This window comes from Streptomyces sp. NPDC006393, from assembly GCF_040628575.1.
In the GTDB taxonomy this organism is placed as follows: Bacteria; Actinomycetota; Actinomycetes; order Streptomycetales; family Streptomycetaceae; genus Streptomyces.
Genome location: NZ_JBEXZD010000001.1, coordinates 132,841 through 190,511 on the forward strand (window position 1 = coordinate 132,841; position 57,671 = coordinate 190,511).

At 71.9% G+C, this 57,671-nt stretch carries 45 protein-coding genes, 1 tRNA gene and 1 pseudogene (1 of these 47 running past the window's edge); 25 read left to right on the forward strand and 22 right to left on the reverse strand.

Translation table 11 applies throughout. The features are described from left to right. Positions 1–548 carry the end of an MFS transporter gene (locus ABZ484_RS00590; RefSeq protein WP_358863681.1) on the forward strand. It extends 781 nt beyond the left edge of the window, so 548 of the gene's 1,329 nt are visible here — the last part of the coding sequence; its start codon lies beyond the left edge, outside the window; the stop codon is at positions 546–548. Positions 549–569: 21 nt separating this feature from the next. On the opposite strand, the gene ABZ484_RS00595 is transcribed toward ABZ484_RS00590, so the two are convergent. Continuing rightward, positions 570–1,805, reverse strand: coding sequence for an NAD(P)/FAD-dependent oxidoreductase (locus tag ABZ484_RS00595; protein WP_358863682.1), 1,236 nt, complete (start codon positions 1,803–1,805; stop codon positions 570–572). A gap of 135 nt (positions 1,806–1,940) precedes the next feature. Here ABZ484_RS00595 and ABZ484_RS00600 point away from each other — a divergent pair, with 135 nt between their 5' ends. After that, positions 1,941–2,540 (forward strand): GNAT family N-acetyltransferase, encoded by a 600-nt coding sequence (locus tag ABZ484_RS00600; protein ID WP_358863683.1) that lies wholly within the window; start codon positions 1,941–1,943, stop codon positions 2,538–2,540. 58 nt (positions 2,541–2,598) lie between these two features. Next, entirely contained in the window at positions 2,599–3,462 is an 864-nt protein-coding gene (locus tag ABZ484_RS00605) for a GNAT family N-acetyltransferase (protein WP_358863684.1), read from the forward strand. A gap of 65 nt (positions 3,463–3,527) precedes the next feature. Here ABZ484_RS00605 and ABZ484_RS00610 read toward each other — a convergent pair whose 3' ends face one another. Both ABZ484_RS00610 and ABZ484_RS00615 read right to left on the reverse strand, forming a co-directional pair. After that, positions 3,528–4,196, reverse strand: a complete 669-nt coding sequence (locus ABZ484_RS00610; RefSeq protein ID WP_358863685.1) for a pyridoxal 5'-phosphate synthase — start codon at positions 4,194–4,196, stop codon at positions 3,528–3,530. Positions 4,197–4,331: 135 nt separating this feature from the next. Further along, the gene (locus ABZ484_RS00615) at positions 4,332–4,967 is read right to left on the reverse strand and encodes a TetR family transcriptional regulator (RefSeq protein WP_358863765.1); all 636 of its coding nucleotides are present in this window, start codon (positions 4,965–4,967) and stop codon (positions 4,332–4,334) included. Positions 4,968–5,101: 134 nt separating this feature from the next. Here ABZ484_RS00615 and ABZ484_RS00620 point away from each other — a divergent pair, with 134 nt between their 5' ends. From ABZ484_RS00620 to ABZ484_RS00630, 3 genes are all read left to right on the forward strand, one after another. Further along, positions 5,102–5,830, forward strand: a complete 729-nt coding sequence (locus ABZ484_RS00620) for a VOC family protein (protein ID WP_358863686.1) — start codon at positions 5,102–5,104, stop codon at positions 5,828–5,830. A 232-nt stretch (positions 5,831–6,062) separates the two neighbouring features. Further along, a complete protein-coding gene (locus ABZ484_RS00625; protein ID WP_358863687.1) occupies positions 6,063–8,459 on the forward strand; it encodes a PQQ-binding-like beta-propeller repeat protein in 2,397 nt (798 codons plus the stop codon). Between the two features lie 230 nt (positions 8,460–8,689). Beyond that, positions 8,690–9,286, forward strand: a complete 597-nt coding sequence (locus ABZ484_RS00630) for a hypothetical protein (protein ID WP_358863688.1) — start codon at positions 8,690–8,692, stop codon at positions 9,284–9,286. An 88-nt stretch (positions 9,287–9,374) separates the two neighbouring features. On the opposite strand, the gene ABZ484_RS00635 is transcribed toward ABZ484_RS00630, so the two are convergent. The 3 genes from ABZ484_RS00635 to ABZ484_RS00645 all read right to left on the reverse strand — a co-directional run bounded on the left by ABZ484_RS00635 (position 9,375) and on the right by ABZ484_RS00645 (position 14,414). Next, positions 9,375–9,548 carry a hypothetical protein gene (locus tag ABZ484_RS00635; protein ID WP_358863689.1) on the reverse strand — a complete coding sequence of 58 codons (174 nt, stop codon included), beginning with the start codon at positions 9,546–9,548 and terminating at the stop codon, positions 9,375–9,377. Between the two features lie 186 nt (positions 9,549–9,734). After that, positions 9,735–12,689: a BTAD domain-containing putative transcriptional regulator gene (locus ABZ484_RS00640; RefSeq protein ID WP_358863690.1), complete on the reverse strand. Its 2,955-nt coding sequence runs from the start codon at positions 12,687–12,689 to the stop codon at positions 9,735–9,737. A gap of 162 nt (positions 12,690–12,851) precedes the next feature. Beyond that, a complete protein-coding gene (locus ABZ484_RS00645) occupies positions 12,852–14,414 on the reverse strand; it encodes a CehA/McbA family metallohydrolase (RefSeq protein ID WP_358863691.1) in 1,563 nt (520 codons plus the stop codon). Between the two features lie 245 nt (positions 14,415–14,659). On the opposite strand from ABZ484_RS00645, the gene ABZ484_RS00650 reads away from it, so the two are divergent. From ABZ484_RS00650 to ABZ484_RS00665, 4 genes are all read left to right on the forward strand, one after another. Further along, complete coding sequence (locus ABZ484_RS00650; protein WP_358863692.1) at positions 14,660–17,245, forward strand: bifunctional FO biosynthesis protein CofGH; 2,586 nt, start codon at positions 14,660–14,662, stop codon at positions 17,243–17,245. A gap of 92 nt (positions 17,246–17,337) precedes the next feature. Continuing rightward, positions 17,338–17,907 (forward strand): L,D-transpeptidase, encoded by a 570-nt coding sequence (locus ABZ484_RS00655; RefSeq protein ID WP_358863693.1) that lies wholly within the window; start codon positions 17,338–17,340, stop codon positions 17,905–17,907. Between the two features lie 93 nt (positions 17,908–18,000). Further along, positions 18,001–21,312, forward strand: a complete 3,312-nt coding sequence (locus tag ABZ484_RS00660) for a tetratricopeptide repeat protein (RefSeq protein WP_358863694.1) — start codon at positions 18,001–18,003, stop codon at positions 21,310–21,312. A 109-nt stretch (positions 21,313–21,421) separates the two neighbouring features. Continuing rightward, positions 21,422–22,567, forward strand: a complete 1,146-nt coding sequence (locus ABZ484_RS00665; RefSeq protein ID WP_358863695.1) for an ADP-ribosylglycohydrolase family protein — start codon at positions 21,422–21,424, stop codon at positions 22,565–22,567. A gap of 6 nt (positions 22,568–22,573) precedes the next feature. Here the strand turns inward: ABZ484_RS00665 and ABZ484_RS00670 are convergent, their stop codons facing one another. The 4 genes from ABZ484_RS00670 to ABZ484_RS00685 form a co-directional block, all read right to left on the reverse strand. Then, positions 22,574–24,157 (reverse strand): sodium:solute symporter family protein, encoded by a 1,584-nt coding sequence (locus ABZ484_RS00670; protein ID WP_358863696.1) that lies wholly within the window; start codon positions 24,155–24,157, stop codon positions 22,574–22,576. Between the two features lie 408 nt (positions 24,158–24,565). Beyond that, positions 24,566–24,757 carry a DUF397 domain-containing protein gene (locus ABZ484_RS00675; protein ID WP_030165206.1) on the reverse strand — a complete coding sequence of 64 codons (192 nt, stop codon included), beginning with the start codon at positions 24,755–24,757 and terminating at the stop codon, positions 24,566–24,568. 217 nt (positions 24,758–24,974) lie between these two features. Next, positions 24,975–25,841: a helix-turn-helix transcriptional regulator gene (locus tag ABZ484_RS00680; protein WP_358863697.1), complete on the reverse strand. Its 867-nt coding sequence runs from the start codon at positions 25,839–25,841 to the stop codon at positions 24,975–24,977. Positions 25,842–26,169: 328 nt separating this feature from the next. Beyond that, a complete protein-coding gene (locus tag ABZ484_RS00685; protein WP_358863698.1) occupies positions 26,170–26,925 on the reverse strand; it encodes a GPP34 family phosphoprotein in 756 nt (251 codons plus the stop codon). Between the two features lie 184 nt (positions 26,926–27,109). Here ABZ484_RS00685 and ABZ484_RS00690 point away from each other — a divergent pair, with 184 nt between their 5' ends. Together ABZ484_RS00690 and ABZ484_RS00695 are read left to right on the forward strand one after the other, a co-directional pair. Continuing rightward, positions 27,110–29,524, forward strand: coding sequence for a D-alanyl-D-alanine carboxypeptidase (locus ABZ484_RS00690; RefSeq protein ID WP_358863699.1), 2,415 nt, complete (start codon positions 27,110–27,112; stop codon positions 29,522–29,524). 207 nt (positions 29,525–29,731) lie between these two features. Continuing rightward, positions 29,732–31,558 carry an MFS transporter gene (locus ABZ484_RS00695; RefSeq protein WP_358863700.1) on the forward strand — a complete coding sequence of 609 codons (1,827 nt, stop codon included), beginning with the start codon at positions 29,732–29,734 and terminating at the stop codon, positions 31,556–31,558. A gap of 172 nt (positions 31,559–31,730) precedes the next feature. Here the strand turns inward: ABZ484_RS00695 and ABZ484_RS00700 are convergent, their stop codons facing one another. The 3 genes from ABZ484_RS00700 to ABZ484_RS00710 form a co-directional block, all read right to left on the reverse strand. Further along, positions 31,731–32,597, reverse strand: coding sequence for a MerR family transcriptional regulator (locus tag ABZ484_RS00700; protein WP_358863701.1), 867 nt, complete (start codon positions 32,595–32,597; stop codon positions 31,731–31,733). Between the two features lie 79 nt (positions 32,598–32,676). Beyond that, complete coding sequence (locus ABZ484_RS00705) at positions 32,677–33,189, reverse strand: glutathione peroxidase (RefSeq protein ID WP_358863702.1); 513 nt, start codon at positions 33,187–33,189, stop codon at positions 32,677–32,679. Between the two features lie 9 nt (positions 33,190–33,198). After that, positions 33,199–34,188: an ArsR family transcriptional regulator gene (locus tag ABZ484_RS00710; protein ID WP_358863703.1), complete on the reverse strand. Its 990-nt coding sequence runs from the start codon at positions 34,186–34,188 to the stop codon at positions 33,199–33,201. Positions 34,189–34,323: 135 nt separating this feature from the next. On the opposite strand from ABZ484_RS00710, the gene ABZ484_RS00715 reads away from it, so the two are divergent. From ABZ484_RS00715 to ABZ484_RS00725, 3 genes are all read left to right on the forward strand, one after another. After that, entirely contained in the window at positions 34,324–35,583 is a 1,260-nt protein-coding gene (locus tag ABZ484_RS00715) for an MFS transporter (RefSeq protein WP_358863704.1), read from the forward strand. 230 nt (positions 35,584–35,813) lie between these two features. After that, entirely contained in the window at positions 35,814–36,677 is an 864-nt protein-coding gene (locus ABZ484_RS00720) for a ferritin-like domain-containing protein (RefSeq protein ID WP_358863705.1), read from the forward strand. 54 nt (positions 36,678–36,731) lie between these two features. After that, on the forward strand, positions 36,732–37,184 hold the full coding sequence (locus ABZ484_RS00725; RefSeq protein WP_358863706.1) for a hypothetical protein: 453 nt from the start codon (positions 36,732–36,734) through the stop codon (positions 37,182–37,184). Positions 37,185–37,206: 22 nt separating this feature from the next. On the opposite strand, the gene ABZ484_RS00730 is transcribed toward ABZ484_RS00725, so the two are convergent. The 3 genes from ABZ484_RS00730 to ABZ484_RS00740 form a co-directional block, all read right to left on the reverse strand. Then, entirely contained in the window at positions 37,207–37,452 is a 246-nt protein-coding gene (locus tag ABZ484_RS00730) for a hypothetical protein (protein ID WP_358863707.1), read from the reverse strand. Between the two features lie 7 nt (positions 37,453–37,459). After that, a complete protein-coding gene (locus ABZ484_RS00735) occupies positions 37,460–38,032 on the reverse strand; it encodes a hypothetical protein (protein WP_358863708.1) in 573 nt (190 codons plus the stop codon). Positions 38,033–38,279: 247 nt separating this feature from the next. Next, complete coding sequence (locus ABZ484_RS00740; protein ID WP_358863709.1) at positions 38,280–38,705, reverse strand: CBS domain-containing protein; 426 nt, start codon at positions 38,703–38,705, stop codon at positions 38,280–38,282. Positions 38,706–38,962: 257 nt separating this feature from the next. Between ABZ484_RS00740 and ABZ484_RS00745 the strand changes: the two genes are divergently transcribed. Further along, positions 38,963–39,247 carry a hypothetical protein gene (locus ABZ484_RS00745; protein WP_358863710.1) on the forward strand — a complete coding sequence of 95 codons (285 nt, stop codon included), beginning with the start codon at positions 38,963–38,965 and terminating at the stop codon, positions 39,245–39,247. An 8-nt stretch (positions 39,248–39,255) separates the two neighbouring features. Beyond that, the gene (locus ABZ484_RS00750) at positions 39,256–39,630 is read left to right on the forward strand and encodes a hypothetical protein (protein WP_358863711.1); all 375 of its coding nucleotides are present in this window, start codon (positions 39,256–39,258) and stop codon (positions 39,628–39,630) included. A gap of 545 nt (positions 39,631–40,175) precedes the next feature. On the opposite strand, the gene ABZ484_RS00755 is transcribed toward ABZ484_RS00750, so the two are convergent. Beyond that, entirely contained in the window at positions 40,176–40,694 is a 519-nt protein-coding gene (locus tag ABZ484_RS00755) for a DUF5990 family protein (protein WP_358863712.1), read from the reverse strand. Positions 40,695–41,020: 326 nt separating this feature from the next. Between ABZ484_RS00755 and ABZ484_RS00760 the strand changes: the two genes are divergently transcribed. Both ABZ484_RS00760 and ABZ484_RS00765 read left to right on the forward strand, forming a co-directional pair. Then, positions 41,021–41,317, forward strand: a complete 297-nt coding sequence (locus tag ABZ484_RS00760) for a GYD domain-containing protein (protein WP_358863713.1) — start codon at positions 41,021–41,023, stop codon at positions 41,315–41,317. Positions 41,318–41,916: 599 nt separating this feature from the next. Further along, entirely contained in the window at positions 41,917–42,096 is a 180-nt protein-coding gene (locus ABZ484_RS00765; RefSeq protein WP_358863714.1) for a hypothetical protein, read from the forward strand. Between the two features lie 359 nt (positions 42,097–42,455). Here ABZ484_RS00765 and ABZ484_RS00770 read toward each other — a convergent pair whose 3' ends face one another. Next, entirely contained in the window at positions 42,456–44,705 is a 2,250-nt protein-coding gene (locus tag ABZ484_RS00770; RefSeq protein WP_358863715.1) for a VCBS repeat-containing protein, read from the reverse strand. 815 nt (positions 44,706–45,520) lie between these two features. Between ABZ484_RS00770 and ABZ484_RS00775 the strand changes: the two genes are divergently transcribed. Beyond that, complete coding sequence (locus tag ABZ484_RS00775; protein ID WP_358863716.1) at positions 45,521–46,618, forward strand: hypothetical protein; 1,098 nt, start codon at positions 45,521–45,523, stop codon at positions 46,616–46,618. A gap of 20 nt (positions 46,619–46,638) precedes the next feature. Here ABZ484_RS00775 and ABZ484_RS00780 read toward each other — a convergent pair. From ABZ484_RS00780 to ABZ484_RS00790, 3 genes are all read right to left on the reverse strand, one after another. Beyond that, a tRNA-Arg gene (locus tag ABZ484_RS00780) sits at positions 46,639–46,714 on the reverse strand. Positions 46,715–46,789: 75 nt separating this feature from the next. Next, positions 46,790–48,331 (reverse strand): IclR family transcriptional regulator C-terminal domain-containing protein, encoded by a 1,542-nt coding sequence (locus ABZ484_RS00785; protein ID WP_358863766.1) that lies wholly within the window; start codon positions 48,329–48,331, stop codon positions 46,790–46,792. A 318-nt stretch (positions 48,332–48,649) separates the two neighbouring features. After that, positions 48,650–49,936, reverse strand: a complete 1,287-nt coding sequence (locus tag ABZ484_RS00790; protein ID WP_358863717.1) for a M6 family metalloprotease domain-containing protein — start codon at positions 49,934–49,936, stop codon at positions 48,650–48,652. 501 nt (positions 49,937–50,437) lie between these two features. Between ABZ484_RS00790 and ABZ484_RS00795 the strand changes: the two genes are divergently transcribed. Together ABZ484_RS00795 and ABZ484_RS00800 are read left to right on the forward strand one after the other, a co-directional pair. Next, positions 50,438–51,091 carry a helix-turn-helix domain-containing protein gene (locus ABZ484_RS00795; protein ID WP_358863718.1) on the forward strand — a complete coding sequence of 218 codons (654 nt, stop codon included), beginning with the start codon at positions 50,438–50,440 and terminating at the stop codon, positions 51,089–51,091. A 251-nt stretch (positions 51,092–51,342) separates the two neighbouring features. Continuing rightward, positions 51,343–52,884: an MFS transporter gene (locus ABZ484_RS00800; protein WP_358863719.1), complete on the forward strand. Its 1,542-nt coding sequence runs from the start codon at positions 51,343–51,345 to the stop codon at positions 52,882–52,884. Positions 52,885–52,985: 101 nt separating this feature from the next. Here ABZ484_RS00800 and ABZ484_RS00805 read toward each other — a convergent pair whose 3' ends face one another. Continuing rightward, positions 52,986–53,531 carry a MarR family transcriptional regulator gene (locus ABZ484_RS00805; RefSeq protein ID WP_358863720.1) on the reverse strand — a complete coding sequence of 182 codons (546 nt, stop codon included), beginning with the start codon at positions 53,529–53,531 and terminating at the stop codon, positions 52,986–52,988. 142 nt (positions 53,532–53,673) lie between these two features. Here ABZ484_RS00805 and ABZ484_RS00810 point away from each other — a divergent pair, with 142 nt between their 5' ends. From ABZ484_RS00810 to ABZ484_RS00820, 3 genes and pseudogenes are all read left to right on the forward strand, one after another. After that, complete coding sequence (locus ABZ484_RS00810; RefSeq protein WP_358863721.1) at positions 53,674–54,465, forward strand: class III extradiol ring-cleavage dioxygenase; 792 nt, start codon at positions 53,674–53,676, stop codon at positions 54,463–54,465. A 559-nt stretch (positions 54,466–55,024) separates the two neighbouring features. After that, positions 55,025–56,023, forward strand: a complete 999-nt coding sequence (locus ABZ484_RS00815; RefSeq protein ID WP_358863722.1) for a sigma-70 family RNA polymerase sigma factor — start codon at positions 55,025–55,027, stop codon at positions 56,021–56,023. 638 nt (positions 56,024–56,661) lie between these two features. Continuing rightward, a pseudogene (locus ABZ484_RS00820) lies at positions 56,662–57,360 on the forward strand (TetR family transcriptional regulator); the annotation flags it as partial. Between the last annotated feature and the right edge of the window lie 311 nt (positions 57,361–57,671).

Sequence of the window (57,671 nt, forward strand, 5' to 3'; positions counted from 1 at the left end):
TCTGCGGCGCCTCCACCAACGGCCTGATCCAGACCCACTTCGTGCCCGCCGCCCACGACCACGGCATGCCCATCACGGCGGCGGCCTCGCTGCTCGCGGTCATCGGCGTGTTCGACGTGGCCGGCACGATCGCCTCCGGCTGGTTCACCGACCGCTTCGAGCCGCGCCGCCTGCTGGCGGTGTACTACGCCCTGCGCGGGATCTCCCTGCTCTTCCTGCCGATGCTGCTGGCGCCGAACGTGCACCCGCCGATGATCTTCTTCATCGTCTTCTACGGCCTGGACTGGGTCGCCACCGTCCCGCCCACGCTCGCCCTGTGCCGTGAGCAGTACGGCGAGGACAGCGCGATCGTCTTCGGCTGGGTCCTCGCCTCCCACCAGGTCGGCGCCGCCCTGGTCGCCTTCATCGGCGGTGTCGTACGGGACGTGACCGGCTCGTACGACGTCGTCTGGTACGCCGCCGGAGCGCTGTGCGCGGCGGCGGCGCTGATGGCCCTGGTCATCCGGCGCAGTCCGGGCACGCGGGAACTCGCGGTGGCGGCGGCCTAGTTCACCGGCTCGGCCGCCCGCCTACGCGCCCGTTTTGGCGCCCGCCTTCGCGCCTGCCTTCGCGCCCGCCTTGGCGATCGCCCTGGCGATCCGCTCGGCGTCGAGGGCCAGTTCGCGGAGCATGCCGCTGATGGGGTTCGTGAAGCCGGTGAAGTACAGGCCGGGGGCGTCGGCGGCGGTGCGGGGGCCGTGGACGACCGGCTTGCCGCGGGAGTCCAGTACGCCGAGGTGGCCGACCAGGTCCTCCAGGCCGCGGGAGTAACCGGTGGCGGCGACGACGGCGTCCGGCTCGATCCGGCCGCCGTCGGCGAGCACGACCTTGCCGCCCTCGAACCCCTCGACCGCGCCCACGATCTCGACCCTGCCCTCCCGGACGGCGTCGATGAGACCGACGTCCTGGACGGGGATCGCCCCCTCGCGGACCCGGGAGTACAGGCCCGTGTCGGGGCGGGGCAGGCCGTGCGCGGACAGGTCGGGCACGCTCACCTTCGCCAGCGGCCCGGCGAGGCGGTCGACGAGCCCGACCGGCAGCCGCCGGCAGAGCACGCCCGTGTACTGGGCGGCCCAGCCCGCGGTCGACCGGCGCACGATGTGCGGAACGGTGCGCACGGACAGCCGTACGCGTGCGGCCCCGCCCTCCGCCAGGTCGACGGCGATCTCCGCGCCGGTGTTGCCGGCCCCGACGACGAGCACGTCACGGCCCGCGTAGGGCTCGGGGTTGCGGTAGTCGGAGGCGTGCACGAGCCTGCGGGGCTCGCCGAGCCCGCCGGTGTACTCGATGCGACCGGGCCAGTCGGGCAGCCGCGGTGTGTGGTTGTAGCCGGTGGCGACGACCACCGCGCTGCCGGTCAGCTCCCGCCCGCCGGTCGCGTGCAGCAGCCAGCCGGCGCCGTCGGCCGCGCGTGTCAGGCGGGAGACCTCGACACCGGTCACGACCTCCAGTTCGTGGTGCTCGGCGTACTTCTCCAGGTACCGCACCACGTCGTCCCTCGAGACCCACCTGCCGAACCGGCGCGGCATCGGCAGACCGGGCAGCGCGGACAGGCGGCGGGTGGTGTGCAGGTGCAGCCGGTCGTAGTGGCGCCGCCAGGACGCCCCGACCCGGTCGGACCTCTCCAGGACGACCGCGCGTATCCCCCGCGCGCCCAGCGCGTACGCGGCGGCCAGACCGCCCGGCCCGCCGCCGACGACGTAGACGGGGTGGCCGGCGCGCCGGTGTGCGGGAACGGTGGACGTCGTGGACGTGGAGTCGGCCATGTGCGCGAGCGTAATCAGGTGCCCGGTTGATGGGTCTCGGTCAAGACCGGAATTGGTTGCGGATTGATCACGGATGAGCGGGACTGTCGCTCATGATGGCCGCCGCGGCGCCGGCGCCTGGGACACAATGATCCGATGGCCGATATACGTGAGACGTCCCTCGTCGACCCCGCTCCCGTACTGTCCGGGCACGGTCTCCGGCTGCGCGTCTGGGACCCGGAGTCCGAGGCCGACGTCGAGACCTGGCTGCGCGGGCGGACCGAGCCCGAGTTCCGGCGCTGGAACACACCGCTGATCCTGGAGGAGGGCCTGGCCGACGCGCGCGAGTCGCTCACCGCCCATGTGCGGAACGCCGCCGACGGCACGGGCATGCCCTTCTGCGTCACGGACGAGGCGACCGGCGTGACGCTCGGGCACGTCAGCATCGGCGCCATCAGCCGCCCCCTGCGGACCGGGCGGGTCGGCTACTGGGTGCTCCCGGAGGCCCGCGGACGGGGAGTCGCCACACGGGCGCTGCTGCTCGCCGTGGACTGGGCCTTCACGGAACTCGGCATCCACCGCCTTGAGTTGGGTCACGCGCTCGGGCACGAGGTGTCGTGCCGCGTCGCCGAGCGGTGCGGCTTCACGTACGAGGGGACCCTGCGCGACGCCATGTGGGAGGCGGACCGCCACGACGCCTTCCGCGACTGCCACCTGCACGCACGACTGGCCACGGATCCGCGGCCGGAGGGATAGCCGGGGCACGGGCCCGTAATTCGGAGGCGTCCCCGCGCCCCGGACGGAACCATGAAGCATGGCATCCGACGACTGGCACTTGACCGACGACGTCCACGAATTCCTCGCCCGCGCCGGAGAGTTCCTCCGCTCCCGGCCCGCGCCGCACACCCTGCACCTGACCGTGACGGAGAACCTGCGCGCACACGGCGGACACTTCTACGCGCAGAAGGACCCCGAGTTCGGTGTCCTGGGCGGAGACGGGGCACCGGGAGTGCGCGCCGCCTTCTTCCGTACGCCGCCCTTCGCGATCGCCCTCACCGCGCTGACCGAGGAGGAGGCCGACGCGCTCGCGGGGCAGCTGGCCCGGACGGGGCGGACCCTGTCCGGTGTCAACGCCGACCGCGACACCGCCGCCGCCTTCGCCGCCGCCTGGCAGCGCCACACCGGCGCCGGGGCCGTGGTCCAGAGGCGGATGCGGCTGTACCGGCTGGACGAGCTGACCGTGCCGCGACCGGTCCCGCCGGGGCGCGCGAGGGTGGCGGGAGCCGAGGACCGGAAGCTGCTCGTCCGGTGGTACGAGGAGTTCTGCACCGCCGTGGGCGAGACGGTCCTGCGGGACGCGGAGCAGTGGGCGGACGGTCGCGTCGAGCGCGGTGACGCCATGCTCTGGGAGACACCGGACGGAACGCCCGTCGCCATGGCCGCGAGGACCCCGGAGGTCGCCGGGCAGACGCGTGTGCTCGGGGTCTACACGCCGGCGCACCTGCGGGGCCGGGGGTACGCGGGAGCCGTCACGGCGGAGGTCAGCCGGGCCGCGCTGGAGGCCGGAGCGGCCGAGGTGCTGCTCTTCACCGACCTCGCCAACCCCACCAGCAACGCGCTGTACCAGCGGATCGGCTATCGGCCGGTGTCCGACTTCGCGGTGTACGAGTTCGAGTGAGGACCGCCTCAGGCTGTGGGCTATGGGCTGTGGGCTGTGTGGGCTGTGGGCTGTGGGCTGAGGGCTCAGGGCCAGAGCAGCTCGTGGGACCAGGTGCCGTCGCCCGCGCGGTGGTAGCGAAGGCGTACGTGGCGGCGGCGGGGGTCGCCCTGGAAGAACTCGGCCTCGGTGGGCCGCAGGCGGTACAGGGTCCAGGTGGGGACGTCCGCCCCGGGATCGCGCCGAGCCCGCTCCCATGCCTCCTGCGAGGCCCGGGTCAGCTCGTCCAGGGACTCCAGGACCTCGCTCTGGTGGCCGGTGAGGGCCGCGGCCAGCGCTCCCGTGGAGCGGGCGTGCAGGTCCGCCCGGGCCTGCTCGGGCGGGGCCGTCGTGACCGGGCCCCGGATCCGGACCTGGCGGCCCAGCGCCGGCCAGTAGAAGGCCAGCGCCGCGTGCGGGTGGGCGGCCAGGTGCAGGCCCTTGCGGCTGCCCGCGTGGGTGGCGAAGGACCAGCCCGACGCGTCCGCGCCGTGCAGCATCACGATCCGTACGTCCGGACGGCCCTCCTCGTCGGAGGTCGCGAGGGACATCGTGTGCGGCTCGCGCTCGCCGGCCGCCACCGCCTGAGCGAACCACCGCTCGAACAGGGGGAGGGGCTCCGGAGGCGCGGTGGCCGGATCGAAGCCGGGCAGCTCGGTGACCTCGGGGTCCCAGACGCGCAGCGACCTCAGCAGCTCATCAAGATCCGTGTTCATGAGCCGAGTATCGCGGTGTGCGGCACAGGGCGCCGTACAACGCAGCAGGCGGCGGTCCACCGGAGTGGACCGCCGCCCGCCTGACAGGACTTGGGGCCTGGACGTGTCCTCGTGGGGGTCCGGGCCGGGATGTGGCTATCTCGTCGGCTTCTTCCCCGTGACGCCCAGGTGGACCAACAGTGCCAGATTCGGCTTCAGTTCGGCCTGCTTCACACCCCAGGAGGTGAAGCCCTTCTGATGGGAGGCGACCGCCGCGAGCATCGCGACGAGCGAACCGGCGATCGCGGCCGGGTTCACGTCCTTGTCGACCTTGCCCTTGGACTGGAGTTCGGCAACCGAATCCGCAAGAGAATTGTTCACCGAGTTCAGGATCTTCATTCGGAGCTTGTAGAAGCGCTTGTCGCCCTCGGCCGCCCCGAGGTCGACCACGCGCAGGATCGCGTCGTTGCGGCGCCAGAAGTCCAGGAAGCCCTCGACGAGTTCCTGGGCCGTCTGCCAGCCGGCCTTGCCGACCCATGAACGGCCCTGGAGCACCTCGGTCAACGCGGCGCTCTCGCTGGCCATTTGGTCGGCGATCTCCAGGACGGCGCCCTCGACGTCCGGGAAGTACTGGTAGAAGGTGGCGGGCGAAGTACCCGCCTTCCGGGCGACGTCGATGACTTTGACGTCCCGGTAGGGGGATGAGCTGAGCATCTCGCTGAGGCAGTCGAGCAGCTTCTGCCGGGTCGCCTGCCCGCGGCGCCCGGCCACACGGCCGTCGACGGTACGCACTTGTCCTGTCATGTCGTCAGCTTACCGAGGGGTGATGGGAGCGCGATTCGGCCGACTGCAAATGGGGTGCGGGGGTGAAAAGGGGCTGGTGTGCCTGGTCTGCGGGGTGCGGGCGGCCCCGCTACGTTGACGACATGGCCGAAAACAGGGCATCCGCATACGCAGAGGGCGTCCCGTGCTGGGTGGACGCGCAGCTTCCCGACGTCGAGGCGGGAAAGCGGTTCTACGGTGAGCTCTTCGGGTGGACCTTCGGGGTGGGGGAGGCGTACGGCGACTCCGTACCGGCCCGGCTGGGCGGGGAGCCGGTCGCGGCGCTCACGCGTAAGACGGACGGCCGGATGCCCACGGTCTGGACGGTGTACTTCTCCACCCCGGACGCCGGGGTGCTGGGCGAGCGGATCCGGGCGGCGGGCGGCCAGGTCGTCGGCGGGCCCTGGAGGGTCGGTCCCGCGGGCACGGCCACGCTGGCCGCGGACCCGGAGGGCGCCGTCTTCGGTCTGTGGCAGCCCGGGCGGCGCCCGGGCTTCGGCAGGCGGCACCAGCCGGGCGCCTTCGACTGGGTCCAGCTGTACACCCGCGACACCGAGGCCGCCGACACCTTCTACGGCGGCCTCTTCCACGAGGCCCTGTTCGGCGGGGACGCCCGCCCCGACTTCGGCCGCGCGGCGGTCGCGGAGGTCTTCCCCGCCCAGATGCCGCCCCACTTCCTCGTCCACTTCCGGGTCGCCGGCCTCGAGGCCGCCCTGGGCGCGGTCGCGCGGCTGGGCGGCCGGACGCAGGTGTCACCATTCGAGACGTCCTACGGGACCGTGGCCGTCGTGGTCGACAATCAGGGGGCGTCCTTCGCGGTACTGGAGAGGTGAGCGGTGTCAACCGGGCGGTAACCGGCGTCTCGACGGCGGGAAACGATCGGTGTGCGGCCGAATTGCGGCCGGTTTGCGGCGAGACATCCCGTTTCGTCGGCGGGTTCGCAACCAGCGCCCCGGCCAGGAAGAATCGGGGTGCGTGCCGCCGCGGCGGTGCGGTGGTGAGACGCTGCACGGGGGCCGCGTGCACATGGAGGTGGCGCGGCTCGTACGGGGAGGTGGCAGGCAAGTGGTGGATCAGCTGACGCAGCACGATCCGCGGCGGATCGGGCCGTTCGAGGTGCTGGGACGGCTGGGGGCCGGCGGCATGGGGCTGGTCTATCTCGCGCGCTCGGCGTCCGGCCGACGGGTGGCGATCAAGACGGTCCGCACCGAGCTGGCCGAGGACCAGCTGTTCCGGGTGCGCTTCACCCGCGAGGTCGAGGCCGCGCGGGCGGTCTCCGGCTTCTACACGGCCGCGGTCGTCGACGCCGACCCGCGCGCCGCCGTGCCCTGGCTGGCCACCGCCTATGTCCCCGCTCCCTCCCTCGAGGAGATAGTGACCGAGTGCGGGCCGCTCCCGGTCCAGGCGGTGCGCTGGCTCGCGGCGGGCGTCGCCGAGGCGCTCCAGTCCATCCACGGCGCCGGGCTCGTCCACCGCGACCTGAAGCCGTCCAACGTGCTCGTGGTCGAGGACGGGCCCCGCGTGATCGACTTCGGCATCGCGTCCGGCGTCTCGAACACGCGTCTGACCATGACGAACGTCGCCGTCGGCACGCCCGCGTACATGTCCCCCGAGCAGGCCAAGGACTCCCGCAGCGTCACCGGCGCCAGCGACGTCTTCTCGCTCGGCTCCACGCTCGTCTTCGCCGCCACCGGCCACGCCCCCTTCCACGGCGCCAACCCGGTCGAGACGGTCTTCATGCTGCTGCGCGAGGGTCCCGACCTCGAAGGCCTCCCGGACGAGCTGCGTCCGCTCATCGAGTCCTGCATGCAGATGGAGGCCACGGCCCGCCCCACCCCGGCCGACCTCCAGGCCCAGCTCGCCCCCCACCTCTTCGGCTCCGGTTCCGACGACAGCGGCACCGCCTCGGCCTGGCTGCCCGAGCGGGCGGTCGGCCTCATCGAGTCCCGCCGCGGCGGCCGCCCGGCCCCGCAGCCCACCTCGGCCGGCCCGCGCAGCACCGTCCGGCCCCCGGCGCCGCCGCCTCCGCCCTCGCACGACCCGGTCGTCCCGTCCCCCCACATGCCGCCCATGCCGGCCGTGCCCGCCCCCGTCGGCTCACCCGACTCCGGTCCCGTACGGCTGGCCGGCGCCCAGGTGCCCATCGGACCCGGCCCGCGCGTCGCCGACGTCCGCGCCGCCGCGGCCGTCAAGGCACCCCCGCCGGAAGCGGCCCTGGCGGCCTCCTGGACCAGGCACCACGGCGCCCACCACGGCGTCAACGGCGCCGACCCCGCCGTATCGCCGGCATCACCGTCGCCGTCCGCACCGCCCGCGCCCCCGGAGACCGCGACCGGCTGGCGCCCCTGGCGCTTCCGCATGTCCAACGACGTCTGGGGCACCCCGTCCGTCGCCGGCGACCTCGTCTACGTCACCTCCTTCGAGGTGCACGCCCTGGACGTGGCCACCGGCCGGCGCAGCTTCAAGACCCGCGACGTCGCCTGGTCGATGGCCGTGGCGGACGGCCGTATCCACGCCTCCGACGGCCCCACCCTCTTCGCGCTGGACGCCCGTGAGGGCACCGACCTGTGGCGCCTCCAGACGGACGCCTGGGTGTACTCGCTGCGGGCCGACCGGGGCACGGTCGTCACCGGCACCCGCGGCGGCGGCGTCCAGGCCTGGGAGGCCGCCGGCGGCCAGAAGCTGTGGGAGATCACCGGCTGCCAGAGCGACTTCGAGTCGGCCGAGGCCGGTCCCGCCGTCCACGACGGCACGGTCTACGTCTGGCAGGACGCCCGCCTGCGCGCCCTGGAGGCCCGTACCGGCGAGGAGCGCTGGTCGTACCCCATCGGCGACGCGGCCTCCTGCGGCGGAGTGCCGGTGCGCGTCACCCCGGCCCCGGACGGCTACGTCTACGTCTCGGCCGGCACCCGGGTCCTGGCCCTCGACGTGGCGAGCGGCCACGTCCGCTGGCACTTCGAGGCCCCCGCGGTCTTCCTCTGCCCCCCGGCCTTCGCCCCGGGCCCCGCGGTGACCGGCGGCGGGATCTACCTCGCCGACTACCTCGGCACGGTCTACGCCCTCGACGCCACCGACGGCCGCGACCGCTGGCGCATCGCCACCGAGTCCCGCGCCTCCGTCGACCCGGTCCTGGTCGCGGCCGGCCATGTTCACGTCGGCAGCGGCAAGGGCCTCTACACCCTGGACGCGGTGACCGGCACGCCCAAGTGGCGCTTCCAGGCGGGCGGCGAGATCGTCGGCTCCCCGGCGGTCGCCGAGGGCCGCATCCATTTCGGCTCGACGGACCACCTCCTCTACACCCTCAAGGCCGACGACGGCCGCCTCCGCTGGAAGCTGGCGACCGGCGGCGAGATCACCGGCTCCCCGGTGGTCCGGGACGGCGTCGTCTACGCGTGCAGCAAGGACCGCTGCGTGTACGCCCTCGACGCGGAGAAGGGAACGGGCACCGCGCGCACGGCCTGAACCCGCGCACGGAATGTGGAACTTCCGTCTCGGACTTCCGTGTGGAATTTCCGTGCGGATATGGGGTGACGGCCGTCGCACGGGGTTCACGGAAGGGGCTCGGACGGCGGCCGTCGGTCCAGGTGAACGGCTCTCGTCGTCACCGTCCACGCACAGGACGCTACTCGCTGTGTCGCCGGCCCGCCACGCGACCGCCGACGGAAGATCCGGTGCGCCGATATGGTGATCGCATGCAGGTTCGGGGGCGCAGACTCAGATTCACGGCGGTACTGGCGATCGTGGTGCTCGCACTCACGGGTTTCTCCCGGGGCCACGGCCACAGCCACAGTCACCACAGCGGCGGCGGGGGCGGCGGTTGCAGCAGCTCCCACCAGGACCACGACAGCTCGTCGTCGACATCGGGCGGCGGGTCGTCCTACGACGACTCGTACGGCGACACGGACGACGACGACAGCTACGGCAGCAGCACCACGAGCGGCAGCACGAGCGGCGGCTACTACAACCGCCGCCGGACTCCCACCTCCACGCCCTCCGGCGGCAGCAACGGCACGACGCTGAGGGAGGGCACGGCGAAGCTCATCAGCTGCGCGACCGAGAAGAGGCCGTACGCGACGGTCGAGATCACGAACCCGAACAGCCGCACGGCCACGTTCCAGGCCCGGGTCACCTTCTACAACGCCGTGGACACCAACGTGGCGAGCAGCCAGTCCCCCGAGGTCTCCGTACCGGCCAAGGGCAAGGTGACCGTCCGAGTCCCGCTCACCGAGACCCTCCTTGCCTCGGTCGACCACTGCGAGGCGGACCCGGAGGCCCAGCTCAGGTCCTGAACCACCGTGTTCCGCCTACCGGTACGCGTCGGCCGCGGCGGCCCCCCTCCGCGCCGCCGCGGCCGATCCCCCGTTCATGGCTGTTTTGTCAGGCCTCTTCGTCGGTGATGTGGGTGTCGAGCGGCTTCACCGTGCCACCGTCCGCCGAGGCGTCGGTGATGTGGGTGTCGAGCGGCTTCACCGTGCCACCGTCCGCCGGGGCGTCGGTGATGTGGGTGTCGAGCGGCGTGACGGTGCCGTCGGTCTTCTTGCCATCGGCCATCGATGTTCAACTCCTGTGGCTCTGTCGTCGTGACGCCCGCCCGGCAACTCCCCCGAGGGTCGCCGGACGGGCTGGTAGGGACCGCTCACCCTAGTGGCGGGCCTGATACAGCGAGCCGTCTGCCCCCCGACGCGACGGTTCGACAGGACGAGCGTGCCGCAAGGGCATAAACGAATGATGAACGCCTCAGTGGACGGACCGGGCAGCAGCCGTGGGCAGGAGCAGCGCCCGGACCTCGGAGGCCTCCGCTGCCCCCATTTCCTCGTAGAGCGACAGTGCGTCGTGCCAGCAGGCCCTGGCGCGGTCGGCCTGGCCCACCTGGTGAAGTGCCTTTCCCAGCACGACCAGCACGTTGCCGCGTCGCCAGTCACCGCCGATCCCCCGGAGCATGGCAAGGGACTGCTCCGCCAGGGCAGCGGCCTGCGCGGGCCTGTTCTGGGCGAGAGCCACCTCGGCGAGGCGGAAGATCGTCATGCCTTCCCAGAGCCGTTGCCTGCTCTCCCGGAAGACGTCGAGCGCATCGGTGAACTGGGCGGCCGCCTGGTCGAGTTCGCCGGACTCGACGAGTGCGAGACCCAGGGCGTAGCGCCCGTTCGCACCTCGTAGCGTGTGGCCGAGCCGGTCGTAGATCCCGACACCCTGCTGCGCGAGGTCGATGGCGCTCGCCGTGTCGCCCATGGCGAGGTGCGATCGGGAGAGATTGCACAGAGCGCTGGCCTCGCCCGCCAGGTTGCCGTCCGCACGGAAGTTGCTGATGGCCTGCTGAAGAAAGCCGGCGCCGTCAGCGTGTCGATTCCGATAGACGGCGATCACACCGCAGTGATTGGGGACCCAGCAATTCAGGGCGGCGTCGTCGATGTCGACGACCAACGCGGCCGCCTGTGCCGCCTCCTCCTCGGCTTGGGCGAAACGGCCGGCGACCAGATGGGCCTCGGTGAGCGTGACCCGGGCTCTGGCCTCGGCATGGGCGTCGGCGCAGGCTCGCGCGGCGTCGCGGGCGGCTGTCGCGGCTGTTCCGTACCCGAGGGCGTTCGTACCGGATTCGGCCAGGTCTTTCGCAGCCCAGAGGAGGTCGACGGCCCGGCGCAGGTCGCCATTGCCCACCGACTGGCTCACGCAGGCCAGCAGGCAGTCCGCCTCGGCGTACAGCCAGTCCCGCGCTGCTTGGCGGTCACTGAACCGCAAGCCCGGAAACACCGTTTGCTCCAGGTGATCCACCAGCCGGTCCCCAGGCCGCTCGATCGCGTAGACCCCCGCCGCCGTCGCCAGATAGAAGTCCAGCAACCGCGACATCGCCGCGTCCCGTTCGCTCGGCGGGTGTTCGTCGCGTTCCGCGCACGCACGCGCGTAGAGGCGGACCAGGTCGTGGTACCGGTAGCGGCCGGGGGCCGCGGACTCCAGCAGTGAGGTGTCGACCAGGGACTCGAGGAGGTCCTCGGTGTCCTCCGGAGGGAGGTCCAGGACCGCTGCCGCCGCCGCCAGGGAGATGTCCGGGCCGTCCGCCAGGCCCAGCAGGCGGAAGGCGCGGGCCTGGGCCGGTTCCAGCTGGCCGTAGCCCAGTTCGAAGGTGGCCTTCACCGCCAGGTCGCCCGCCTGGAGCTCGTCCAGGCGGCGGCGCTCGTCCGCCAGCTTCGCCGCCAGGACCGAGACCGTCCACGTCCTTCTCGAGGCCAGGCGGGACGCCGCGATGCGGATCGCCAACGGCAGGAACCCGCATGCCGCCACCACGTCCAGCGCGGCCTCCCGTTCCGACGCCACCCGCTCCTCACCGACGATTCTGGTGAAGAGCGACAGCGCCTCCTCCGGGCTCATCACGTCCAGGTCGACCAGGTGGGCGCCCGCCAGGTCGACCATCCGGACCCGGGAGGTGATCAGCGCCGCGCAGCCCGCCGTGCCCGGCAGCAGCGGCCTGACCTGGGCCGCGTCCCGCGCGTTGTCCAGCAGGACGAGGACCCTGCGGCCGTCCAGGACCGAGCGGTACAGGGCCGCCCGTTCCTCCAGGGAGTCCGGGATCGCCGAGTCCGCCGTGCCGAGGGCGCGCAGGAAGGAGCCCAGGACCGTCTCCGGTTCGGCCGCCCTCGCGCCGGCGCCCTGGAGATCGACGTACAACTGGCCGTCCGGGAAGGCGCTCCGTGCCTGGTGCGCCACGTGCACCGCCAGGGTCGTCTTGCCGACGCCGCCGATTCCCGCCAGCGCCGACACCGCCATCACACGGCCCTCCGCCGAGGCCAGTACCTCGCTGAGCTCGACGACGAAGGAGGCGCGGCCCGTGAAGTCGGGGACACTCGCGGGCAGTTGGGCGGGACGTACCGGGGTCGCGGCCGGCTCCGGGGCCGGTGCGGAGGGTTCCGCCAGCGCCGGGTCGGCCCGGAGGATCCGCTGCTGGAGTTCGCGCAGTTCGGGGCGCGGGTCCACGCCCAGTTCGTCGGCCAGCAGCCGGCGCGTGTCGGCGTACACCGCCAGCGCCTCCGCCTGCCGGCCGCTGCGGTAGAGGGCGAGCATCAGCAGTTCGCGCAGACGTTCGCGGAGGGGGTGGGCCGCCGTGAGGGCCGTGAGCTCCGAGACCGCCTCCGCGTGGCAGCCCTGCTCCAGGTCCATGTCCAGGCGGGATTCGAGGAGTTGCAGGCGCCACTCCTCCAGGCGGGCGCGCTGCGCCTCGGCGTACGGACCCGGCACGCCCGCCAGTGTCTCGCCGTCCCACAGGGCCAGCGCACGCCCCAGTGCCTCGCGCGCCCGGCCCAGGTCCCCGGCCGCACGGGCCTTGTCCGCCTCGGCGGCCAGGTCCTGCGCCACCGCCACGTCCAGGGCGCCCTCGCGCAGGCCGCGCACCGCGTAGCCGCCCGACTCGCTGGCCAGGACCCCGTGGTCCAGCACCTTGCGCAGCCGGGAGGCGTACGTCCGCAGCGCCGCCAGCGCCTGCGACGGCGGTTCCTCGCCCCACAGCGCGTCGATCAGCTCGGATGCCGTCGCCGTACGGCCCTCGCGCAGCAGCAGCGCCGCGAGCAGCGCACGCTGCTGGGGTGAGCCGGTGGCCAGCGGTTCCTCTCCACGCCAGGCGCGCACCGGCCCGAGTACGCCGAACCGCGTCGTCGCCGATTCCCCGGGACCCCGCTGTTCAGGCACTCGCGGTACACCGTCCATCGCTGCCCCCTGGCCCCTGACGAACCTTCCACAACCAAGAGGCCAGTTTGCCTTGTTCATGGCAGATGCGTCAGCTGTGGGAGACGGCGATCACAGGTCGACGGGTGCGGCATCACACGGTGCACACAACACCTCCCGCGTTCCCGCCTGATGACGCTCCTGTCACCCCTCTCCTGACGTCGTTCCCGACGCCGGCTCCCAGGGCTGCTCCGGGCCGAGGAAGATCGGGTTCGTGAAGGCCGCCATCACGCCCGGCAGCGGCCCCGCCGCCGTCTCGTGCCGCAGTTCGGCCCGGACGTACGCCGCGTACGCCGGTGTGGTCCGCCACTCGACCACCCCGGAGCCGGAGACCGGGAACGGGTCGCTGGTCAGCAGCACGCCCTGGTCGGTCACCAGGCGGGCGGTGCAGCGCGGGACACCCGAGGCCTCCAGGCGGACCGTCACCGGGGTGTCCTCGCTCACCCGCAGCCGCTCCCCGATGCCGGCGTGCTCGCCCCGGCCGCCGCTCGCCGTGAAGGTGAGCGACACGTGCCGCGACTCGGCCACGTACGAGCGGCCCGCGCGGATGCCCTCCTGGACGGCCTCCCGGGTCAGGTCGTCGGCCAGGACGACCGTCTGGGGGGTGCCCACGGCGTCCGGCGGGCGGTGGGCGTCGCTGTTGCCCATCGCCGGGATCCACTCCCGGCCCTGCCGCACGGACGCCACCAGCATCGCGTCCCACGCCGCCAGCGCCACCTCGTCGTCGGGTGTGAACGGGCCGTTCCACACCTCCACCGCGTCCGCCTCCCCGAAACCGAACTTCCAGGCGCAGCCGACGCAGGTGGCGTGCGGATGCGCGGGGACGACGAGGCCACCGGCCCGGCGGATGGCGTGGGCGAAGCGGCCGAAGCGGTGGTCGCGTGCCCGGTAGCGCCAGTCCACGAAGGTGCCGGGGTCGGTGCCGAGGGCCAGCACGTGGCCGTTGCGCGTCGTCACCTCCTCGCCCAGCAGGATCAGCAGGTCGTCGCCCGCCTGGTCGGCCCAGTGCGGATGGGAGGAGTTGGTGTTGTGGTCGGAGGTGTTGACGAAGTCCAGTCCGGCCGCCCGCGCCAGCGCAGCGATCTCGGCGGGGGTGCGGCGGCCGTCGGAGTACCAGGAGTGGAGGTGGCAGTCGCCCCGGTACCAGGCGCGGCCCCGGCCCTTGGCCCGGGCGGGCGGGTACACCGGGCGGGGGGTCTCGCCGGGCTCGCCGTGGGTGAGCGTGACGGTGATCTCGTACGACAGGCCCTGCGGCGCCACGGTGTAGGGGCCGAGCGCGATGTGCCAGGTGCCCGGGGTGACCGGCCCGGGGAGGTAGCCGGGGGTGGCGTCGTCCGCGCGGACGAAGAACTCGGAGCGGGCCCCGCCCGACCAGCCGCGGAAGCCACGGCCGCCGAGCCCGGTGCCGTGCGCGTCGAAGATGCCGATGTCCAGGGCGTTGCCCGGGTTCCCGGCCGGGACGGACGGCTTGTCGTAGGTGTAGGCGACCCGGATCTCCCGTACGCCGGGCGGCACTTCCACCGGAACGTACACGTAGTCCGGTGAGCCGGCCGGCAGGGTGCCGCGGATCGTCCGGGTCCGCTGCTCGCCGTCCGCGGCTTCGGCGCCACTCGCGAAGGTCACGCTTCCCAACGTAAGCGCCGCGGCGGCGCCCGTCATGAGCAGAGCGCGTCTGCCGATCTCCTGGTCGTGGTCGTCCGCGCACATGCTGCTGCTCCCAGGTGTCGTGGATGGCGGGGCAGGGGTGGTGCAGGGGTGGTGCGTGCGACCTTCCTCTTGCGCGGTGAACGTCCGCGTACGGCAAGGAGACCGGCGGCTTCCGGCTGCCCGGCGTCTCGGGAGCGCGCCCGGCGCCTTCGGGGGAGAAGGACGCGGACCGGGCGGAGAAGGACGCGGACCGGGCGGAGCGCCGGACACCGGGCCGTCGATCACCGCGATCGTATGCTCGGAGGATGACGACTTCCGCGGCCCCCGGAACCGGACCCACCGAGAACTCGCTGCGTCGCGCCCTCAGGCGGGCCCGCGACGGCGTCGCCCTCGACGTCTCCGAGGCGGCCGTGCTGCTCCAGGCCCGCGGGGAGCACCTCGACGACCTCGCCGCCTCCGCCGCCCGGGTACGGGACGCGGGGCTGGAGGCCGCCGGCCGTCCCGGCGTGATCACCTACTCCAGGAGCGTCTTCGTCCCGCTGACCCGGCTGTGCCGGGACAAGTGCCACTACTGCACCTTCGCCACCGTCCCCGGCAAGCTGCGCCGCGCCGGCCACGGGATGTTCATGTCCCCCGACGAGGTCCTCGACATCGCCCGCCGGGGCGCCGAACTCGGCTGCAAGGAAGCCCTGATCACCCTCGGCGACAAGCCGGAGGACCGCTGGCCCGAGGCGCGCGAGTGGCTCGACGCGCACGGCTACGACGACACCATCGCCTACGTCCGCGCCGTCTCCGTCCGCATCCTGGAGGAGACGGGCCTCCTGCCGCACCTCAACCCCGGCGTCATGACCTGGACGGACTTCCAGCGGCTCAAGCCCGTCGCGCCGAGCATGGGCATGATGCTGGAGACGACCGCGACCCGCCTGTGGTCCGAGCCCGGCGGCCCCCACCACGGCTCCCCGGACAAGGAACCCGCCGTACGGCTGCGCGTGCTGGAGGACGCCGGCCGTTCCTCCGTGCCGTTCACCTCCGGGATCCTGATCGGCATCGGCGAGACGTACGAGGAGCGCGCGGAGTCCCTCTTCGCCCTCCGCAAGGTCGCCCGCGCCCACCACGGCATCCAGGAGCTGATCATCCAGAACTTCCGCGCCAAGCCGGACACGGCGATGCGCGGCATGCCGGACGCGGAGCTGGACGACCTCGTCGCCACGGTCGCCGTCGCCCGGCACATCATGGGCCCGAGCGCCTGCCTCCAGGCCCCGCCCAACCTGGTGGACGCCGAGTACGAGCGCCTCATCGGTGCCGGCATCGACGACTGGGGCGGTGTCTCGCCGCTCACCATCGACCACGTCAACCCGGAGCGTCCCTGGCCGCAGATCGACCTTCTGCGCGAACGCTCGGCCGCCGCGGGGTTCGAACTGCGTGAACGCCTCTGCGTCTACCCGGAGTTCGTCAGGCGCGGCGAACCCTGGCTCGACCCGAGGCTGCGCCCGCACGTGAGCGCCCTGGCGGACCCGGAGACGGGCCTGGCCCGCGAGGACGCGACCGTCGAGGGCCGCCCCTGGCAGGAACCGGACGAGGCCTTCACCGCGACCGGCCGCACCGACCTGCACCGCACCATCGACACCGAGGGCCGCACCGCCGACCGCCGGGACGACTTCGACGAGGTCTACGGCGACTGGGACGCCCTGCGCGAGGCGGCGGCGCCCGGCATGGCGCCGGAGCGCATCGACACGGACGTACGGCAGGCGCTGCGCACGGCGGCCGGCGATCCCACGCGGCTGACCGACGCCGAGGCGCTGGCGCTGCTGCACGCGGACGGCCCGGCGCTGGACGCCCTGTGCGAGGTCGCGGACGACGTACGGAAGTCGGCGGTGGGCGACGACGTGACCTACATTGTCACGCGCAACATCAACTTCACCAATGTCTGCTACACGGGCTGCCGTTTCTGCGCCTTCGCGCAGCGCAGGACGGACGCCGACGCGTACACCCTCTCCCTGGAACAGGTCGCGGACCGTGCGCGGCAGGCCTGGGACGTGGGCGCCGTGGAGGTCTGCATGCAGGGCGGCATTCACCCGGACCTGCCCGGCACGGCGTACTTCGACATCGCCAGGGCGGTGAAGGAGCGCGTCCCCGGGATGCATGTGCACGCGTTCTCGCCGATGGAGGTGGTGAACGGCGCGACCCGCACCGGCATGTCGATCCGCGAATGGCTGACGGAGGCGAAGGCGGCGGGCCTGGACACCATCCCCGGCACGGCGGCGGAGATCCTCGACGACGAGGTCCGCTGGGTGCTGACCAAGGGCAAGCTGCCGACGGCGACCTGGATCGAGGTGGTGACGACCGCGCACGAACTGGGCATCAGGTCCTCGTCCACGATGATGTACGGCCATGTCGACCAGCCCCGCCACTGGCTCGGGCACCTCCGCACACTCGCGGACATCCAGCAGCGCACCGGCGGCTTCACGGAGTTCGTGACGCTGCCCTTCATCCACACCAACGCCCCCGTCTACCTCGCGGGCATCGCCCGTCCCGGCCCGATGGTGCGCGACAACCGCGCGGTCACCGCGATGGCCCGCCTCCTGCTGCACCCCCACATCCCCAACATCCAGACGAGCTGGGTGAAACTGGGCGCGGAGGGTGCGGCGGAGATGCTCCGCTCCGGCGCGAACGACCTGGGCGGCACGCTGATGGAGGAGACGATCTCCCGCATGGCGGGCTCCTCCTACGGCTCGTACAAGTCGGTCAAGGACCTGGTGGCGGTGGCCGCGGCGGCCGGCCGGCCCGCGAAGCCGCGGACGACGGTCTACGGCGAGGTCCCCGAGGAGCGGCAGCGGGCGGCGGCGGCGTCCGACGGCCACCTGCCGGAACTGCTTCCGGTGCTGGACTGAACGGCGCCGCACCGGCGGGGGAGGCCGCCCACAGTACGATGATCCGGCTGTTGCGGGGGCGAGTAGCCGAGTAGCCGAGGAGATGCGTGCCCATGCCTGCCCGAATACCCTCGTGGGCCTGGGTCGGCGGCCTGACCGCGGGAGCGGTCGCCGCGGTCGCGGTACTGGCGGTACAGGCCGACCAGGGTCCGCACCCCGTGGCCACGGCCGCGCACCCGCGCGCCTCGGCCTCCGCGGGCGCGCACCACTCGGCCGCTCCCCCCAAGCACACCGCGCCCCCGGCGGTTCCGGCGGCCTCGGGAACGGGCCGCCGCATCGTGTACTCGCTGGGCCGCAAGCGAGCGTGGCTGGTCGACGAGAGCGACAAGCCGACCCGCACCTTCCCGGTCTGGCCGGGCACGGTCAGCCCGGACCCCGGCGCCTACGCGATCTCCCAGCGGGTGGCCGCCACCACCGGCTCCGACGGGGTGCGCATCGAGCACATCACGTACTTCGCGGGCAAGTCGGGCGTCTTCATCGCCTTCAGCAACGCCGTGGACGGTTCCTCGCCCCCGCCCGCCGCCTCCGGCGCCAAGACGGGCGGCATCCGCACGCCCAAGGCCGACGGGGCCGCACTGTGGGCGTTCGCGTCCAAGGGGACGAGGGTCGTGGTCGTCCGGTAGCGGGCGCGGAACCCCACCGGCCCACTGATCACGCGGCGCTGCGCCACAATGACCGGGGACGGGCGGAGCCGGGCTACGGGAGGGCGTACGGGGATGGCGCACGCGCGGCGGTCCATGCAGGAGCTGATCCGGCAGCGCAGACGCACCGGGTTCGTGGGCCGGAACACCGAACGGGCGGCCTTCCGGGAGAACTTCGACTTCCCGCCCGAGGACGAGCGGCACCGGTTCCTGTTCCATGTGCACGGCGACGCGGGGGTCGGAAAGACCTTCCTGGTCAGGGAGTTGGAGCAGATCGCCCGGGAGCGCGGGGCCCTGACGGCGTACGTGGACGAGAGCGTCGGCAGCGTGCCGGAGGCGATGGCGGCGATCGGCCGCCAGTTCGCCTCCCGCGGCTTTCGGTGCAAGGAACTGGAACGCCTGCTGGCCGCGCACCGGGAACGCCGGCACGAGGCCGAGGCGGCGGTGGCCGGGCTGGCACCGCAGGCCGAGGGCCCGTCCGCGGCGAGCACGACGGCGGTACGGCTGGGCCTCGCGGGCATCGGGCTGCTGCCCGGCGCCGGCCCCTTCGTCGGGGCGGTCGACGCCGCCCGGCTCGCCCAGGGAGCGGACCGGTTACGGGCCGGCCTGAGCGCGCGCTTCCGGAGCCAGGACGACGTGCAACTCGTTCTGTCACCCGAGCAGAGCCTCACGCCGGTGCTGCTGGCCGAGCTGACGGACATCGCCGCCCAGGTGCCGTGGGCCGTCCTGGTTCTGGACACGTACGAGGTGACGGCCCCGTTCCTGGACGGGTGGCTGCACGACGTGATGGCGACGGACCGCTACGCCGGATCGCTGCCCGCGAACGTCGTCGTGGTCACCGCCGGTCAGCGCCGCCTGGACCCCGCCCGCTGGAGCGGCTTCGCCGACTTCGTCCAGGAGGTGCCCCTCGGGCCGTTCACGGACGGCGAGGCGCGAGGTCTCCTCGCCGGCAAGGGCGTCGTGGCGGAACCGGTCGTCGAGGAGGTGATCCGCCTCACCGGAGGACTGCCGGTGCTCGTCTCCACGCTCGCCGAGGCCCGGCCCACCGGCCGTGAGGACGTGGACGACCCGAGCGCGACGGCCGTGGAACGCTTCCTGAAGTGGGAACAGGACCCCGTACGACGGGCGGCGGCCCTCGCCGGCGCGCTGCCCCGACGGCTGGACGCGGACGTGTTCCGTGCGGCGGTGGACTGCTCCGGGGAAGAGGCCGCACCCCTCTTCGCATGGTTGCGCGGCATGCCGTTCGTCACCGAGCGGGGCGACGGGCTGCGGTACCACGACCTCGTCCGCGCACCGATGCTGCGGTTGCAGCGCCGGCTGTCCCCGCGCGGCTGGGCGGAACGGCACGAGCGGCTGGCGGAGGTCTTCGCCGGCTGGCGCGCCCAGGCGGCGCGGGACCTGCGGCCCGATGAGCGGTGGGAACAGGAGAACTGGCGCGAGCCGCGCCTGGAGGAGACGTACCACCTGCTGTGCGCCCGGCGCCTCACGGCCCTCGGTGAGGCGCTGGGGGACCTGGTCCTGGCCTGCCGCGAGGACCGTGTGCTCGGCGGCCGGTGGGCGCGGATGCTCCAGGACGCGGGGGACGTCACGGACAGCGCCGTTCTGGAGGAATGGGGGCGGCGCCTGGGGGAGGCCCTGTCCGACGAGACGGCCGGGCTGCTCACGGCCATGGACCTGCTCCTGGCGCGGCCCGGTCTGGGCGCCCGCGGCCGGGCCGCGGCCCACGCGGTGCGGGGCAGGGAACTCCGGTACGACGGTGAGTACCGGCGGGCACTGGCCGAGTACGACCGGGCGGTGGAGCTGGACCCCGAGCTCGTCCGGGCCCACTACGGCCGGGGCGCCACCCTCGTGCTGCTGGCCGACTTCCCGGGAGCGCTGGCCGCCTTCGACCGCGCCGACGAGCTGGCTCCCGACACGGCGTGGATCATCGCCGAGCGAGGGGAGACCCTGCGCCTCCTCGGCCGGTTCGAGGAGGCGCTGCACGAGTGCGACCGGGCCTGCGCCCTCGACCCGACCGACGCGTACCCGCTGGCCTCCCGGGCGGCGTGCGGGCACGCGCTCGGGCGGTACGACGTCGCGCTCGCCGACTTCGACCAGGCGCTGAGCCTCGACGAGGACTACCTGTGGGCGCTGGTGAGAAGGGCTCGGCTGCGCCGGACCCGGGAGGAATGGGACGAGGCGTTCGCCGACCTGGACCGGGCGGTCTCCCTCGCGCCCGACTCCGCGTGGGTCGCGTCCGAGCGGGGGGACTCCTACCGGATCGCCGGCCGCTACGAGGAGGCCGTCACCGAGCTCGGACGGGCCGTGTCGCTCGACCCCGGCCATGAGTCGGCCCTGGCGAGCCGGGGCGCCGCCCTGCTCGAACTGGGCCGGACCGAGGAGGGGCTGGCCGATCTCACCCGTGCCGTGGAACTGGATCCCGGCTACTCCTGGGCGCTGGTGATGCGGGCCCGGGCGAGGGACGGGCTGGGAGACCAGGGCGGCATGTTCGAGGACCTGCAACGCGCGGTCGACGCGGATCCGGACGCCGACTGGGTCGGGCTCGAACTGGCCGACCTGTACCGGATCACGGAAGGCCATGACCAGGCGATCGCGCTCTACCGAGGGCTGCTGGCCCGGGAGCCGGAACACGCCGACGCGCTGGCCGGTCTCGGAGCGACCCACCGCGCCCGCTCCGAGCACGCCGACGCCTTCCGTTTCCTGGACCGGGCGCTGGCCATCGCCCCGGACTACGGCTGGGCGTACCGGCAGCGCGCCCTCGCCTGCCTCGCGACCGGCCGGACCGACCAGGCCGTGGCCGACCTGGACCGGTGCGTCGCACTGGACGAAGCGGCGGACTGGGCACGGGCGAAGGCGATCGAGCTGCTGATGCTCGGCGACCGGTGGGAGGAGGCGCTGGCCCGGCTGGCCGACGCCCGGCGGACGGCGCCGTCGGACGACGAAGACATGGACATCCTGTGGGCCGTGGCGCACCGGCACACCGGCCGGCAGGCCGAGGCCCGGCGGAGCGCGGAAGGGCTGCGCGTGTCCGATCCGGTGTCCGGGACCTACCAACTGGCTCTGACCGTGAGCAGGTTCGAGGGCTGCGGCGCCGCCGCGGCGCTGTGGCGGGAACTGGTACGGCTGGTGCCCGGCGCCGCACTGGACGCGGCGCAGCACCTGATGGGGCGGTGCATCACGGGGTGGGGCCTGGGTGACTGGGAGGCGGCCGACCGGGCCCTGACCGGTGTACTGGCCGCCGGACCGGCGTGGGACGACCTCGCGGAGCTCGCCGGCGTCCTCACCGTGCTGCTGCACAGCCCAGAAGCCGACCGGTCCCGTCTCGCCCCCCGCCTGGCGGCGGTCGCCGCCGCCCGCGACGCCGTCCGGGCGCGTTACGCGAGATGAGCGGCGACGGCCCGGCCGGATGTGCCCCTCCGTCACTCGAACGGCCCCTTCCCGTTCGATTACAGTGCTGGGCGTCGTACGTACGGACGGTGCCGTGAGGGAGGTCGGGGTGAGCGCGACGTCGGGTGCCGTCTGGGGACGCGGCGAGCAGCAGGACTTCCGGAGCCGGGTGCGGGGCACGCTGCTCGGGGTGGCCCTGGGGGACGCGCTCGGGTCGCCGGTGGACGGGCTGGGGCTCGACGCGATCCGGGAGGCGCACGGCCCCGAAGGGGTCGTGGACCTGGTGCCCGCGCACGGGCGGCGCGGTGCCGTCACGCACTTCACCCAGCTCACGCTCTTCTCCGTCGACGGACTGATCCGGGCGCAGGTGCGGCGCGACACCGGAGCCTGGCATCCGCCGACCGATCTGCACCGGGCCTACCTGCGGTGGGCGGCGACCCAGTGGGACTGGGGGCCCGACGAGCGCCGCAAGGACGACGGATGGCTGGCCCGCGAGGAGTGGCTGTACGCCCGCAGGGACCCGGCGCGGGCGCTGCTCGCCGGGCTCGGGGACGACACCATGGGCACCTTGGACGTTCCCAAGAACCCCGGGGAGGCCGGGCCGGAGGCGGCCGCCCGGTCCGCGCCGTTCGGGCTGCTCGTCGGGTGGGAGCCGCAGCTGGTCGTGCAACTGGCCGTGGAGTGCGCCGCACAGACCCACGGGCATCCGACGGCCTGTCTCGCGGCGGGGGCGTACGCCGTGATCGTGCACGGTCTCGCCCGTGGCGACGGGCTCGACGGCGCCGTGCAGAAGGCGCTGGCGCTGCTCGCCGTACGGCCCGGGCACGAGCCGGTGTCGGACGCCCTCCAGCACGCGCTGGGCGCGGTGCGCCAGGGCATGCCCACCCCGGTCCGGGTGGAGGAGCTGGCCGGGGCGGGTACGGCGGAGGGGCTGCTGGCCGTCGCCGTGTACTGCGCGCTCGTCGGCGAGGACGTACGGCACGGGTTGTGCCTGGCGGTGAACCAGAGCGGTCCCTCGGGCGCGGCGGGCGCCCTCACCGGCGGGCTGCTCGGCGCCCTGCACGGCGAGACGGCCCTCCCGCCGGCCTGGCTGGCCGAGCTGGAGGGCCGTCCCACCCTGCTGGTCCTCGCGGACGACTTCGCGATGGAGATGACCCAGGGGCCCGCGCTGCACGGGCCCGCCGGATCGGCTCCGGGCTGGCTGGCCAGGTATCCGCGCGGGGCCTCGGAAGTCCTCGGGCGTCACGGGGCCTGAGGGGTCCTACGACGGCTGGGTGCCCACCACGTCGTCGCCCGCTCCGGCCTGTGCCGGGACCGCCACCGCGCCCGCCGAGGTGCCGTCGCCGTCCCCGTCGGTGTTGACCAGCTCGATGATCGCGAGCCGTTCGGGGGTGTCCTCCGGCCTGACATAGCCGATGGCGATGTAGAGGACCAGGGACACCGCGAGCGGCACCGACACCTGGTACTGGAGCGGTACGCCGCCGTCCACGTTCCAGTTGATCGGGTAGTTCACCAGCCAGAAGGCGAGCAGTCCGGCGGCCCAGCTGGTGAGCGCGGCCGTCGGGCCGGAGCGGCGGAACGTGCGCAGCAGGCCGAGCATCATCGGGATGGCGATCGGGCCCATCAGGCCCGCGACCCACTTGATGACGACCGTGATGATGTCCTTGAAGGTGGGCGAGTTGACCTGGGTGGCGACGGCCATCGACAGGCCGAGGAAGACCACCGTCGTCACCCGGGCGGCGACCAGGCCGCTGCGCTCGCCCCAGGCCCGCGCCCGTCGCGACAGCACCGGCGCCACGTCCCGGGTGAAGACGGCCGCGATGGCGTTGGCGTCGGAGGAGCACATGGCCATCGTGTGGGAGAAGAAGCCCACGATGACCAGGCCCAGCAGGCCGTGCGGAAGGAGCTGCTCGGTCATCAGGGCGTAGGAGTCGGAGCCGTCCGGCTTCTGCGCGTGCACCAGCAGCGGGGACATCCACATCGGGAAGAAGAGGACGACCGGCCAGACGAGCCACAGGATCGCCGACAGGCGCGCCGAGCGTTCGGCCTCGCGGGCGCTGCCCGTCGCCATGTAGCGCTGGGCCTGGTTGAGCATGCCGCCGTTGTACTCGAAGAGCTTGATGAACAGGAACGCCAGCAGGAAGACGGTGCCGTAGGGGCCGACGAGGGGCTTTCCGTGGCCGTGCAGGGCCGGTTCGTCCCAGGCGCCGAGGAAGCCGATGCCCTTGTCGTTCAGCTTCAGGACCACCGCGACGAACATCGACAGGCCGGCCAGCAACTGGATGACGAACTGGCCGAGTTCGGTCAGCGCGTCCGCCCACAGGCCGCCGATGGTGCAGTACACGGCGGTGATCGCGCCGGTGATGAGGATGCCCTGGTTGAGGCTCACGCCGGTGAACACGGACAGCAGGGTCGCGATCGCGGCCCACTTGGCGCCCACGTCCACGATCTTCAGCAGCATCCCGGACCAGGCGAGCGCCTGCTGGGTGGAGAGGTTGTAGCGGTTCTTCAGGTACTCCAGCGGCGAGGCCACACGCAGCCGGGAGCGCAGCCGGTTGATGCGCGGCGCGAACAGTCTCGAGCCGATGGCGATGCCCAGCGCGATCGGGAACGACCAGGTGATGAAGGAGGTGACGCCGTAGGTGTAGGCGATGCCCGCGTACCCGGTGAACATCACCGCGCTGTAGCCGGACATGTGGTGCGAGATGCCGGACAGCCACCAGGGCATCTTGCCGCCCGCGGTGAAGAAGTCGCTGACATCGTCCACCCGCTTGTGCGACCAGAGGCCGATCGCGACCATCACGCCGAAGTAGCCGATGAGCACGGTCCAGTCGAGACTGTTCATGTGCCCCCTTCCAGGGTCCGCCTTGTGAACTCCGCTCAGCTGGTTGGCACTTCGCCTGAGCGGGGTAAGGGCGAGGAAGGCCGCGAAGTGCCCGCTCATCGTGGGTGGGGTTACGCGGGCACGACAAGGAAGTGTAAGGTCAAGAGCGAGTAAAAAGGTTCTGGCTGTTGACCTTGGTTCATCTACGTGAACCGATGGGGCGGATGGCAGGGCGGAAAGGGAGGAGTCCGGTGGGAGGAGGAGCCGAGGGGTGCGCGGAAACGCGCAGAGCCCCCTCGGCAAGGACGGCGAACTGGTCGAGGGGGCTCTGGGCGAGGCGCCCTGTGTGTCTGGAGCGCCCGCCGTGCTGATTCAGTTGTCGGTCTGTTGATCGCGGCGTCGGGGGGAGGATCGGGGAGATCCTCCCGTTCACGCCTTGATCGATGCCACGAAGGAGTTCCACGCGTCGGCCGGGAAGCCGAGCACCGGGCCCTCGGGGACCTTGGAGTCCCGGACCGCCATGGCCGCGACCACCGGTGACTTGACCTCGACGCATGCGCCGTTGCCCGTGGAGTACGAGGACTTGGTCCACGTCTCCGTGGCGCCCTGACGAATTGCCATTTCTGCTCCGGATTGCCTGTGGAGTGGTTGAGTTGCTGTCACCGCACGACGCGTTCGGCAGGAACCCACAGCGCGGTTTGCGCCAACGGTGTTGCTCGATGGCGTGATCGACGCTACCCGCCACACTCCGCGGCCGACGCGGCCGTTCACTCGACCGGATGGCATATTCCAGCGGGTCTTCCCTCCACACGCGGTGAGGGTGTACGGTGCCCGCCTCTCAGGCTGTGTACCCCGCGTACTCCTTCGCGATGCCGGCGATGAACTGGCGCGACTGCTCCACGTTCAGCGCCTGCGCCCGCAGGTGCTCGTACATGACGCTGTACTTCTGGACGTCGTTCGCCTTCTCCAGATACAGGTCGCTGGTGACACCCTCGATGTAGACCACGCTGGAGTCGGCCGCGTCCGGGAACTCCAGGATGGCGTACTGGCCGTTGAGACCCGGGTGCGCGCCCATGTCGAAGGGGATGACCTGTACGGTCACGTGCGGCAGCTGCGACTGCTCGACCAGATGCTCCAACTGCTCGCGCATCAGCGCGCGGTTGCCGACGGCCCGGCGCAGGGCGGCCTCGTCGAGGACGGTCCACAGGCGCAGCGGGTTCTCCGTCGCGGAGATTCGTTCCTGCCGACGCATCCGGACCTGGACCCGTTTGTCGATGTCGGCGGGCGCCGTCTCCGGCAGCGCGCCGGCGATCAGGGCCTCCGCGTACTGACGCGTCTGGAGCAGGCCGGGGACGACCTGAGGGTCGTACACCCGAAGGCTCGCCGCGTCCGTCTCCAGACCGATGTAGACGCTGTACGGGATGTCGCCGAACGAGTGCCACCAGCCCTGCTGGCGCGAGTCCTTGGCCATCTGCATCAGCGAGTCCACGATCCGGTGGTCCTCCACCTCGTAGACCCCGCACAGGTCACGGACGTCGCGCTGGCTGATGCTGCGCCGGCCGTTCTCCAGGCGGCTGATCTTCGACTGCGAGACCAGCAGTCGCTCCGCCACCTCCTCGGCCGTCATGCCCTTGAGCTCGCGGAGCCTGCGCAGCTCCTGGCCCAGCCGGCGCCGCCTGACGGTGGGATTGACATTGGACGCCACGGGACGTGCACCTCCGGCTGCATGCCTCTACTTTGCGTATCTGCTGCTGAGCAGACTGCCACCAAGGTGCTTTCTACCGCTGGGAAACGCCGGATATGCGGCGACCGCGGGCCGGTTCGGACTTCGGTGCGCGCCGGTCGTGCGGTCGAGCGGGGTGTCGAGACCGGACGCTCTCGACACCCCGCTCGGACCAGCGGCTCCCGAACCGGGTCTGGGGACGTGCGGTGCGGCGTTCGTACGCTGCGGTTCTTGCCCTGTCGTGCCGGTGCGCCGTGCTGCCGTGCGGCCGTGCTGCGGTCCGTGCGCCCTGCTGTGCGTGCGCGCGGTCTCAGTGGGCCACGGCACGCGCCATGGATCCGTGGCGCGGCTGCATCGGAACGCCCCGGGCGGGTTCCGGCGCGGGCCTGGCTCCGGCGGTGGCCTGACGGCCCGCCGGTCCCGGGCTGCGGCGTGGCTGGGCCGCCGCACCGTTCTGGACGTCCATCACCGCGTGCGCCACGAGGCCGCCCATCGGGTCGTGCCTGATCAGGTCCCGCAGCCGGGAACGGGACGAGCGGCCCTCGTTGCCCGGATACAGGTGCTTGCCGAGGCCGACCGCGTGCGCCAGCGCGGCGAGCGCCGCCGTCCGCGGGTCCGGCGGCACGCCGGTGCGGATCGCGGAATCCAGCCGGGCCCTGATCTCACGGCTGATGGCGGTGTCTGTCGCCTGGTAGCGAGTGGTCGGCAGCACCCCGCACATCTGACCCGGCACGGCGGCCACCATGCCGCACCGCTCCAGATGCGAGAGATAGGTCTGGCGGAGCCCGAGACGCGGCCCGCCGATCCAGTGGACGGCCCGTACCGGAGCGCCGCGCCTTCGCAGCAACTCCAACGCGCAGTCCAGAGTCGGATCTCCTGTCGGCCGTGGCACCACCACGGCGATACGATCCCCGTCTGGGGCTATCCGTCCGGCCAGCGCCAGCTCCACTAGCTGTGCTCCGGCCAGACCCAGGTCGAGCGACTGCGGCTGCGCAGTGGTACCCGTGGCCGGGTCCAGTGCCAGCAGCAGAAGCTCCTCCGGAAGTGTTCTGCGGCTCCTGCCCATCCATGCCTCCCCGCGTGGATGAATGACAGGGTGACCCCTCTCACATTGGTCTGTCGAGGGTGCGTGACCGGTTCGTAGTGGAACCGGTAGGTATGTCGTTCTCGTCTTCCGCGTGGGTTTGGCCCGTGCACAGGACACTGGTACATGGTTCGGACAGCGGTACGGCACGCGGGACGTGCGGCACATGGAGGAGGCATCGGTGGCGGGCGAGTCCCCCGACAAGTCGAAGCAGCGCGAGTCGTCGGCAGAACCGACGTCGGGGAGCGCGGGTCCGGTTCCCGAAGCCAGGGGCGAGGCGCGTGATGTTCGCGATCCTCGGCTCGCGCTGGCGGGGGAGTCCGGTACGCCCGAGAGCCGCGGCGGCGTGGATACGGCCACGCGGGTGCTCTCCGTACGGGATCTGGTGACGGATGCCGAGAAGGAATCGGCGGAGGCCGATGAGGCCGATGAGGCTGATAAGACCGACAAGGGCGGTAAGGCCGATGACACCGGTACGGGCGAAATGGTCGAGAAGGCCGAAAAGTCGGTAACGCCCGAATCGGGCGAGAAGGTCGAGGAGGTCGAGAACCCGGCCGATTCCGCCGATGCCGAGGCTGAGTCCGACACCGAGACCCGGGACGACGAGGCGGCGGTCTCGGACGGGGGCGACGACAGGAGCGATGCCGACGCGGCGGGCGACGCCCGCCTGCGTGCGGCCGTGGCCGCGTGGGTGGATTCCGCGGACGCCGGGAAGGGTACGGGCGACGCCGACAAGGCGGAGGAGAAGCCCGAGAAGCCCGAGAAGGCCGAGGCCAAGTCCACCGAGGACGCGCCCGAGCCCGAGCCCGAGCCCGAGAGCGAGCGTGAGCCCGAGCCCCCGGTCGACCAGCCCACCGCCGTCTTCAAGGCGCCCCGGCCCGAGCCCGCCGTCGACCAGCCCACCACCATGCTCAAGCTGGGCGGCGAGAAGAGGGACGCCGCGAAGGCCGACGCCGAAGCCGACGCGAAGGCCGGCAGGACGAGCGACGAGCGGAAGCCGGCCCCCAAGGCCGGCGAGTCCGACGTCGAGCGCACCAGCAAGTTCGTCGCGCTCAAGCCGCTCGACGCGCCGGAGACCCGCAAACCGCAGCCGAAGCACCAGTCGCAGCCACAGTCGCCGTCGAAGCCGCGACCGCAACCGCAGCCTCAGCCGAAGCCGGCACCCAGCCCGGCGCAGCCGAAGCAGCAGCCGCAGCCGAAGCCGCAGCCGAAGTCGCAGCCGAAGTCGCAGCCAGGGGCCCAGCCCCCCGCCGCGCAGACCGGTCCGATCGGCCTGGAGCGCACCACCCAGCAGCCCCTGCCGCCCAAGCCGCCGCTGGACCTGCTGGCCGAGCTGACGAACACTCCGCCGCCGCCGGAGACGCCGCTGCGCACCGTGGCGCGCCGGGTGAAGATCTGGACGCCGCTGGTCGTGCTCCTCGCGATCGTCTTTGCGATCGTTCAGGCCGTACGCCCGCTGCCGTCCCCCACTCTGACGCTCACCGCCAAGGACAGCTACAGCTTCGACGGCGACAGGGTGAGCCTGCCCTGGCCGAGCGAGGGACAGGGCTGGATGGACGGCGAGGGCATCGGCACGATGGACCACTTCGGCAAGCAGACGCCGGTGGCCATCGGTTCGGTCGCCAAGACCATGACCGCGTACATCATCCTCCGGGACCACCCGCTGAAGCCGGGTCAGGACGGCCCGAAGATCGAGGTCGACGCGACCGCGGAGAAGGAGGGCGGCTACGACAAGGCCGGCGAGTCCACGCTCAACACCGTCAAGGCCGGCGACTTCCTGACCGAGAAGCAGGCCCTGTCGGCCGTCATGATCCCGTCCGCGAACAACATCGCGCGGCTGCTGGCGCGTTGGGACGCGGGCTCCGAGGCGGCGTTCGTCAAGAAGATGAACGACACAGCCAAGGAACTGGGGATGACCGGCACGACGTACACCGACCCCTCGGGTCTGAAGGAGACCACCGTCTCCACGGCCGAGGACCAGGTGAGGCTCGGCAACGCGGTCGTGAAGATCCCGGCGCTGATCGCCATCACCAGCGCGGCCAGCTGGACGGACCCCTCCGGCCAGAACTGGCGGAACTACAACGAGCTGCCGTTCAAGATGGGCGCGATCGGCATCAAGACCGGCACCACCACGGCGGCCGGCGGCAACCTGCTGTTCGCGGCCCGCAAGAACGTCGGCGGCCAGACCGTCACCGTGGTCGGCGCGATCCTCGGCCAGCACAAGCCGTCGATCCTGGACACGGTCAACGCGGTCAGCAGGACCGCGCTTCAGGCCGCCGAGGACGCGCTGACCTCGGCGAAGATCCTGAAGAAGGGCGATGTCGTCGGGTACGTCGACGACCAGCTCGGCGGCCGCACCCCGGTCGTGATCACCAAGGACGTCACGGCGGTCGGCTGGGCCGGGCTGAAGGTCGAGCTGTCCCTGGCCGTCGGACGCCTGCCGCACTCCGCGAAGGCCGGGACCAAGGTGGGCACGCTCACCGTCGGTGACGGCGCGCAGGGAGCGGTACGGGTCCCCGTGGCTCTCCAGGGCGACCTCACCGAGCCCGGCTTCGCGGACAAGCTGACTCGCATCGGCTGATCCGCATCGGCTGACGCGCATCGGCTGATCCCCATCGGCTGATCGCCTGGGCCGGCGCGCCGGACGTCCGGTGCACCCCGCACCCCGTCGGGGAGCCCCACCCGGGAGCTCCCCGACGGGGTGCGTGCTAGCGTCACGAATCGGGGCACGTCGCCGGTCGCGAGGCGCGGCCGCGAACAGGAGACGGGACACGGGGAGTGCCTTCAGGTGGCCACTGCGGAGCCGACACGCGCCGACGACGCCGAGCGGGGACCGGGAGCCGGCCCGCGAATAGGTTCGTCCACGACTGACGCCGGTCGCGACCGGGTCCGGGTCGCGGTGACGGCGTTGCGGGAGCGGATGCTGCGGCATCCCGTCCTGTCGATCACCGGCCTGGCCGGAGTACTGCACATCGTCTGGTTCTTCACGTTCGCGAACAGTGGTGGCGACCTCGCGGCGCAGGACGCGTGGGCCGAGTTCGTCGGCCGGCACCCGGACTCCGCGTACAACCTCGCCTGGTACGGCGGCATGCACCCGGTGTCGTACAGCGTGGTGTCGCCGTATCTGATGTCGGTGCTCGGCGTCCGTACGACGATGATGATCGCGGGCACGGTCTCCGCGGGCCTGCTGACGCTGGTCCTCATCCGCAGCCGCGCGGTCAGGAACCCCCTGTGGGCGGCGCTGGCCGGGGTCTTCGGGCTGCTGTGCAACGCGGTCTCGGGCCGGGTGACGTACGGCCTGGGCACGATGTTCGCGCTGGGCGCGCTGGCCGCCGTGTTCTGCTGGCCGTACCGCTGGCGCCACAAACGCTGGGCGAAGGCGCTGGTCGCCGCCCCGCTGGCGGCGCTCGCGACCATGGCCTCGCCGGTCGCGGGCCTGTTCGTGGGCCTGGTCGCGGTGGCCCTGTTCCTTCAGAAGCGCCGCCCGGGTGCCTGGGCGCTCGGTCTGGCGCCGAGCCTCGTGGTGGCCGTCTCGGCGTTGCTGTTCCCCTTCTCCGGCACCCAGCCCATGGCCTTCGGCTCGGTGATCCTGCCGCTGGTGTACGCGGTCCTCGCCGCCGTCCTCGTCCCCCGGCAGTGGAAGACGGTCCGGATCACCTCCTGGGTCTACGCCCTGTCGGTCGTCGGGGTCTGGCTGATCAGCTCCCAGATCGGCTCCAACATCACCCGGCTGGCGATGCTCTTCGCCGGGATGGTGCTGGTGGCGGTGCTGCCCTTCAAGGTCCCGCGCTCGCGCGAGTGGTACACGGTCGTGCTGGCCCTGGTCGGCTTCGTCGGCTGGATCGGCTTCAAGTCGGTCGACGACATCGTCCACACGGCACCCGCCGCGTCCTGGTCGCGCGAGCTGGCACCGCTGGTCAACCAGTTGCAGAAGGTCGGCGCGGAGAAGGGGCGCGTGGAGGTGGTCCCGGCCAGCTCCCACCGCGAGGCCTCGGCGCTGGCGCCGTACGTCAACCTGGCCCGCGGCTGGAACCGCCAGGCCGACATGCAGCGCAACCCGCTCTTCTACGACGACACGCTCAACTCGGCCAACTACCACGAGTGGCTCCAGCGCTGGGCCGTGCACTACGTGGTGCTGCCCAAGGGCGAACCCGACGGCGACGGCGGGCAGCGCGAGCGCGCCCTGGTGCAGCGCGGCATGCCGTATCTGCGGCAGATCTGGGGCGACGCCAACTGGCAGCTGTTCAAGATGACCGACCCCAAGCCGCTCGCCGAGCCCAACGCGGTCGTCGACCGCGCCGAGCAGGGCGAGCTGACCATCGAGGTGCGCGAGCCGGGCCGTATCCTCATCCGCATCCCGTACTCGCCGTGGCTCAGCCTCGTCGACGAGCACGGCAAGAGCCTCAAGGCCCCCCAGGAGACCGACGCCTCCAAGCACCGCGCCCAGGGCACCCCGAAGACCTACGACAACACCAACGGCTGCCTCGCCCAGGCCCCGGAGGACGTCAAGGGCGACAAGTGGACGACACTGCTCGCGCCCCGGGCGGGCACCTACCGCCTGGCGGCCCCGTACCAGCTTCCCCGGGGCACGCCGTGCCCGGACGAACTGAAGTGACGGACTGAGGCGACGGACTGAGGCGACGGACTGAAGCGCCGGACTGAAGCGACGTCGACGCTGCCGTGGGCGGGCCGCCGCGCCGGCCTGCCACCGGCGCGGCCTGCCACCGGCGCGGCGCACCCGGCAACCCAGGCCGGCCCGCGCCACGGCCACGGCCACGTCGCACCCTTCAGCTCACCGGGAACGCCACGTCACACACCGCGTCCTCGGGCCCCGCGGCCTCCCAGTCCGCGAAGTAAACCTCCCGGCACGGCCCGGCCCGACGCAGCCCCTGCTCGGCGATCCACTGCTCCACGGCCTCGAACGCGGCCAGGATCTGCGGATGGGCGACCTGTGCCTTGGTGATCCGGGTGTAGGCCAGCCGCTGCGCCGGCTCCACCCGCGCCTTCGTGTCCCAGGACCGCCCCCGCGCCTCGGCCCACGCCCGCGCCGCCGCCTCGTCCGCCACGGGTACGCAGGACTCGGCGGGACCGTCGCTCTCCATGGACACCTCGGCGTGGTAGACGACGAACGGCGCCCCGGTGACACCCCCGCACTCGGCCGCCGCGCCCGCCAGCCGGCCCAGCGACGCCCCGATCCACGCGGGCAGCTCGCCCGCCAGCGTGTGCCGGGTCTCGGTGATCACCACCTGCTCGGGCACGTCCACCGTCTCGACCACGAACTTTCCGTACATCTCGGAGCTCCTCCCCGACAGCCGTCCACGGAGGTACTCGGCGAGGGTCCGCTGCCCGGCCACGCGCGCTTCCACGGCCGCCCAGTACGCGGCGAGCCGTCCGGCGGCCTCGGGCCCGTCGGCGGCGACCACCTCCGCCACCCGGGCCAGCGGCATGTCCAGCTGGCGCAGCAGGGCCACCAGCCGGGCCCGCTCGGTCTGGGACGCCCGGTAGTAGCGGTAGCCGCTCGCCTCGTCGACGTACGCCGGGACCAGCAGCCCGAGGCGGTCGTACAGCCGCAGCGCCTTGGCCGACAACCGGGCCCGCGCGGCGAACGCGCCGATGCTGAGCAACTCGTCGTCCACGCCGTCATCCTCCGTCACCGGACGCCGTTCGCCCGGTGACAGGGACGCTCCGCCTTGCCCCAGGGGCAAGGTCAACCGGTGGACGCGCCGGGTGGACTCAGCCGGCCAGCTGGGCCTCGACGGCCGTGACGATCTCGGCCGACTCGGGATCGGTCTGCGGGGAGAAGCGGGCGACGACCCGACCGTCCCGCCCGAGCAGGAACTTCTCGAAGTTCCAGCGGATGTCGCCGCTGTGTCCGTCGGCGTCGGCGAAGCCGGTCAGGCGGGTGTAGAGCGGGTGCCGGCCGTCGCCGTTGACCTCGACCTTCTCGGTCATCGGGAAGGTGACGCCGTACGTCGCCGAGCAGAACTCGGCGATCTCCTCGGCGCTGCCCGGCTCCTGCCCCATGAACTGGTTGCACGGCACCCCGAGCACGGTGAAGCCCCGAGCCGCGTACTTCTCGTGCAGGCGTTCGAGGCCGGCGTACTGCGGGGTCAGTCCGCACCGGGAGGCGACGTTCACGATGAGGACGGGCTGACCCGCGTACTGCCCGAGATTCGCGGGGCCGCCCTGGAGGGCGCCGATCTCCACGTCCAGGGGAGCGGCGCCGTTGCTGTCTGCAGTCGTCATGGGCGGATGCTAACCCCGGCGGAGGTCCGGCCGGCGGGCCGCCTCGACGAGGACCTGGCCCGGCCCGGTGCGGGAGTACAGCACCGAGCGGCCGGCCCTGCGCCGTTCCACCAGCCCCGCGTCCAGCAGGACCTTCAGATGCCGGCCCACCGAACCCAGGCCCTGGCCGGTCACGGCGGTCAGCTGGGTGGTGCTCAGCGGGGTGTCGAGCAGGACCAGCACCTGGGCGCGGGCGCGGCCCAGCAGTGCGCCGAGGCCCGCCGGGACGGCGGCCCGCCGGACCTCGCTGTCGGCGAGGGCGCCCGAGCACGGGTAGACGACGGCGTACCGGCGGTCGGACTCCTCCCACGAGACCCAGCCGGTCTGCGGGGTGACGGGCACGAAGACGAGCTGGGCGCCGGAGACCTCGCGCGGCGGATACTCGTGCGCGTTGACCTGGAGCCGGTTCTCGCCCAGCCAGCGCGTCCCCGGCCGCAGGGCGTCCAGGACGGCCGCCCAGCCGCCCCGGCTCACCTGCGCGGTCCGCGCGACGACATCGGCCTCCAGGACGCGCCGTCGCCGGTCCCAGTAGGGCCGTACGGCATCCGTCCAGACGTACTCCAGGAGCCGGGCCGCGCGCTCGGCCAGGTCGTCCCGCTCCAGCGCGGCCGGCAGCGGTCCGGCGAGCGAGACCCGCAGATTCGCGCGGGCCTCGGCCGGATCGGCCGCGTGCACCCGGGCGACGCCGTCCTCGAAGCTCTCGTCGTCCCGTGGCGTGGGCGTGAGGAAGTCGGCGATCCAGTGCCGCCCGAGGCCGGCCCGTACCAGCAGCGCGGTGACGGGATCGGCCGCGAGGCGCTGCCGGAAGGCGGGCAGGTGGGCGCGCAGCCAGGCCTGCTCGCCCGGATGCCCGCCCACGCCCGCGTGCAGCAGCTTCAGGCTCGCGAAGGTCTCGGCGAGCGGCGAGAGCACGAACCGGCTCCCGGCGAGCGTGTCGGCGTTCACCTGCCACCAGCCCACGAGTCCTCCTTCCGGACGGGATTCGTCTCCCGGACGGGTTCCGTACCTTTCGCGGACGCGCGAAGCGACAACGCGGCTTTCGCGTGTGCGCGAAACAATAACGACCGGTGCCGGGCCGGTCCGAGACTCCGGCGCATGCGCAGCTACCAGGACCTGTTCCGCACCCCGGAGTTCACCCCGCTCTTCCTGTCCTCCGGCGCCCAGACCGTGGCCCGGACGGTGAGCGGACTGGCGCTCGGCACGCTGGTGTACCGGGCCACGGACTCGCCGCTGTTGTCCGCGGTGAGCATGTTCGGCCCCTCGATCGCCCAGGTTCTGGGCGCGACCCTCTTCCTCTCGGGCGCCGACCGGCTGCCGCCGCGCCGGACGCTGGCGGGCATCGCCCTCGCCTTCGCGGCCGGTACGGCGGTGCTGGCGCTGCCCGGCCTGCCGGTGTGGGCGGTCTTCGCCGTCGTCCTCGCCGAGGGGCTGGTCGCGTCCCTGGGCGGAGGGGTGCAGTGGGGCCTGCTGAACGAGATCCTTTCCGGCGGCGGCGACGACGGTCGCGCGGGCAGAGGTGGGGGTGGGGGTGGGGGTGGGGCTGGGGGCGGTGGCGACGGCTATCTGCTCGGTCGTTCGGTGTTCAACATGATGAGCGGAATCATGCAGATCACCGGATACGCGACGGGCGGCGTGCTGGTGGCGGTGCTGTCACCGCGCGTCTCGCTGCTGCTCGCGGCGGTGCTGTTCGCGGTGGCGGCGGCGGTCGTGCGCGGGGCCCTGAGCCGCCGCCCGCCCCGCTCCTCCGGCCGCCCGTCCGTCGCGGCGACCTGGCGCGCCAACGCCCGCCTGTGGTCGGACCGCCCACGCCGGCTGACGTACCTGGGCCTGTGGCTCCCCAACGGCCTGGTCGTCGGCTGCGAGTCGCTGTACGTGTCGTACGCCCCGAGCGCGGCCGGCACGCTGTTCGCCTGCGCTGCCCTGGGGATGCTGGCCGGCGACCTGATGGTGGGCCGCCTGCTGCCGCCCGCCGTACGCCGCCGGGCGGCCACGCCACTGCTGTTGCTGCTGGCCGGGCCGTATCTGCTCTTCGTCCTGCACCCGCCCGTGCCGGTGGCGGCCTGCCTGGTGGCACTCGCCTCCGCCGGCTTCGGCGCGAGCCTGGTCCAGCAGGAGCGGCTGATGACGCTGACCCCCGGCGAACTGAGCGGCCACGCCCTCGGGTTGCACTCCGCGGGGATGCTCACTCTTCAGGGCGTGAGCGCGTCGCTGGCGGGCTCGGTGGCCCAGGTCACCTCGCCCGCGGTGGCGATGACGGTGATGGCGCTGGCGTCGGTCGGGGTGACCCTGACACTGGCCGCGGCCGCACGCCGGACGACGGCCACGACACCCCGGCCGGCGCCGCAGGTGTCGTAGGGGCCGTAGGTGCCGTTTGCGCCCGCAGGGTGCCGTAGGGGCAGGCGGCCACCGCACGAAACCGGCGAGGCGCGGCGAGACGTCTGATCTGGACGTGGGGGCCACGCGGATGCGCCCCCGGCTTCGGGCCTGGGCCCCGGCTTCGGGCCTGGGCCCCGGCTTCGTGCCCAGGCCCCCGGCCCCGGCCCCGGCGCCGCCCGAGCCCTGGCCCCAGGGAGAAACGAGACCACGTGCAGGCGAGCGATTTCGGCAAGTGGGTACGCCGGTTCGAGGACGAACGCGACCGAAGACGCGCCCAGGGCGACCCGGACTGGAGCCGGGGCGCGACCCTGCACCCGGCGGTGTGGGCGAGCGTCCAGCGCTTCCAGGTGGGCGAGGACGGCGACGGCGCCAACCTCGTCGCGAAGGCGGACGAGGCAGGGGACGGCGACTACGCGCGGGCGGTGCGGCTGTTCGTCGCCGAGGAGCAGAACCATGCCCGCCTGCTCGCCCGGCTCCTGGCCGCGGGCGGCACCCCGACGCTGACCGGCCACTGGAGCGACACGGTCTTCGTACGGCTGCGGCGCCTGATGGGCCTGCGCCTGGAACTGCTGGTGCTGCTGATCGCGGAAGTGGTCGCGCTGCGCTACTACCGGGCCTTGCGCGACGGCACCACCGACCCGCTCACCTCGGACGTGGCGGGCCGGATCCTGGCCGACGAGGAACGCCACGTCCCGTTCCACTGCGAGCGCCTGCACGCCTCCCTGGCGTCCTTGCCACGCCTCCTGCGCCGCCCGGTGATGCTCCTGTGGCGGCTCCTGCTGTCGGCGGTCTGCCTCGTCGTCGCCGCCGACCACGGCCGGGCCCTGCGCCGACTCGGTGTCGGCCGCCTGAGATTCCTGACCGACGTCGTCGGTTCCTCCACCACGGTGGCCCGGTCGGTACTGACCCCCCGCCCGGACAGGACGACCCCAGCGCCCCCTGACACGGGACACCGCCCTGACCCGAACACCGCCCCGGCCCGAACACCGCCCCGGCCCGAACACCGCCCTGACCCGAACACCGCCCTGAGACGTACGCCGGAGTTCACCCGTCCGGCCGCCTCCCGCTGGTGACGCGGTTCCCCTGCGCACACGGTGGACGCATCCGACCCCAGGGAGGACGACGCCATGACGCAGCAGCCGACAACGCCGCAACACGTGCCCCCCGACGCCCATGCCGGCGCGAAGGGCGCGACCAGCCCATGGGTGGCCGGCGGCACGGTGTTCGCCGGGGTCGTACTCCTGGTGGACGGCCTGCTGAACATCCTCAAGGGCATCTCGGCCATCGCCTCCGACGACATCTACGCCCGCATCAACAACTACGTCTACCGGTTCAACCTGACCGGCTGGGGCTGGGTCCTCGTGATCCTGGGCGTGATCGCCGTCATCACCGGCCTCGGTCTCCTCACGGACGCGCTGTGGGCCCGCGTCCTGGGCGTGTTCATGGCCGCCCTCAGCCTGGTGGCCAACTTCCTCTGGCTCCCCCACCTGCCCCTGTGGGCCATCATCTCCATCGCCCTGGACACCTGGGTCATCTGGGCCCTGACCGCCCACCGCTCCCCACGCTCAACACCCCTGTGACACCGAACAGAACAAGCCCCCGTCACTCGCCGCGGACCCGTTCGCCCTTCCCCCGGGCCCTCGACATCCACGAACGACAGCCCCACCGAGCGAGCGCCCCCACCCCGAGCGAGACAAGAACGGCACCCCAGTCGACGACATGCGGCATCCCCGGAAAGAACGCGAAGAAGCACAGCGCCGCCACAACCCCGCCGACGAACCACCCGACTCCGGCCCGCCGCCGCGCCTCCCGCGCATGGTCCGACTGCTGCCGCTGCTGCTCGATCATGACCGACTCACTTCGTGACGTGATGGCACTGACTCACCCGTCGCACCCCGTTGACATAGAGGTGCGCACACGCCTTTCCATAACGAGGCAACGTCTGAGGAGAGTTGTTCCGCATCGGGTCGATCTTGCACTCGCTGTGCGTCCTGCCGCGGGAGGTGCGGTATGTGCGGTTGTTGGTGTCGGCATAGCTGAAGTCGATGCGCCAGTTGCAGAAGCCGCTGCTGAGCGCTCCGACGAAGGCGCAGTCCACGCCGGCGTTCTGGTACGTGATCTTCCTGCCGTTGCCACGGATGACGTGGGTGAACATGCACCCCGTCGGCACTTTCATCGTCACGCCGCCCACGCTGTACTCGAAGGTGCGTACCGGAGTCGAGCCGATCGCGGTGGCATGTGCGCTCGTCGAAGCGGTCAGAACAAGGCCTCCGGCGGCGGCGAGGGTGGTGAGGAAACGCGTGACGCGCGGCGTGATCAAAGTGATCCCCCTCTGCTGGTTCCCATGAGTGATGAGCACCGGGGACAACTGCGGCAGGAGGCGCCCGGTTGCCGGACCCGGGGCCGATTCACCATCACAGGTGATCAAGTGATAAGCGTGCTGACCTGCAGAAACGTTCGTGGAGGGGGACTGGACTGGCGGCACGGTTCCGAGTGTCGTCGGTACACGAGGGCGACCCGCCTCGTGGCACACGGCAAACAGCCCGTGGTCTCACCGGGGGAAGTGAGCCACGGGCTGCGGTCTGTGGGCAGCGTTGCGCGCGTTGGTTCGGGTGGTGGAGCGGTTGGGGCGTTCGGGGCGGCTCAGGTCGCCGCTTGTGCGGCGGTGGTGCCGGTCAGGCGTAGACGCGTTCCACGAACTGTGCGAGCTGGTCGTCGCTCAGTCGCAGGGCCAGGTCATGCTCGCTGATCATGCCGACCAGACGTTTGTCGTCGTCGATGACCGGGAGCCGGCGGATCTGGTGGCTCTCCATCTCCTGGAGCACGTCCTCGACGGTCGCGCCGGTGCTGATCCAGCGCGGGGTGCCCTGGCACAGGTCACCGGCGGTGACGCGCGAGGGGTCGTGCCCCGCGGCGATACAGCGGACCACGATGTCGCGGTCGGTGATGATGCCGCACATGCGCTCGCCGGGGTCCCTCGGGTCGCTCACGGGCAGAGCGCCCACCCCGAGTTCCCGCATAAGCTGTGCGGCTCTGTCCAACGTCTCGGTGGCAGGTATCCACCGTGCTCCGTGGTGCATGATGTCGGCTGCCGTGGTCATGAAGCGTTCCTCCTGCCGGGTAGGTCGGTCTCATCCTCCGAAGCCGCGCCCCCCACGGCGACCGATGGGCAGCATTCGGGTGATCGCCGGCTCCTCGCCACCGCGCGCACGCCACCTACGTATGCCTCCCGGCGGCGGCCGGTTGGCGAGGCGTTTCTCCGCTCAGAACCCAGGCGTCATCGACGTCGGCGGCGCACCGGTCTCGGGCGAAGGCGACGGCCTTGCCGCGAAGGGTGGAAGCCGCCGATGCTGGCTCGATGCCAGGGCAGCGCAAGAAAAGACGTCGGCAGCAGGACGAGGCTCGGCGGGCCACTGCTCGTTTCGCGCCTGACGTCGGCCGCTGGGAGGTGCTTTTCGAAACCCAGGACGAGTCGGAATGGCACGCTCACATGCGGCATCTACGAGCATCGGACACGCAGCTCGACTGGACGGCGGTGCGGGTGGACAGGCTCTGCGGGCGCCTGATGCGGCCGACCACCTTCCGGCTGAGCCTCTTCGTGCCGAAGGCCACGCCCGATCCGGGGCAAGACCCCTCCACGTAGTTCAGCTGGTGCGTTCCCAGGGGGTCGGGCCCGCCACCGAAGCGGTCTCCGCCGGCTACGGCGCCTTCCATGTCTTCGCCACGCTGAACCTCGCCGTCCTCGCCGGGTGGATCGTGCTCGCCCTCGGCGCCTGGCGCACCCGGGTCCTCGGCCCCGTCCGCGCCGCCGCACTCGGCCTCACCGCGGCACTGCCCATCGGAGTGCTCAAGGGAACCACCCCCGTGTCGCTGGTGGCCCTGACCGGACTGTGCACCGCACTGGTGCCGCTGGGCCTGGCACTGCTGCGTGAAGCGCCCCGCCCCAGCCGGGCGGCAGTGCTGCGCTGGGTGCCACTGACCCTGGTGACGGTCGGGCTGATGGTGCTTGTGGGACAGGCCGGTTGAGTGGACGCGTACAGGTACGGTCGGGCCATGAAGTCCAAGGGGCAGCGCCATCTCTACGCCCTCGACCTGGGCGCGGCCCTGGCGCTGACCGCCGTGTACGCCGGCTTCGCGCGGCTGACCTCGGACGACGGCCAGCCCGCCTACACGGGGCCGCCCTGGCTCGGCTGCGTGATCGCCGCCGCGGTCGGCCTGCCGATCGCCGTACGCCGCCGCTGGCCGCTCGCGGTCCTGGCGGCCGTACTGGCCGCCCTGGCCACGGCATCGCTCCTCGACATCCCCCGTGAGCCGTACGCCGCCGCCGGGCTCGCGGCCTACCTCGTCGGACTGGCCGAGCCCGCCCGCCGGTCCGTGCCCGCACTCGCGGTGACGCTGCCGGTGGCGTGCGGTGCCGTGTACCTCGGCGAGGCGGCGATCACTCCCGGCGAGGACTGGCGGGGCGCCCTCGGTCCGGGCTCGTGGCCGCCCACCGGCGTGAAGGGTAACGCCGACAGGACAGACGCCTCTCATCGGAGTCCCGGGGCATGTGCCTCAACCATGCCGCGAGATCAACAGGTCCTGCCGCCCGTGTGCTCAATCCGTTCCGCCGGATCGGGCCGCTGTTCGGCGGTCCAGGTGATGCGTGGCGGTACGACTCGTGCGCACAGGGCCCCGCCGCGCGCGTCGGTCAAGCCGAGGCGGCCCACGAGCAGTCCGGTGCCTGCGGCCGCGTCGAGCACCTCCGCGGGGACGGCGTCGAGCATGAGCTTGGCACGGCGGAACATCGTGAAGGTGCCGGAGTCGTCGACCGTGCCCCACGACAGGTAGATGAACCGGTCTCCTGGCCGGCCCTGTACATAAGGGCCTTTGATGTCGATGCCGTCCTGTGAGGCCGTCGTGGTGCACTCCAGGGTCCAGGTTGCCGAGGCGGCGTCCCCGGGGTGAGGGTCGAGGAGTTCGTCCGGGCGGCCGCGGCGCTGTACGGCGACATGGATGTTGCGGTAGGTCGGGCCGTCGTCGTCACCGGCGAGCGCGCCGGGTGGACAGGTGAGGCCGGGCAGGTCGACGCCGTCGATGCGGATGCGCATGACCGCCATCATTCACCTTCCGCCAGGAGCGATGGGGATGGTCTCTCCGGTGACCGGGTCGAAGGGCCGGTGAGGACGACGAGTCAGGGCGTGGCCTGCTCCTCATCGAGGGCATTGCCGTCCGCCGGCGCCATGACCTCCACGGCCCGCACAGACGCCCGTGGGGGAGACGGGTCTGGGCGGAGCTCACGATGAGACGCCCGGCAGGATTCGACAACCGTCTGTGGTCGCTCGTACGACTCGTTCGGGTGCATACCTCATGCGGGCTCCAGCCCCCCTGCGCAGGCTTGACCCTGCGATGCGTCTCCTCATGAAGGTGAAGGAACATGCAGACGTACGTCTCGTTGCTGAACTGGACCGATCAAGGGATCCGAAACTACAAGGACACCGTGACACGCGCAGAGGCCTTCGGCGCAGCGGTGGAGAAGCTCGGGGCGAAGCTCCTGAACATCTACTGGACCGTCGGTCCGTACGACCTCGTGGCCGTCGTCGAGGCGCCCGACGACGAAACCGCCACCGCGGCACTCCTGCAGATCGGCGGAGTGGGCAATGTCCGCACCACGACCCTTCGGGCCTTCGGCCGGGAAGAGATGAACCGCGTCGTCGGCAAAGCCGCCGGCTGACGACGTCCACTCGATGAGCCGGGCGGCGTGGACGCGAACGCGGCGGCCCGTAGTGGCACACGTGTGGCACGACCCCGGAAACGACGAAGGGTCGGCCTGGGAGGAACCCCTCCTGAGCCGGCCCTTCTCGCTGCACCCCGGCAGGATGCGAACCTGCGCCGGTCGAAGCCGGGCCGGACTCTGCGGACGGTGCTCCGGAACCGAGGTTGACCTCGGCCGCCTCAGCCCCTGACCCCGGCTCCCCGCCCGTCCGTAACGGCCTCGCAACGAATCCACCTCCCTCAGGGTGCCGAAGCCGGAGGACAGGGCATCGTAGGGGTGAGCGGTACGAGTCGGTGCCGTGTGGATCCGTAGGGATCCGATCTCAGGGAGTGGTGGACATGTACGCCTTCCAGAAGCGAATGGACTGGAGTTCCCCCGTGAGCTAGCCGGGACCGGCCACTGCCTCTGCCCTGTTCGGATGCGGCACCGCGGATACGGATACACCGTTCCAGCCACTACGCCGTTCCATCCGACCGGTCGCTTTCCTTCCGCCGGCTGGTTGCCCGGCAGCACCGAAGTTGCCCCGTCAACTCTGGCCTGCCATCGGAGGAATCGCCATGACCACGATCATCCTGCAACTCGCTGCCGGAACACCACAGGTCCTGCTCGCCGTCATCGTCGTCCTCGCCATCACCTTCCTGCTCGCTCTCACCATCGCCCTACGGGGCACCGGCCCGACAGAACGAGCAGCGGTCTTACGCGCCTTCGCCCAACTCATCCCTCTACGCCGCAGATAGCGCCTCCCGAGGCCAACAGAAAACCCAGGTCAGTGAAACGCTGCGAAACGGGCTCCGGTCCTGGTCGAAGCGCCTACCGGACTCCAGCGAACAGGAACGGCGGGACACGGACCGAGTGGCAACTGGGATCGCGACTGAGACGGTGCCGGAGCACGCAAGACGGCACCCGCAGGGCCCCTGGACGGTCAGCCCGTTCAGGAGCCCTGCTGCGTCTTCGGTCCAGCAGCGGACCGGCCGGTGCCGCAAGGTACCAGCGGCGCCCGCGTGGGGCGTGCCGTGGGAGGAGGCGGGGGCGGCGCTGGTTCCCTCGCCTCCGCCATGCCCGGTGGTAACACGGGGTCTCCGCCCGGCGAGTCCGCTCAGGCCATGTGGTTGTACGGGTAGGGATTGCCGTCCTGGTCAGGGGAGGCTGAAGGTTCGCGGAAGGCGAAGGGCGCTTGCCATTTGCCGGTGCCGCTGTAGAAGTACGTCCTGTTGTGGTTCTTGTCGTACGCGAAGAGATCGGGGCGGCCGTCGCGGTCGACGTCGCCGATGCCGACCAGATCGCTGTAGGTGTTCCAGCCGCCGCCGATCTTGGTTCGGGAGGCGAAGGTGCCGTTGCCGTAGCCGAGGTAGAGCCACAGCACGCCGTCGCGGTCGCGGGCCACGAGGTCGCCCGCGGCGGCGCCGCCGACGTTGCCCACGGCGGTGATGTCGTCGTAGACGCCCCAGCCGCCGCCGACCCTCACCCGTGAGGCGAACGGCGCCCGCCAGTCGCCCGTGCCCTTGTAGAGCCACAGCACACCGGAGGTGTCCCTGGCGAGAAGGTCGGCCCTGCCGTCACCGGTGTAGTCGGTGCCGCCGGTGAGTTGGTTGTAGGTGTTCCAGCCGCCGCCGATCTTGGTTCGGGAGGCGAAGGTGCCGTCGCCGCGGCCGAGGTAGAGCCACAGCACACCGCTGCCGTCGCGGGCGACCAGGTCGGCGTGGGAGGCGCCGCCGACGTTGCCGACGGTCTCGATCTGGTTGTAGATCCCCCAGCCCGAGCCGACGAGCTTCGTCTCGTGTTCCGACAAGTGTCCGGGGTTGTAGGGGTCGAAGTAGGTGTCGCTGTTCCACAGACGTCCGGAGGTGTCCCGCGCCAGCACGTTCGGCGAGCCGTTGTCGTCGAAGTCGTGCGGCTTGGGGGTGCGGACGACCTTGAACGTGCCGGAGGCGGTGAGGTCCGGGCCGATGGCGTTGAGCGGCTTGGCGACGAGCGTCCATGTGTAGTCGCCGTTGTAGGCGCTGCCCGTCGGCATCTGGCCCAGGCCGCCCTCCCAGTCGAAGCGGACGGGCGTCCCCGGGTTCGTGAAGGACACGGTCCTGGTCTTGCCCGTGCGGACGTGCCGCAGCGTGACCGTCATCTCGACGTTGCCGCGGGACAGGTTCCACACCATCGGCGCCGTGCCGCCGTTGGCGTCGAGGTCGACCACGGCGGGGATGCTGTTACCGGTCAGGGTGACGCGTGTGGGCTCACCGGTGCTCGCGACCAGTGTGGCGGCCGGGACGCCGTCCTGACCGGGCGCGATCCGGTACACGCCCTCGTTCTCGGCGACCGTGCCGCCGCGTGCGAACAGCGTGCCGTCGGGGGCGGTGGCGCCGGAGGTCAGGTGGTCGAGGAGCTTACGGGTGGCGCCGGTCCGCAGGTTGTAGGCGGTCAGCGCGTTCGAGGCGTACGCGTCGATGGAGTCCAGGCCGCCGCGGTTGCCGTACGTCAGCCAGTCGCCCTGGAGGCCGATCTCCACGGCCTCGGGCCACACCTTGCCCACCGGGACGCTCTGGGACGCGCCCGTGGAACGGTCGGTGACATCCACCGTCGCCGTGAAAGAGCCGTTGTCGTTCTTGTACTCGACCCAGGCCACGTGCGTCGCCGAGACCGCGACATCCCCGGTGCGCGCGGCGGCCGGCAGCCTGTAGGTCTCGGTTATGGCGCCGGTGGAGAGGTCGAGGATCCCGAGGAAGCGGCCGCTCGGCTCGCTGGCGCCGCTGGTGAACCCGATCACCTGGGCGTAGGTGGCGGTGCCGGCCACGACGCGCACTATGGCGACGTTCTGGGGGAGGTTGGTCACCATGCGCGGCGACGCTCCCTTGGGGTGCATCCAGAGCGTGATACCGCCCTCGGAGTCAGTCGACTGGGTGAAGAGGGAGGTGCCGGCGGCGCCGGCGTACTCGATGCCGCTGCTGAGCGGGCCGATGTCGTAGCTGTTGACCACCGAGCCGGTCGCCATGTCTGTTATCTCGGCTGTGGAGCCGGAGTACAGGGGGAGGTTCGTGGCGACGAGATCGCCGGATCCGGTGCCTGCCATGGTGGTGTCCTGCGTCCATTGTGTCGCGGATCCACCCCCAGCGGGCAGCCAGCTCCTGGTGTCACTGCTGTGGTTCCAGGTCAGGTAGCCCGAGGCGGTGGCCCCGGTGATGACGTCGCCCTTCGGGAAGGGGCTCACGGACTGGTACTCGGTTCCCGCGGGCGCAGTGGCGGTGGTGGGCGCGGCCGCCGCGGGACCGGCCAGTTGGACGCCGCCGGCCGTGAGGGCGAGGAGAACGGTGAGGGCCGCGCCGAGGCGCCGCCCGGCGGTGCGTGGCGGAAGCAAGAAAGCGTTCCTTCCGGTCAGGCGAGAAGGTTGTGGGTGCGGGGCTCGTCGAAGACCGCGGAGCTCTGGGCAGGGCTGCCGAAGGGCCTGCGCCAGGTGCCCGTTCCCCTTCACAGGAAGGCCTTCTGGCTGTTGACCGCCCCGGCCACGTACAGGCCAGCGGTGCATTGTGTGATCCCTCCCCTGAAGACCACGGGGCCCGACGGGTTCGCGTGGTCAGTCGCGCGTAGGCGGCCGGATGGGACCCCCCAACCCGAGCGTCACCTCACGCGGTGATCGCTGGAGAGTACCAGCGCCCTCTGACAGAAGCGCACACGGCGGCCGGGGATCCGGCCGCCATCACCGCCGCGTATACGCACTTCGACGGGCCCTTGAGGAACTCGCCGGACGGATCGGCTGGGAGCCGCCGCGAGCATCGTCAAGTGGAGGGGTGGTGGCGTGCGGTGACGAGGCCCGACCCGGGCGGCTTCATCAGCAGCGCGCCCAGATGCACCAGTCGCTGAGATCCCTGAGCCGGGATCCGCATCCGTCTCACGGCTGACCTGCGCTCAGCATCAGGGCTGGGTCTGCTGCTGATGCGGCAGGTCCCTGCGGACCGCCGTCGGCGGTCTCCGCGTCGGACGCTCGCGCGGCCCCAACGGCACCGGCATCGAGCCCTGTGCCTGCTCACGCCTATACCCGCAGCGGCCCACCACACACACCCCCGTCTGCCCCGGCCCCCGAGCGCAGCAGGGGCGGGCGGGTTCCGCCATCTCCCACCGTAGGCAACCGTCCACAACAGGAGGAATCACGTGACCGTCACGTCAGGGCGTCCCGTGGGCACCACCGACCCGATCACCCTGGTCGACCCCGAGGTGACCTACCGGCTCACCCGCCGCATCACCGTCGACCACCCGGCCATCGACGGTGCGACCGCGCGCCGCATCGTCGGCCAGGTCCCCGCGTTCATCGCCGCCTCCGGCCAGCAGCCCGGTCAGTCCCTCGCACCAGTGCGCTACCCGCTCGATCTGGTGCGCTTGTACTGCGCAGTGGCTCACCGCTTTGAACCCCAGCTACCAGTCCCGCCAGGAGTCGGTGATCTCGGCACGGTCGATGCCCCTTCGTGCCGCCAAGGCAGCCACATCGATGCCGTGTTCGCTCAACGTTTCGTCGATGTACTCGCACAGCTGCTCACGCTCGTCTGTGCAGAACCCGGCAACGCCATACTGGTCGCACTCGTTGATCGCGTTGAGATCCAGAACGACCCGCTCAATCGCACCGAAGACCTCCTCGTCGGAGGGCTCTCTCAGCGCACGCATGGCTTCCTCGAGCACCTGCAAGGCGTCGTTCGTCGCCTTCAGCAGAGACTCCGGGAAGAGCTCCGCCATGCCGGCGCATGCCGAGTCCAGCCTCCCGGCAGCCAGTTCGCGTGCCGCCTGGGCTACGAGGGCACGCCAGTTCTCAGGTGTCTGATCGCCATGCCGGGGATGGTAGGCCCGAGCGCTGACACTCGCGCCGTGGGCGTGGGGAGCGACCTCTGGTTTGGAAGATCACGTACCCGGATCTGGGCCGTACGTCAGCAGACGCAGCGCCGGCGCGGCGTCCTGTACGACGACGATCCGAAGAGTCGCCGTCGCCGTGCCGTCCCGCTGCCCGCGCTCTGCCTCGCACCCCTGCGCTGGCACCGGATGCGACAGGCGGCGGCTCGGGCGAAAGCCGGAAGGACCTTAGGAGGGCAAGCGACGGGCATCGACACCGGCCAGAAGAGGATCAAGGCCGGCTTGGATCAAACGGTCCGAGCCGACGTGACGTCCGAGTGCCTGAGCCCGTGCGAGCTGCCTCAACCGGTCGAGGGCCTCATTCTCGTCACGCCGGATGCACCCCGTCCCGCCCCGTTGATGTCAGAACTGGATGTCAAAGGCCCCGGACCGTGATCGGTCCGGGGCCTTTGCGCTGGTGCCCCCGGCAGGATTCGAACCTGCGACACCCGCTTTAGGAGAGCGGTGCTCTATCCCCTGAGCTACGAAGGCGGGGATCTCCGTGAGATCCGCGACTAGCCTAGCGGATGAGGGGTCCGGCGGGGGAAGGTCCCCGTTCGGGGCTGGTCAGGTCGGTGGTACGCGGGTGAAGCGGGAGGCCGTGTGGAGGTCTGCCTCTATGCGGGCGGCTGTTTCGCGCAGGGGTGGGAGGAGGAGGTCGACGCACTCCTCGGGGGTGTGGCGGGCCGCGTGGGTGGCGATGTCGGCCGCGGCGACCGTGTGGCCCGCGCGGTCGCGGATCGGGACGGCGATCGCGCGCAGGCCCGCTTCCAGTTCCGCGTCGACCAGGGAGTAGGGGCGGGGTGAGGCCTCGCCCGGGGTGTCCGCCGCGTTGGCCAGGAGGGCTCGGCCCAGGGCCGTGGCGTGGGCCGGGAGGCGGGTGCCGACCGTGATGTCCACGCTCATGATGCGGGGCGTGGCGGCTCGGGCCGTGTACTGGATCTCCTCGGCGGAGGGGGTCAGGACCGCGAGGGACGCCGACTCGTGGACCTCGGCCGCCAGGTCCTCCAGGTGGGGCTGGGCGATGCGGGCGAGCGAGGTGCGGGACAGGGGCGGGAAGCCCAGGGAGAGGACCCGGGGTGTGAGGGTGAAGGTGTGGGTGTCCGGTGCGTGCCGCACCAGGCCCAGGTGCTCGTAGGTGATCAGCGCTCTGCGTGCCGTCGCCCTCGCCAGGCCCGTCGCCTTCGCCGCCTCCGTCAGGGTCAGCGCCGGTCTGTCCTCGCCGAAGGCGGTCAGGACCGTCAGGCCGCGGGCCAGGGATTCCACGAACTCCCTTCCCAGTTCCTGTTTCGACGCCGCCGCCCAGGTCGCCAGGTCCGAGGGGACCGGCGTGGCCCGCGGAGGCGGCGGCTCCCGGAGGTCGTGCTCCATCGCCGCCACCGTTTCCCGCAGGCGCGGCAGCAGAGTCGTACGCAGGTTGTCCGCCGAGTGGCGGCTCGTGTGGCTCACCACGCTCGCCACGCAGGCGATCCGGCCCGTCGCCGGGTCCCGCACCGGCACCGAGACCGCCACCAGGCCCGGCTCGATCAACTGGTCGTCCAGCGACCAGCCGTCCCGCGCCGCGCGCGCGGTGCGCTCGGCGAAGTCGTCCGGCGCCGTGTGCCGCCTCGGCGGGATCGCCGGGAAGCCTGTGTCCTGCGGGTCGCTCGCGTGGCGTTCCCGCCAGCTCCGCCACTCCTTCCCTGTCCACTCCGTCGCGAACAGCGGGCCGGGGGCCGTGCGTTCGGCCGGCAGCAGGTCCCCGATGCGGAAGCTCAGGGACATGGCGCGGCGCCGGGTCGCCTGGTGGATGAAACGGATGCCGTCCCGGTCGCCGACCGCCAGCGACACCGACTCGTCCAGTTCGTCGGCGAGGGCGTCGGCGCGCGCGTCGAGCAGGGCGGGCAGGCGGAGGGCGGCCAGGTAGGCGTTGCCCAGTTCCATCAGGCGCGGGGTGAGGACGACGTCCCTGCCGTCGCGGCCCTCCAGGCGTACGTATCCCATGTGGGCGAGCGTCGCCGTGATGCGGTCCACCGTGGAGCGGGCCAGGCCCGTGGCGCGCTCCAGGCCGCTCGGGCTCAGCGTTCCGCCGGCCTCCGTCAGCCGTCGTAGCACCGCCACTCCCCGCATCAGCGGCGTGACCGCCTCGGCGGGGGCGGCCCCTTGGGGTTCCGGCGCGGCGGCTCCCTGAGGGTCTGGTGTCGTGTGCGCGGGTGCGGGCATCGGTTCGGTCGGTTCTCCGGTACGGCGGTGGCAGGACGCCTACCGTAGTCCCGGAGGGTGCCTGTGGTAGTCCCGGTGGGTGTCTGCGGTGGTTCCGGTGGGTGCCTGTGGTGTTCCGGTGCCTGCGGTGGTTCCGGCGGGTGTCTGCGGTGGTTCCGGTGGGTGCCTGCGGTGCAGACATGACGGACGGCTTCGGCAGTTGCGCCTACGGCCTCCCCGCGGCCGTCACTGCCGGGTCACCCGTACCTGGTAGTCCCCCTTCAGGTCTGCCGCGGCCACGTCGATACGGATCCTGGCCTTGGGGTCCTTGAAGGTCTGGCCGGGGGCGAAGGGGGCGTCGGAGAGTTCGGCGTGGACGTTGGGGCTGCTGGTGCAGCCGCCGGAGTCTCGGTGTGCGTCGTAGACGGTGATGGGGCCGTGGCCGGTGTCGACGTCCGCGTCGACCTTGTAGATCAGGACGCCCGGGCGGCACACCGCCTCGTCGTTGCCCTCGTGTGTGCGCAGTTCGATGACGTAGACCGTGCCGCCGTCGAGGGGCACGAAGACCAGTTTGGGGCCGCCAGGGCGCTCCAGCGGGGTGAGGGTGAACTCGGCCGTGCCCCGCTTCGCCGCGCAGCTCACCTGGTTCGGTTCCAGCCAGCCCAGTTTCCACTTGTGCCAGCCGAGCAGGTCGTTGTTGGCGCCCCAGTCCTCGCTCATGATGTCCCAGTGGCCGACCGCGCCGCCGCCCTCCTGGGTGTAGAGGTCGGGCAGGCCGAAGACGTGGCCGTTCTCGTGGGGGAGGACACGGAAGCCGGTGTGGTCGTAGGAGCCGGAGCCGTCGTCCTGACGGGAGTAGACGAAGGAGGCGTTCGCTATGGGTATGCCGTCGGCGGACGGTGCCTCGGTGTTGCCGGCGAAGGTCACGGACAGGACGGTGTCCAGAGCGGAGGGGCCGGCGTTGGGGGTCATCAGCACGTTGAGCAGGTCGTAGTCCCGGAAGTTCACCGTCGGGTCGGCCGCCGCCACGATGTCCCTGATGAGATCGCGGTAACCGGGGTCGAAGGGTGCGCCGCGTTCTATGCCGTACGCCTTGAAGGGCTTGGGCATGCGCAGCCACCGGGGTATCGGGGTCTCGGGACGGTAGTCGAGGCGGCCGTAGGAGGCGGTGCGGAACCACTCCTGGGTCTGCGGGAAGAACTCGTGGAAGCGGTCGAGCGCGCTGCCCTCGCCGCGGGCGTCCGAGAAGTCGATCATCACGGTCAGGGCGTGTACGACGCCGGTGGAGCGGGCGTAGCCGCGGGCCGTCGGCACGCCCTCCGTCATCTGTACGGTCGTGGGGCCGCTGATCATGCAGGGTGCGAGGGCGGGGGTGAAGGCCAGGGAGCCCGCCCCGGGCCCGGTCGTCCGGGCATCGGCCGTGAGGTGGGCGGTGCCCGCCGAGGTGCTGACCGCGAGGGTCAGTACGGTGACGGACGCGAGGGCGACGGCACGGCGCTTGCGTATCCGGCGGCGGGGCGGTGGCGGCTGCATGCGTGGACCTTTCGCTCCAGGCAGCCACCGGTTCGCTCAAGGCAGCCACCGGTCTCCGGCTGCACCCTTTCGCTCACCCTGTGTCACGGGGGCGGCGGGCGCGCGCTGGAGCGGTCCGGTCGTGGGACGGGCGGTCCGGGTGGTGGGGGTGGGGCCGGTCCCGGTGCTGGGGTGGGACGGTGCGGTCGAGGGGTGGGCGGTCCGGGCATGTGACGGGCGTTCCGGGCATGTGAAGGGCGGTCCGGTCGTGGGACCGGTGGTTCTGTCGTGTCGTGTCGTGTCGTGTCCAGGCGCGTCATGTCGCGGGGCCTGGGTTTGGTCGTACGTCGGGGGCCGTCCGGCATGGGCGGAACGGGACCCAGAGTGGTGTGGCGCAGGTCACAGAGAATCTCTTCGGGGGCGGGAAATAACCGGGGACCCCTTCCCCGTTTAGACCTGTGTCCGCGCGAAACGGGGAAGAGGTCCCCGGATCGCCGAACCGACCGACCCGAGGAGTACGCCGTGCACGCCGCGACGACCGCGAACCCCGTATCGCGCAAGGTGACCAGGCCCCGCGCCGACGCCCTGCGCAACCGGGAGCGCATCGTCACCGCCGCCCGCGAGATGTTCGTCGAGCACGGCCCCGAGGTGCCTCTCGACGAGATCGCCCGCCGGGCCGGCGTCGGCAACGCCACGCTGTACCGAAACTTCCCGGACCGCGACGCCCTCGTCCGCGAGGTCGTCTGCTGCGTCATGGACCGTACGGCGCTCGCGGCCGAGCAGGCGCTCGCGGAGACCGGCGACGCCTTCGAGGCACTCTCACGCTTCGTGCACGTCTCCGCCGACGAGCGGATCAGCGCGCTGTGCCCGATGGTCTCCAGCACCTTCGACAAGCACCACCCCGACCTGGAAGCCGCGCGCGAACGGGTCCATCGCCTCATCGAGGAGGTCATGGACCGGGCCAGGACGGCCGGGCAACTGCGTACGGACGTGGGCGTGGGCGACCTGATGGTCGCCGTGGCCCAGCTCAGCCGACCGCCGGCCGGCACCGCCTGTTTCAGCCTCGACCGCTTCGTACACCGTCATCTGCAGCTGTTCCTGGACGGACTGCGGGCCCCGGCCCGATCCGTCCTGCCGGGTGCGGCCACGACCCTGGAGGATCTCCGCCAGGCCTGAGATCGGGGCCGTACGGCCGATGAGTTCGGCGCCGTAGCCCGGTCATCACTCGCAACCGACCTTCTGCCAACGACCTTCCGTCAACGACCTTTCGCCAACGACCTTTCGCCAACGACGTTCGCCCGAGCGACTTTTCGTCGACGACCTTCCGTCAGCGACTTTCCGATAGCGAGCATTCGGCCGTCCAAGAGGGCGGGCCGTCACCTCACGTCACCCTTTTTCCGTCACGAAGTCCCGAAGTGGGTACCCCCATGTCTCAAACAGCCGCAAAGGCTCCCGGCGTCCTGGAGAAGTCCGGCGACGCCAACCGCTGGAAGGCGCTCGTCTTCATCGCGCTCGCCCAGCTGATGGTCGTCCTCGACGCGACCATCGTGAACATCGCCCTGCCCTCCGCCCAGAGCGACCTGGGCATCTCCGACGGCAACCGGCAGTGGGTCGTCACCGCCTACGCCCTCGCCTTCGGCGGACTGCTGCTCTTCGGCGGCCGCATCGCCGACCTGTGGGGCCGCAAGCGCGCCTTCGTGATCGGTCTGACCGGTTTCGCCGCGGCCTCCGCGCTCGGCGGCGCGGCCACGAGCGGGGCCATGATGTTCGGCGCCCGCGCTCTGCAGGGCGTCTTCGGCGCCATGCTCGCGCCCGCCGCTCTCTCCCTGCTCGCCGTGATGTTCACGGACGCCAAGGAGCGCGCCAAGGCGTTCGGCATCTACGGTGCGATCGCCGGTGGCGGCGGCGCCGTCGGCTTCATCCTGGGCGGCGTGCTCACCGAGTACCTGGACTGGCGCTGGACGTTCTTCGTGAACATCCCCTTCGCCATCGTCGCCGCGCTCGGCGCGTACTTCGTCATCCGTGAGCCGGAGGGCGGCCGCAACCGCAACCCGCTCGACATCCCCGGCGTTCTGCTGTCCACCCTCGGTCTGGTCTCGCTGGTCTACGGCTTCACCCGCGCCGAGTCCGACGGCTGGGGCGACTCGACGACGATCGGCCTGTTCATCGCCTCCGCGGTGCTCCTGCTGGCCTTCGTCATCACCGAGGCCAAGGTCAAGGCCCCGCTGCTGCCCCTGCGCGTGATCACCGACCGCAACCGCGGCGGCATCTACCTCTCCCTCGGCATCGCCGTCATCGCGATGTTCGGCACGTTCCTGTTCCTGACCTACTACCTCCAGGTGATCAACGGCTACTCGCCGATCAAGACGGGCTTCGCCTTCCTGCCGATGATCGCGGGCATGATGGTCGGCTCCACCCAGATCGGCGCCCGGCTGATGACCCGGGTCCCGGCCCGGGCGCTGATGGGGCCCGGCTTCCTGGTCGCCGCCGTCGGCATGCTGCTGATGACGCAGCTGGAGATCGGCTCGTCGTACGCCTCGACGATCCTGCCCGCGATGCTGCTGCTGGGTCTTGGCATGGGTACGGCGTTCATGCCGGCCATGTCCCTGGCCACCCTGGGCGTCGAGCCCCGGGACGCCGGTGTCGCCTCCGCGATGGTCAACACCTCGCAGCAGGTGGGCGGCGCGATCGGTACGGCCCTGCTGAACACGATCGCCGCGTCCGCGACGACGGCGTACATCAAGGACCACATCGCGGGTGCGACCTCCAAGTCGCAGGCGCAGCTGGTCCAGATGCAGGGCGCGGTGCACGGCTACACCAACGCGATCTGGATCGCGGTCGGCATGCTGGTGCTCGCCGCCGTGATCGTCGTGGCCCTGGTCAACGCAGGCCGCCCCGGCTCGACCGTCGTGGCCGGCTCCGAGGAGGGCGCCGAGGACGAGGTGGCCGTCCCGGTGATCGCCCACTGACGGAACGGCCGTACCCCTTCGGAACCACCGTTGCGCGAGGAGGAAGGGGACGCCTCCCGCGTACGGCACCAGGACCTGCCCTGGCCCGCTGAGTGAGCGGCTCAGCGGAGCCAGGGCAGGTCCGCACCCGCTTCGTTCGGCTGAAGTCCCTCGGCGACGATCTGCATGATCTCGCCGAGGGACTTCTGCTGTTCGGGGGTCAGCCGGTCGAACAGTGCCTGGCGTACGGCGTCCACATGGCCCGGCGCGGTGCGCCGCAGCACTTCCCGGCCCTCGTCGGTCAGCACGGCGAACTGACCCCGCTTGTCGGAGGGGCAGTCCTCGCGGCGCACCCAGCCGTTCTTCTCCAGCCGGGCGACGGCGTGGGAGAGGCGGGAACGGGTGATCTTGGCGTGCATGGCCAGCTCGGTCATCCGAAGGCGGCGGCGCGGGGATTCGGCGAGCTTGACCAGCAGGCCGTAGTAGATGTGCGGCATGCCCGCGTCGCGCTGCAGCTGCCGGTCGAGGTGGTCCTCGAGGAGGGTGGTGGCGTGCAGGTAGGCACGCCAGACGCGCTGTTCGTCGGCCGTGAGCCAGCGCGGAGCGGCGGGGGCGGGCTGCTCGGGGGCCGACGCGGGGGCGGAGCCGGAGGAAGGTGCCGTGTTCATGTATTTACTCTACGGGGTGTTCCTTGAACCTTGAACTATCTCGGCGTAGGCTTCGAAAGAAAGCTTTAGAGTTCAAGCAACTGCGTCCAAGCAACTGAGTTCAAGCAACTGAGTTCAAGCAACAGCCCAGGGAGTCACCGTCATGTCCGCCACCGCCCGGGAGCGCATGCCCGCCCTCTACCTCAGCCATGGCGCCCCGCCGCTCGCGGACGACGCCGTCTGGCCCGGCCAGCTCGCCGCCTGGTCCGCCGGTCTGCCCCGCCCCAGGGCGATCCTCATGGTCTCCGCCCACTGGGAGGAGGCCCCGCTCGCCCTCGGCGCCACCGACACGGTCCCCCTGGTCTACGACTTCTGGGGCTTCCCCGAGCGCTACTACCAGGTGACGTACGCCGCCCCCGGCGCCCCCGAGCTCGCCGAGAGCGTGCGCAAGCTGCTGCGCGCCCCGGGCATGCCCGTGCAGGACGTGCCGGACCGCGGCCTGGACCACGGCGCCTACGTCCCGCTCGTCGAGATGTTCCCCGCCGCCGACCTCCCCGTCCTCCAGGTGTCCATGCCGACCCTCGATCCCGTGCGCCTCATGGACATCGGGCGCAGGCTCGCGCCGCTGCGCGACGAGGGGGTGCTGATCGTCGGCTCCGGCTTCTTCACCCACAACCTGGCGGCGCTGCGCCATGCCGGCGAGGGCGTGCCGAGCTGGTCCTCGGAGTTCGACGACTGGGGCCGGCGTGCCCTGGAGGCCCGCGACTGGGACGGCCTGCTCAACTTCCTCGACAAGGCCCCGGCGGGCCGCTACGCCCACCCGCGCACCGAGCACTTCGCCCCGCTGTTCGTGACCATGGGCGCGGCGGAGGCCGGCGGCGAGCTGGACGCGCAGAAGTCGGTGATCGACGGCTTCTGGATGGGAATGGCCAAGCGGTCGGTTCAGTTCGGCTGAGAGGACCGCACATCGCCGCTGCGCCGGCCGCGATCCGCGGGGTGGCTGAAACATGTGCGCCCGAGCCGCGTACAACCATGGTGTGGAGAGTCTGGGAATCTCCTGAGAGTCCGGGTTTGCGGCAACCTTCCGCCGCTGCGGGCCGTCCATCAGGGTGGAGGGCGTCGAAGGCGACGCTCTCCACCGGCGAGCGGCGAGCGGGGGCGTGTGGTGCGCGCACGCGGTGACCGTGGCGTGGGCTGCGGTGATCGCGCCGCGGAACTGCGACATCCGTGTGACGGGCGCCTCGTGCGGGGGTGGATCGGTGGGCCCTCCGGGGCCTGAGGGGATCTCCCGGGTCCCGTCCTGACCTGGGGTTCCGCACGCGCCGGAGAGGCGCTCGGCGCGCTGCGGCGCCGCAGGGTACTGCATGATCAGAAAAATTGGAGGGCGGGTTGGGAATTCTGTCCGGTTTCAAGTCGTTGTTCCCATCGGATGCCGGGCACCCGAGGAGAGTTCCGAAGGCAGTGCCGAGTGTCCGAAGGACCCCCCGCTGACCCACCATCGCAAGGGAGCACGCATGGCAACCCGTGCCGTCGCCCGTCGTCAGTCCGCCACCGGCGAGACGGCCGACGCGGCAAGCAGTGTTCGCGCCCACGGCGGCGAGATCGCCGACCGCGACCTGGTCGGCATGTACCTCGACGAGATCGCGCGTACACCGCTGCTCGACGCCGCCAAGGAGGTCGAGCTGTCCCAGGTCATCGAGGCGGGCGTGTTCGCGCGGCAGATCCTCGACGGGTACGAGGAGTCCGAGGCGGATGCCACCCGTGAGGAGCTCGAGGCCCTGGTGGCCGAGGGAGAGCGGGCCAAGGACGTCTTCATCCGTTCCAACCTGCGCCTGGTCGTCGCGGTGGCCCGTCGCTATCCGCGCAGCGGCCTGCCGCTCCTGGACCTGATCCAGGAGGGCAACGCGGGTCTGGTGCGCGCGGTGGAGAAGTTCGACTACCGCAAGGGCTTCAAGTTCTCGACGTACGCCACCTGGTGGATACGCCAGGCGATCACGCGCTCGATCGCGGACCAGTCCCGCACCATCCGGCTCCCCGTCCACCTCGTGGAGGAGCTGGGCCGCATCCGCCGTGTCCAGCGCGAGTTCAACCGGGAGCACGGCCGCGACCCGGAGCCCGCGGAGATCGCCGCGGAGCTGGGCGCGACGCCGGAGCGTGTCTCGGACGTGCTCGACTGGGCCCGTGACCCGGTCTCGCTGAACATGTCGGTGGACGACGAGGGCGAGACCCAGTTCGGCGACCTCCTGGAGGACACCTCCGCGGTGTCGCCCGAGCAGTCGGTGATGACCCTGCTGCGCAGCGAGGAGCTCGACGACCTGATCGGCCGCCTCGACCAGCGCACGGCGTCCATCATCAAGATGCGGTACGGCATCGAGGACGGCCGTGAGCGCACGCTGACCGAGGTCGGCAAGGAGCACGGCCTCACCCGCGAGCGCATCCGCCAGATCGAGAAGCACGCGCTGCTGGAGCTGAAGAAGCTGGCCCGCGACACGGGCTTCGACGCCGCGGCGTGACGACGGCGCGGTGATGGTGCGGCGCGGCGCAAGCGGTGTACGGCAGTGGACGGAGTGACGGTCGGCTGATGATGCGGGGGGTGGGCGTGCGACGGGACGTTCGTCGTCGGCGGGCGTGACCGCGTACGCCCGGTGGCGAAAGACAGCGCAAACATGGCTGTGTACCGTCGCTTCAACGGGAAGCGCCACGGGAAAAACCCTCCCGAGCACAGCAGTTCGGTTGCGACACGGCCTTCCGGCCGGTGGCATCCGCGACTGAACGTCATGCCCGTCCGATCGTCCCGAACGGTTCGAACGTATGGAATGTCCGGCATGCTCGGCACGTTCGGACGCATGAGCACTGACACATGAGCCACGTCCCGACGCACTCCCCCCCGGCGCCGGGACCTTCCCCGAGTCGGGCTTCGGCGCTCACCCCCCCGGGCGCCGAAGCCCGGCTCTACTTGTGTCCGAGTCTTTCCGAGGAGCTGAGGGGCCGAGGGGCTGAGGGGCCGAGGGGCTGAGGGGCCGACGCGCCGAGGGACCGGGGTGCGGGACGGCGGGTGCGGGCGCGCTGGAGAGGCGGGGCACCCCGAACCTGAACCCCGGGGTGGCCCGCCCAGATGGCAGATTCTGCCACACGGGCATAGCCTGCCGACGTGATCAGCTCCACCTCCGCTCCTCGCAAGCCGCCCTCCTCCCTGACCGAGCGCCGCAAGGCCGCCACACGCATGGAGATCGCCCGAGCGGCGGCCCGCCTCTTCGTGACCCAGGGTCTGCGCGCGACCCGCGCCGAGGACATCGCCCGGACCGCCGGCATCGCCCCGCGCACCTTCTACCGCTACTTCGCCACGAAGGAGGAGGCCGTGGCTCCGCTCTACGCGGCGGGCGCACAGCGGTGGACGGACGCGGTGCGGGCGGCCCCGGCCGAACTCCCCGTGCCCGAGGCCCTGGCGCACGCGGTGCGCCACACCCTGACCCCCGGCACCGGCGTCTCGGCCGCCTCCTGGCAGTGGGTCCGTACCCTCATCCGCCTGGCCGGGACCAGCCCGGCGGTGCGCAAGGTCTGGGCCGACGTCTGCCGTGACGCGGAGCGGGCACTGGCGGAGGTGCTGGCGACCCGGACGGGCGTCCGGGACAACGTTGCCGAGCCCTCCGCCCATGACAGGGCCGGTGACCCGGCGGGGGCCGCCGCCCCGGGGCTCCGCCTCTCCGCCGCCGTGGGGAGTGCCGCCGTACGGGTGGCCGTGGAGGCCTGGGCCACCGGAGACGCGGACGCGGACGGCCCGCAGGGCCCGGCTGCGCTGGCCCTGCGCAACCTCGCGGCCCTGCGGGACTTCGCCTGGGAAACCGGCCCCGTCCCAGACCCCGGCTCCGTCCCGGACCCCGGCTCTGTCCCGGACCCCGGCTCTGTCCCGGACTCCGGCTCTGTCCCGGACTCCGGCTCTGTCCCGGACTCCGGCTCTGTCCCGGACTCCGGCTCTGTCCCGGACTCCGGCTCTGTCCCGGACCCCGGCCCCGTCCCGGACTCCGGCTCTGTCCCGGACTCCGGCTCTGTCCCGGACTCCGGCTCCGTCCCGGACTCCGGCTCCGTCCCGGACCCCGGCTTCGTCCGGGACCTCGACCCCGGCCCTGGCCCCAGGCCGGACCCCGGCCCAGCCCCTGGCCC

Bases quoted from the DNA above. Each gene is read 5' to 3' on its own strand.
- ABZ484_RS00595 (WP_358863682.1), bottom strand. From the start codon at position 1,805: ATGGCCGACTCCACGTCCACGACGTCCACCGTTCCCGCACACCGGCGC.
- ABZ484_RS00600 (WP_358863683.1), top strand. From the start codon at position 1,941: ATGGCCGATATACGTGAGACGTCCCTCGTCGACCCCGCTCCCGTACTG.
- ABZ484_RS00605 (WP_358863684.1), top strand. From the start codon at position 2,599: ATGGCATCCGACGACTGGCACTTGACCGACGACGTCCACGAATTCCTC.
- ABZ484_RS00610 (WP_358863685.1), bottom strand. From the start codon at position 4,196: ATGAACACGGATCTTGATGAGCTGCTGAGGTCGCTGCGCGTCTGGGAC.
- ABZ484_RS00620 (WP_358863686.1), top strand. From the start codon at position 5,102: ATGGCCGAAAACAGGGCATCCGCATACGCAGAGGGCGTCCCGTGCTGG.
- ABZ484_RS00630 (WP_358863688.1), top strand. From the start codon at position 8,690: ATGCAGGTTCGGGGGCGCAGACTCAGATTCACGGCGGTACTGGCGATC.
- ABZ484_RS00635 (WP_358863689.1), bottom strand. From the start codon at position 9,548: ATGGCCGATGGCAAGAAGACCGACGGCACCGTCACGCCGCTCGACACC.
- ABZ484_RS00640 (WP_358863690.1), bottom strand. From the start codon at position 12,689: ATGGACGGTGTACCGCGAGTGCCTGAACAGCGGGGTCCCGGGGAATCG.
- ABZ484_RS00645 (WP_358863691.1), bottom strand. From the start codon at position 14,414: ATGTGCGCGGACGACCACGACCAGGAGATCGGCAGACGCGCTCTGCTC.
- ABZ484_RS00650 (WP_358863692.1), top strand. From the start codon at position 14,660: ATGACGACTTCCGCGGCCCCCGGAACCGGACCCACCGAGAACTCGCTG.
- ABZ484_RS00655 (WP_358863693.1), top strand. From the start codon at position 17,338: ATGCCTGCCCGAATACCCTCGTGGGCCTGGGTCGGCGGCCTGACCGCG.
- ABZ484_RS00660 (WP_358863694.1), top strand. From the start codon at position 18,001: ATGGCGCACGCGCGGCGGTCCATGCAGGAGCTGATCCGGCAGCGCAGA.
- ABZ484_RS00670 (WP_358863696.1), bottom strand. From the start codon at position 24,157: ATGAACAGTCTCGACTGGACCGTGCTCATCGGCTACTTCGGCGTGATG.
- ABZ484_RS00675 (WP_030165206.1), bottom strand. From the start codon at position 24,757: ATGGCAATTCGTCAGGGCGCCACGGAGACGTGGACCAAGTCCTCGTAC.
- ABZ484_RS00685 (WP_358863698.1), bottom strand. From the start codon at position 26,925: ATGGGCAGGAGCCGCAGAACACTTCCGGAGGAGCTTCTGCTGCTGGCA.
- ABZ484_RS00690 (WP_358863699.1), top strand. From the start codon at position 27,110: ATGGAGGAGGCATCGGTGGCGGGCGAGTCCCCCGACAAGTCGAAGCAG.
- ABZ484_RS00705 (WP_358863702.1), bottom strand. From the start codon at position 33,189: ATGACGACTGCAGACAGCAACGGCGCCGCTCCCCTGGACGTGGAGATC.
- ABZ484_RS00715 (WP_358863704.1), top strand. From the start codon at position 34,324: ATGCGCAGCTACCAGGACCTGTTCCGCACCCCGGAGTTCACCCCGCTC.
- ABZ484_RS00725 (WP_358863706.1), top strand. From the start codon at position 36,732: ATGACGCAGCAGCCGACAACGCCGCAACACGTGCCCCCCGACGCCCAT.
- ABZ484_RS00730 (WP_358863707.1), bottom strand. From the start codon at position 37,452: ATGATCGAGCAGCAGCGGCAGCAGTCGGACCATGCGCGGGAGGCGCGG.
- ABZ484_RS00740 (WP_358863709.1), bottom strand. From the start codon at position 38,705: ATGACCACGGCAGCCGACATCATGCACCACGGAGCACGGTGGATACCT.
- ABZ484_RS00745 (WP_358863710.1), top strand. From the start codon at position 38,963: ATGCCAGGGCAGCGCAAGAAAAGACGTCGGCAGCAGGACGAGGCTCGG.
- ABZ484_RS00755 (WP_358863712.1), bottom strand. From the start codon at position 40,694: ATGCGCATCCGCATCGACGGCGTCGACCTGCCCGGCCTCACCTGTCCA.
- ABZ484_RS00760 (WP_358863713.1), top strand. From the start codon at position 41,021: ATGCAGACGTACGTCTCGTTGCTGAACTGGACCGATCAAGGGATCCGA.
- ABZ484_RS00765 (WP_358863714.1), top strand. From the start codon at position 41,917: ATGACCACGATCATCCTGCAACTCGCTGCCGGAACACCACAGGTCCTG.
- ABZ484_RS00785 (WP_358863766.1), bottom strand. From the start codon at position 48,331: ATGCGGGGAGTGGCGGTGCTACGACGGCTGACGGAGGCCGGCGGAACG.
- ABZ484_RS00790 (WP_358863717.1), bottom strand. From the start codon at position 49,936: ATGCAGCCGCCACCGCCCCGCCGCCGGATACGCAAGCGCCGTGCCGTC.
- ABZ484_RS00800 (WP_358863719.1), top strand. From the start codon at position 51,343: ATGTCTCAAACAGCCGCAAAGGCTCCCGGCGTCCTGGAGAAGTCCGGC.
- ABZ484_RS00805 (WP_358863720.1), bottom strand. From the start codon at position 53,531: ATGAACACGGCACCTTCCTCCGGCTCCGCCCCCGCGTCGGCCCCCGAG.
- ABZ484_RS00810 (WP_358863721.1), top strand. From the start codon at position 53,674: ATGTCCGCCACCGCCCGGGAGCGCATGCCCGCCCTCTACCTCAGCCAT.
- ABZ484_RS00815 (WP_358863722.1), top strand. From the start codon at position 55,025: ATGGCAACCCGTGCCGTCGCCCGTCGTCAGTCCGCCACCGGCGAGACG.